Below are 47,757 nucleotides of genomic sequence, written 5' to 3'. Positions count from 1 at the left end.
GTGCGGGCATTACGGTGGGACACGAGAACCTCCGAGCGGATGTGGGCCTTAGACAAGCCACACCCCACTCGGAGGTTCTCTTCACATCAAGCCGACACGCCCGCTACCAACGTCCTGGCCGGGTACAACTAGGGCCGGAATCACGACAAGCCCCCACACTCACTGGTGTGGGGGCCTGTCGTTGGCCGGGAGTTGCCGACCGTACGGGATCTGTCGCTGCGGAATCGACCTAGCCGGCCAGCGAGCGGGCGATCACCAGGCGCTGAATCTGGTTGGTGCCCTCGAAGATCTGGGTGATCTTGGCTTCGCGCATGTACCGCTCGACGGGGAAGTCCTGCGTGTAGCCGTAGCCGCCGAACACCTGCACCGCGTCGGTGGTGACCTTCATGGCGGCGTCGGTCGCGACGAGCTTCGCGACGGAGGCGTTGCGCGAGTAGGGGAGTCCGGCGTCGCGGCGGCGGGCGGCGTCGATGTAGGTGGCGCGGGCGGAGTCGACGGCCGCGGCCATGTCGGCGAGGACGAAGCCGAGACCCTGGTGGTCGATGATGCGCTTGCCGAATGCCTTGCGCTCCTTGGCATAGGCGACGGCGTCGTCGAGTGCGCCCTGTGCCAGGCCGACGGCGACGGCGGCGATGCCGAGGCGTCCGGAGTCGAGGGCGCTGAATGCGATGGGCAGGCCCTGCCCGGTCTTGCCGATGAGTCGTTCGGCGGGGACGAACGCGTCGTCGTAGTGCGCGGACGTGGTCGGGACGGCGCGCAGACCCATCTTCTCCTCGGGCTTGCCGAAGCTGAGTCCGTCGGTGTCCTTGGGTACCAGGAAGCACGAGATGCCGCGGGCGCCTTCGTCGCTGGTGCGGGCGAAGAGGGTGTAGAAGTCGGCGCGGCCGCCGTTGGTGATCCACGCCTTGCTGCCGTTGATCCGGAATCCGCCGTCCACCTCGGCGGCCCGGCACATCAGCGCGGCGGCGTCCGAACCGGCCTGAGGTTCGGACAGGCTGTACGCGCCGATGGTCTCGCCGCCGAGCATGTCGGGCAGCCACTTCGCCTTCTGCTCGTCGGTGCCGTGGGTGGCGAGCGCGAAGCAGGACAGGCTGTGCACGCTGGTGGCGACGGCGACGGCCGCCCAGCGCGCCGCGATCTCCTCGAGGACCTGCAGGTACACCTCGTAGGGCTGGTCGCCGCCGCCGAACTCCTCCGGGTACGGCAGGCTCAGCAGGCCGGCGCGTCCGAGGGCGGGGAAGACGCCGTCCGGGAACGTCTCGGTCTTCTCGCACTCGTCGACGATCGGTGCCAGCACCTTGTCCGCGACGTCGCGGGTGAGGTCGATGAGGTCGTGGGCTTCCTGGGTGGGCAGCAGGCGTTCGACGGGCACGGCGGTCTCCTCGCGGATTGACGAGATTCGAAAAGTAGTACTGAGAACGATACTGCAGTACTGTAGTGCGTATGGCAACCCCGGTGAAGATGACGGCCAGGCGCATCGCGCTGTTCGACGCGCTCGTGGCCCTGATCCTCGACGAGGGATTCGCGCATCTCACCCTGGACGACCTGGCCGCCCGCCTGCACTGCTCCAAGTCCACGCTGTATCGCCTCGCGGACAGCAAGGAGCAGCTGGTCCGCGCGGCCACGGTGCACTTCTTCCGCGGGGCGACCGAGAAGGTCGAGGCGAGCCTGGCCGGTGCGGTGGGCGCCCGCGAACGCATCCGGATGTATCTCGAAGCGGTGGGCGAGCAGTTGCGGCCGGCTTCGGCGCAGTTCATGGAGGACCTGTCCGCCGATTCGGCGGCACGCGAGGTGTACGAGCGCAACACCCGGTTCGCGTCTCGTCGGGTCCAGGAGCTCATCACCGAAGGGGTGGCGGCGGGAGAGCTGCGGGACGCGCACGCGGCGTTCGTCGGCGACGTCGCGGCCGCGGCGATGGTCCGGATCCAGCAACGGCAGGTGGCGGCCACGATCGGGCTCGACGATGCCGAGGCGTACCAGGAGCTGGCGATCCTGCTGACCCGCGGGCTCTGATCCGGCGCTCTACGATCGGACCGGGAAGGGAGCGTGCCGATGGAGCTGGATCGACCCCTGCGACTCGAGGTGATCGTCGGCAGCGTCCGTGTCAAGCGGTTCGCGCCCGTGGTCGTCGACTGGTTCCTCGAGCGGGCCGGCGCCCGCGACGAGTTCGACGTCGGCGTTCTCGACCTCGCCGATACGTCACTGCCACAGGATCTCTCGCATTCCGACGAGGTGGAGGCCTTCGCCGAACGCATCGGGAACGCGGACGCGTTCGTCGTCGTCACCAGCGAGTACAACCACGGTTACCCGGCAGCCCTCAAGACGGCGCTCGACACCGTCAAGTACGAGTGGCGCGCCAAGCCGATCGGTTTCGTCGCCTACGGCGGGATGTCGGGAGGGCTGCGCGCGGTCGAGCAGTTGCGCCAGGTGGTGGCGGAGCTGCACATGGTCTCGATCCGCGAGGCGGTCAGTTTCCACCAAGCCCGCAAGCATTTCGATCCGGACGACGGTCCCGCGAACGATGCAGCCCGCCGGATGCTCACGCAGTTGGCCTGGTGGGCGGACGCGCTCCGGACCCAGCGCGACCACAGTCCGTATCCGGGCTGACGCGGTCAGCGCACCGCGGCGAGCCCCGCGGGCGGGCCGACCGGCCGCCCGACGAACGCGGTCTCGGACGTGATCGTCACCAGGGCGAGGTCGACGCGCTGATCACCGACGGTGAGCACCACCCGATCGCCGGACGCGCCCGGCTGCACGATCGCGACGTCCGGTGCGGTCGGCGGCCACATCCGGGGATCGGAGTGGACGTGGACGGTGGTCACCCCGGCCCGCGCCGGCGGAACGGGGACGCCGTCGACGACGATCGTGTCGAATCCCGTTTCCGACCTCGAGGATTCGTGTGCCGTGCGCAGCCGCATCGGCGTCGCGACGGACTCCACCAGCATCCGCCAGGCGTGCGGGCGGTCGGTGCGGACGAGGACGCGCGCGCCCGTCGCCACCGCCCGGAAGACGAGCTGCTGCGCCAGGTAGAGCTCGCCCGCCACATAGACGTTCGTGACTCCGGGCCCGGTGATGCGTGCTGTCACCGCGTGACCGTGGGCGTCCGACCCGACGAGCTGACCGCACCCGGCCACCGGCAGTCGCAACGCGTCCAGCTGCTCGGGCGTGACCGCACTCATCGGCGTCAGATCGTCGAGATCAGGTGACGACGCGGGCAGGTGCGCCAACAGCGCGTCCCGGTGCCGCCCCTGCGTGGAGACCAGCCCGGGCAGCTCCAGCCGTTCCGGCTCCGCGCGGACCGTTCGGCGGAAGGCCGCGCCGACCTGCACGGTGCCCGGGTTCGGTGCCGGGCGCAGCCGCAGCGCCACTGTCGTGCCCAGGCTCGGCGCGGACCACACGCCCGTCAGCAGTTCCTGCGTGAGTCGGTGAGGAGCGACCGCGTTCCCGACGTTCCGTACCCCGGCGAGCGGCACGTGGTCCCATTCCTGCCCCATCGCGTTCGGGTGCACCCCTCGGCAGATCCGGGCGCAGGCCGAATCGATCTCGGCGGCCGACAGGCTTCTCGATCGGTATCCGGCGTCGGCGAGCGCGCGGATCACCCGGCGGGCGGCCACGGCGAGCGTCCGCGAGGCGCCGTCCACGCCGCCGCCGCGACGGGCGACGGATGCCGCGTTGGTCGACGCGTCGAACCGCAGGACCACCCACACGATTCGCTGCGCGGCCGCCGGCAGCGGGCCGACGAGGGCGTCGTACACGTCGGCGGCCGGGGTGCCCGCGACCGCGCGGCTGCCGTGGCTGACGACGTCGATGCCGCTGAGGGAGACGTCGTTCTGTTCGAGGCACCCGGCGAGCGCCGCCAGCGGCAGCTGCTCGGGCGATTCGCAGGTCTCGCGGGTCATCCGCGTCCAGCTCCGCGGCGGCGGCAGCAACTCGACCACCGCCAGGACCTGCCCGTCGACCCAGTGCAGCCCGACCGTCTCGCCGGGCGAGTGGAAGTCCTTTCCGTGACCGATGTCGGGGCGGCGGCCACGGACGAAGTGCCACGCCGCCTCGGCCCACGCCAGGGGCAGTCGGCCGCCGATGCGGACGAACAGTGCGGCGCAGGGGATCGCCGCGACCAGCGCCGCGGCCCACGGTGGCAGACCCGCCCACAGGCCGAGTAGACAGATCGCGACCGCGAGAAGCTGCGCGACGACAACCGTCGTCACTGTGACTGCAGCCGTGTGCGGACGGCGTCCGGCCCGGAATTGGTCCACGGTTCCTCCCCGATACCTGAACCAGACGGACCATCGCCCGCCGAAGTGTGCTTGCAGGCGAACTGTACTGTGTGGGTCCGTAGCGTGCGCCTGATGGGGGAGGGAACATGGCGGCACAGCCGACTACGCGATGGCAGGTCAGCGGGTATCGATTCCTGGTTCGACGGATGGAGCATGCGCTCGTGCGGCGCGACGTGCGGATGCTGCACGACCCGATGCGGGCGCAATCGCGGGCCCTCGCGGTGGGGGTGGTCGTGGCGTGCATCGGGTTGGCGGCATGTGCGGCCCTCGCCTTCATCCGGCCCCAGGACAAGATCGGTAATGCGTCGATCGTCGTCGGAAAGGACTCGGGCGCAATGTTTGTCGTCATGGACGGCACCTTGCACCCGGTCCTGAACCTCGCCTCGGCGCGGCTCGTCGTCGGGGAGGCCGCGAAGCCGGTGATGATCAAGGAATCCGAGATCGACACCAGGCCGCGCGGCGCACTCGTCGGCATCCCCGGCGCACCGTCGGCCCTCCCGGCGGGCGGCAACCACGAAGGGCAGTCGTGGTCGGTGTGCGACACGGTCTCGCCGGACGGACGTCGCTCGGTCGCGACGACCGTCGTCGTCGGGGAACCCGCGTGGAGTGACCGCGTCGGACAACTCGATTCGGGACACGCGCTGCTGGTGTCGCAGTCGGATGCGACGTTCCTGGTGTACGACGGCCACCGCGCCCCCATCGATCTCGAGGACCAGGCGGTGACCCGCGCGCTGGGTCTCGAAGGGGCACAGCCGCGTCCGATCAGCCGAGGCATGCTCAACGCGATCCCGGAGACGCTGCCGATCGCGGCACCCGACATCGACGGCGCCGGGTCCGCTCCGGACTACGAGATCGCCGGACGGACAGTGGGTTCCGTCGTCAAGGTCAAGCGAGGAGACGACGCCCGCTACTACGTGGTGCTGCGGGACGGCGTCCAGGAGGTCAGCGAGGCGACCGCGGTCCTCGTCCACTTCTCGGACTCCCAGGGACAGTCGGAGGTGCCCACCGTCGCGCCGGACGCCCTCGCGAAGGCGCCCACCTCGAACGGGCTCGACGTCGCGACGTTCCCTAGCGCCCCGCCGAGACTCGTCGACGACGCCGACGCACCCGTCAGTTGCCTCACCTGGACCCCGCGGGGATCCGTGGCGGGCGACGACTCCGGTCGGGTGGACGCCACGCTGGCCGTTTCGGCCGGTCGCGCGCTCCCCATCCCCGACGACGCGCGCACGGTCCGACTCGCGCAGGCGGACGGACCCGGCGACAACGCCGACGCCGTCTACGTGCGTCCCGGCAGCAGCGGTTTCGTGCAGGCGACGGGCCTGGAATCCGGGAGTTCCCGCAAGAGTGGCATGTTCTTCGTCGCCGACACTGGCGTCCGCTACGGCGTCAAGAACGCCGACGCCGCAAAGGCTCTCGGATTCGACGTGCCCGGCACGCCCGCACCGTGGCGGATCGTCGAACTCCTCGCTCCCGGACCGACACTCGGCCGCGAGGAAGCGCTCGTCGCGCACGACGGCGTCGCGCCGGACGACAACGCCGCCCCGGTCGCTGCCGGCAACTGACGGTCTACTGCCGCGCGGTGTTTCCGGGATACAGCGTGGGCTTCAGCTCCGCCCACGTAGTGCCGCCCGCGAGGAAGTGCTCGTCGGCCATCTCGTCGACGACGACCCAGACGTGTGCGGGGTCGTAGTCGAGATTCTCGGCGACGACCCGACTGACCTCCTTCATCGTCCGGGTGAGCGCTTCCGGTGACTTTCCTTGCATCGTCTTGATGGTGACCAAGGGCATGCGCTTCTCCGATCGTGCTGGGTTTGCAATTGAGACTCAGCATGCAGAGCCTGAGTCTCGATGTCAAACCTTGGTAGGGTTGTTGCATGTCGGAAGCGTCAGCGCTGCGAGTTCCATTGGATGAATGCGGCCTTGCCCGAGCGGTTGCGGTGATCGGCGACCGGTGGACACTGCTCGTGCTGCGCGAGGCGCACTACGGCGTCACCCGCTTCGACGAGATGCGCGCCGATATCGACATTCCCAAGGCTGCCTTGAGCATGCGACTGAAGGCGCTCGTCGACGAGGGGCTGCTCGAGAAGCGCCCGTACCGCGAGCCCGGTTCACGTACTCGGGACGAGTACCTGCTCACGACCAAGGGGCGTGAGCTGTTGCCCGCGCTGATCGCGCTGATGCAGTGGGGGGACCGGCACTTGACCCCGGAAGCAGGTCCGTTGCAGTTCCGGCACGCAGGGTGCGGTGGACTCGTGACCGCTCAGCTCGTATGCGAGTGTGGCAGCCCCGCAGCGACGGCCGAACTCGAGCCGCGGCTGCGCTAGAGGCCGTCGCCGCCTCGGCTACATTGTGCGCCCCTGCTGTTGCATGGTGCGGCGCCGCCGCAGTGGGTACGACGCGAGGACGCCGAGCAGCACCACCGCGGCGATCCCGCCTGTTGCGGCCAACGCCACCGTGCGCGGCCGGGTGTCCGGTGCCGGCGGCGGCGCGGGCGCCGCGACGGGCGTCGAACGGGCGGCGTCGGTAGCGACCCCGTCCAGGGGCAGGTCCGCGCTCACCGCGGCAGCCGGGTCGACGACGCCGTGTCCGACGAAGGGATTCCATCCCTCGGCGGGCGCCTGTGCCGTGGCCTCGATACGCGCGATCACCTGCTGCGCGGTCAGTTGCGGGTGCCGCGCGCGCACCAGGGCGGCGGTCGCGGCGACGAGCGGCGCGGCGAAACTCGTTCCGTCGAAAGGACGTTGCTCTCCCTGTCCGGTCACCCACTGCTGCGTCTGCCCACGTCCGTCGGAGTTCAGCGAGACGATTCGGGTACCCGGTGCGGCGACGTCGACCCACGGCCCGCCGAGGCTGAACTCCGACGGCGAACCGTCGGGATTCGCCGATCCGACGGTCAGCACGTAGTCGTCGTACCAGGCGGGCGTCGCGATCATGGACACCGAATCCCATTGGTTTGCATTCGGGTTCAAGGGATCGGGCGCCGGGTTCTGTGTTGCGCACCCGCCCGAGCCGAAGTTCCCGGCGGCCGCCACCACCACCGCGTTCTTGACGGTCGCCGCGTACTGGACGGCCGCGCCGAGCGACTGGTCGCCGATGCCGTCGGCCGCGGACCGGCAGGCCACCTCCGAGATGTTGATGACCGTCGCGCCCATGTCGGCCGCCTGCCGCACCGCCATCGCCATGGTCTGCGTGTTCCCGTATCCGCTGGAGTTCTGCACGTCGTTCGGGTCGTCGCGCCGCCGGGCCTCGGAGAAGTTCGCGCTCGACTGCCGGATCGTGATGATCCGAGCGTCGGGGGCGCCGCCGGAGAACCCCGACCCCGGGACCGGTGCCGCCGCGATGAGCCCCGCGACGATCGTGCCGTGCGCATCGCAGTCCGCGGTTCCGTCGCCGTTCGAGACGTAGTCGCCGCCGGGAATCAGGCCGGGAAGGCGCGGGTGCCGGGTCACGCCGGTGTCGATGACCGCCACCGTCTGGCCCTGGCCGCGGGTCAGCGGCCACACCGACGCGAAATCCATCGTGCGTTGGGGCAGTGGCACATCGGGGCTGTCGCCCATCGGCAGCGCCACCGCGCACGCGTTGCGCTGTTCGGTGGGCGCGAGCGGTGCCGGACGCGACGGCGGCGGCAGCCTGCCGGGATCCACCGGCGCCGGCGCGACCGCGCCGGCGGCACCCGTCCCCAGCGAGGCGGTCAGCGCAATCAGTATGGCGACGGCCGACGTCCGAAGCAGTCGGGATCGCGCGGTGCCCGCCACGATCCCGCTCACAGCCCTCGGATGGCGGCGAAGAGTCCGGACACCCAACACGCCAGCGGGACGACGGCAGCGATCGCGGCGTAGTCGAGCAGTTCGGTGGCACGCCGTTGCACCGGAGAGAAGTTCTTCCGCGGGGCGAGGATTCCGAGCGCCAGCGCCCCGAGCACGACCAGCGCAGCGGTGGCGAACAGCCCGAGCGCAGCATCGGGGACGGCGACCGCCGTTGCGGCGCACAGGAGCACGAGGATCGTGCCCCCGCCGCCGATCAGCGGCACCGCCTGCTCCGCCGCGCTGAACGTGCGGCCCCGGAACATCAGCACGGTCGCGGCGGTGACGGCGAGTGCGGTTCCCGGCCAGTAGATTCCGGAGCCGGACGTCGGGAGGGCGGCGGCGAGCACACCGAAACCGGTGAGCAGCGTCATCGCGCAGACCAGCCCGGTGAGGAACCGGCGAGCCCGGTCCGCGCGCGCTGCGACGGACTCGAACGACGGCACACTGCGGGTGTCGTCGGGGTCGTCCTCGGACGGGTCGACCGAGGTACCCGGGGCCGGGACCGGCGGGAGGGGGAGCTTCGCGAGCAACATCGCGACGCGAGGCGCACCCACCAGTCCGATCAGGGCGGCGCCGGCGAGCAGCGCGCCGACGGTACGCACGGATTGGTCGGTGAGGGTTGCCGCGAGAGCCGCCACGGACCCGAACAGGGACGCCGCCGCGGCGGCGGTGAACACGGTGTGCCCCACACCCCCCGCGCGCAGCGCGAGCACCGCGGTGGCCCCGACCATCACGAGCCCCAGCAGCACATGGGGCGCCCCTCGGTCGCCGGGTACCAACAGCATTCCCGCCGCGAACGCCAGGGGCAGCGCGGCAGTGCCGAGAGTGACGGCCGCCTCCGAGTCCCCGTAGACCCGGCTCCCGACGGCACCCGCGACCAGGAACAACACGAGCGTCAACAGCGCGCACCCGGCGCCGACGAGGGACTGGACGGAACCGTCGACCTGCAGCAGGGAGAAGGAACCGGCCACGGTGGCCGCGACAGCGATCGCGGAACCGGTCAGGCGCGCGATGCGGGGTGTCCAGGGGTGGGTGTGGCCGGTGTCCGCCACGGCGACGTTGTACATGATGTCGTCGAACAGCGGAGGGGGAGGGCTGGCCTCGGCGCTGTCGAACACCAGCAGTTCGCCATCGAGTACACCGTGTTCCTGCAGGCTCAGCGCCGGCGACAGCGGTGGGGTTCCCAGCCGGGACAGGGTCCACCGCACTGGTTCGGTGCGCTCCTCGGCGGCGTCGAAGTCGTTGGCGGCGCTGTGCTTCCGGACGAGATCGGCGATGCCCGGGATCAGGAGCTCGACGGGGACCCCGTTCGGCAGCGCGAGATCGATCTGGGTGTGCGGGGCGAGAATCGTGAGCCGGCACAGGTCGGCCGGCCCTCGTGCCCCCGAGCCTCCGCCGACTGCATACTCGGCAGGCAGAACTGTCACGATCATCCCCCCGGATCCCGCGATCGGGATCCCCACCCGAACCGCTCGCTTCGAAACCATCGGCACCATACCCGGTGGTGCTCCCCGCCCTCCACGGTGTCCATCGTCGGTGCGGTGCTGTAGTTTCTCAGTTCGCGAGTCCGGAGCCCGTGGGGGGTGACTCGGTGCGGTCGAGGGGACCGGCCGGGCGAGGACTGGCCTTCTTCTGGGGGTGGAAGCATGGGCACCGTGCACTTCGTGCGCCGGGCACGTCGGGAGGCTCCGCGTACGCCGGGCGGTGAGGTGAGCCTGCAGACGCCCCCCGAGATCCCCCGGGTGACGCCCGGCAACCTGATGACCAAGCTGTTGCCGCTCGTCATGGTCGCCGCCATGGTCGGCATGACCGCGCTGATGTTCACCTCCGGCATGTCCACCAACCCCATGGCACTGATGTTCCCGGTGATGATGTTGGTGTCGATGGTCGGCATGCTCGCGGGGTCGGGCCGCGGCGGTGGGCCGAAGGCGGCCGAAGCCAACGAGGATCGCAAGGACTACCTGCGCTATCTCGACCAACTGCGACGCGACGCCCTCGACACCGGGGCGCAACAGCGCAAGGCGCTCGAGTGGAGCCACCCGGACCCGGGATCGCTGTGGACGCTGACCGGTACGGTCCGCATGTGGGAGCGCCGCACCACCGACCCCGACTACGGTCACGTGCGCGTGGGCCGGGGCAGCCAGCGGCTCGCGACTCGCCTCATCCCGCCCGAGACCGGGCCGGTCGACGACCTCGAGCCCGTCTCGGCGGTGTCGCTGCGGCGGTTCGTGCGTGCCCATTCGGTGGTCGCGGACCTGCCGACGGCGGTGTCGTTGCGGGGCTTCGCGGCGATCGCCGTCGACGGCGATCGGGCCGGTGCGCGCGGGCTGATCCGGGCGATGCTCGTTCAGCTGTGCACGTTCCACGGACCCGATCAGCTCCAGGTCGCGGTGGTGTGCGGCCCGGACACCGCCGCGGAGTGGGACTGGGTGAAGTGGCTTCCGCACGCTCAGCACCCGGATGTGATCGACGGTGCGGGACCCGCGCGGATGGTGTACGGATCGGTGATCGAGCTCGAATCGTCTCTGGGACAGCAGCTCTCGATGCGGGGGCGATTCTCCCGGAGCGCGCCCCCGACGCCGGGCGTGCCGCAGATCGTGGTCGTGATCGACGGGGGAATCCTCGAGGGTGACAGCGGCGCGATCACCGACGGCGGGCTGGACTCGGTGACGCTGCTCGACCTGAGCGGGTACTGCCCGCGGCTCACGGCGACGCGCGGTCTGCAACTCGTGACGACGGACGGCGCACTCGGCGCGCGAAGCGGTGCCGGGGTCGAGAGATTCGCGACCGCGGACGCGCTCACACCGCAGGAGGCGCTGTCCGCGGCCCGGCGCCTCGCGCCCTTCCGGATCGCCGCCCGTACCGCCGCCGACACCGCCGAGGACGACGGGGCGCCCGTCGCGGCCGGGTGGAGTCGACTGCTCGGGATCGGCGACGTCGGCCGGTTCGATCCCGTCCAGGGATGGGCGCCGCGCCACGGTCGCGATCGGCTCCGCGTCCCGATCGGCGTCGGGGTCGACGGCAGTCCCGTCGAACTCGACCTCAAGGAGGCGGCCGAGAACGGCATGGGCCCACACGGTCTGTGCATCGGCGCCACCGGATCCGGCAAGTCGGAGTTCCTGCGCACCCTGGTGCTCGGTCTGCTCGCGACCCACTCACCCGACGCCCTGAACCTGGTCCTGGTCGACTTCAAGGGTGGTGCGACCTTCCTGGGCCTCGAGGACGCGCCGCACGTCGCCGCGGTCATCACCAACCTCGCCGAGGAACTGGCGATGGTGGACCGCATGAAGGACGCTCTCGCCGGTGAGATGAACCGGCGGCAGGAACTGCTGCGCGCCGCCGGCAACTTCGCGAACGTCACCGACTACGAGAAGGCGCGCAGCGCGGGCGCCGACCTCGCGCCACTGCCGGCGCTGTTCATCGTGGTGGACGAGTTCTCCGAACTGCTCAGCCAGCAGCCCGAGTTCGCCGACCTGTTCGTGGCGATCGGGCGCCTCGGCCGGTCGCTGCACATGCACCTGCTGCTCGCGAGCCAGCGGCTCGAGGAGGGCAAGCTGCGCGGCCTCGACAGTCACCTGTCCTATCGGATCGGCCTGAAGACGTTCTCGGCCAACGAGTCCCGCACCGTGCTCGGTGTGCCCGACGCCTACCATCTGCCGGCGGCGCCGGGCGCCGGTTACCTCAAGTGCGATTCCGCGGAGATCGTGCGCTTCCAGGCCTCGTACGTGTCGGGCCCCTACGAGACCGAGCGGGCCCACCGATCCGCCGGGGCGAACGCGCCGAACCTCGACCTGCGCCCCCGCCTGTTCACCACGACGCCGGTCGCCCTGCCCGTGTTCGAGGAACCGGTGATCCCGATCGCGCCGGACCCGACGCCCGAGGACGACGGAGATCAGCAGTCCGTCCTCGAGGTCCTCGTCGATCGCATCCGCGGCCGCGGACCGGCCGCGCACGAGGTGTGGTTGCCGCCGCTCGAGGTCGCGCCGACGCTCGACCAGATCCTGCCGCCCGCCGCCCTCACGGAATCGGTGCCCGCGGTGAGTTCGCTGCGGGCCCCGATCGGTGTGATCGACCGGCCGTTCGACCAACGCCGGGATCTGTTGGTGACCGACCTGGCGGGGGCGACCGGCAACGTCGCCGTCGTGGGCGGGCCCCAGTCCGGCAAGTCGACGTTGCTGCGGACCCTCATCGTGTCGATGGCGGCCACGCATTCGCCGCGGCAGGTGCAGTTCTACTGCCTCGACTTCGGCGGCGGCACGCTGTCCGGTCTGGCGGGTCTCCCGCACGTCGGGTCGGTCGCGAACCGACTCGATGTCGACCTGGTGCGGCGCACGGTGGCCGAAATGGCAACCCTGGTGCGCCAGCGGGAACGGCGCTTCCGGGAACTCGGCATCGAGTCGATGGCGGACTTCCGGCGCCTCCGTGGCGGCGGTGAGGGCCCGGCGGCGGCCGGCGCGGCCGAGGACCCGTTCGGGGACGTCTTCCTGGTCATCGACGGCTGGCCGAGTATCCGGCAGGATTTCGAGGCGCTCGAAGCGCAGATCAGTGCCCTTGCCGGACAGGGACTCTCGTTCGGCGTGCACGTGGTGCTGGCGACTCCGCGCTGGGCCGACATCCGGCCCGCGCTCAAGGATCAACTCGGTACGAGAATCGAACTGCGGTTGGGTGACCCGGCGGACTCCGATGTGGGCCGTGCGAAGGCGATGCTGGTCCCGTCCGGGCGACCGGGGCGCGGTATCACCCGTGAGGGACTGCACCTGCTCATCGCGCTGCCCCGGCTCGACGGGGTCTGCCGCAGCGACGATCTCGGTTCCGGGGTGGCCGGCGCCGTCGCCCACCTCGGGGCCACTCGCTCCGGTCCGGGGGCACCACTGGTGCGGATGCTTCCCGATCGGATTCCACGGGAGGACGTGCTCACGGCCGCCGCGGGGCACTGGCCGGCCCCCGTCGCGCCGGGTGGGGCGTGTCTGTCGGTGCCGATTGGCATCGACGAGGCCGAACTCGCGCCGGTCTACCTCGATTTCGCGGATCAGGCGCACTTCCTCGTCTTCGGTGACAGCGCGTGCGGCAAGACGACGCTGCTGCGCGGAATCTGTCTCGGGCTGATGGAGTCGAACACGCCGCAGCAGGCGAAGCTGATCATCGGCGATTACCGGCGCACCATGCTCGGGGTGGTCGAGGGTGATCACCTGGCCGGATACGCGGCCTCGGCAACGACGTTCACGACGATGATGAACGATCTCGCGGGCATCCTCGCGAGCCGCATGCCCGGACCGGACACCACGCAGCAGCAGTTGCGGGAGCGGTCCTGGTGGTCGGGCCCGGAGATCTACGTCGTCGTCGACGACTACGACCTCGTCGCGACGTCGAGTGGGAATCCGCTGACCCCGCTGCTGGACTACCTCGCGCACGCGAAGGACCTGGGCCTGCACCTGATCGTCGCCCGGCGGTCCGGTGGCGCGTCGCGGGCGCTCTACGAACCGGTGATCGCGCGGATGCGCGACCTCGTGCCGGCCGGAATGGTGATGAGCGGCAGCCGGGACGAGGGCAACCTCATCGGCGCCGTCCGGCCCAGCGAGCAGCCGGCGGGACGCGGCACGTTCATCGCACGGAGCGGAACCTCCCTGGTTCAGCTCTCGTGGTTGCCGCAGTTGTGACCCGATCGGCCCTGCACCTCGCCGACGGCGCGGTGTGGGTGGCGTCCCCGTCCGGGGTGGTCCGGGTGCCTGACGATTCCATTCGGGACTGCCTCGAATGCATCGACGACCAACACGTCCTTGTCGGGGCGCAGCCGGTCGCAACCGTCGACGTCCTCGCGGCCTCGCTCCATCGTGCACTCGGAACCGGCACGAGGGGAACGGGATTCGCCTCCGGAGTGGCCGTGACCTACCCGTCGCACTGGGGATCGTTTCGCCGTGGCGTCCTCGAGTCGGCCGCGCGGCGATCCGCCCACGAGGTGCTGCTGGTGCCGGTGGCGCTGGCAGTTCCGGCGCCGGGAAACTGTACGCGCTGGGTGGTGCTCGAGTGCGGGTCGCTGTCGACCACCGCCAGCCTCGTCGAGCGGGGTGGCGACGGCGAACCGGCCGTCGTGGCGTGCGAACTCGTCTCGGACACCGGCAGTCTCGACCTTCGTGACCATCCCGACCGCGTTTCGTTGCTGGACCGGTCGGTGCGCACCGTCGCCGGTGAGCGTTCGGTCGACGTCGTGCTGGTGACCGGCGCGGAAGACCCCGAACTCGCCACGACCCTCACCGCCGGAATCGAATCGACGGTCGTGGTCGTCGCGGACGCGGATCTGGTGCGCCTGCCGACGGCGGCGGACGTCGCGCCGGACGAGCGGCACGACGCTGCCGCCGCGTGGCTCGAGCACGCCCCGCTCATCCCGCGGCGCAGACCGGGGCGCACGGTCCTCGCCATGGTCGGTGCACTCGTCGTGGCAGCGGTCGTCGGCACCGCCCTCGTGTTCTGGCAGCCGTGGACCCGGCCGGGCATCTCCGACGCCGCCGAACCGTTGCAGCGCTTCGAGATCGGGCCGGTGAGCGTGCAACTCCCGGACCGGTGGAGCGCGGAGGCCAAACCGGGTCGGCTCGACCTGACGCCCGTGGGGGTCGGCGGACGCCGCATCGTTCTCGTTCCCGCCGACGTCGCCGCGGGCTCGGATCGCGCCGAGGTCGCGCGTGCGCTCGAGCGCCGGATCGCCGACCGCGGTCCCGGCGGTCCCTTCACGGAGTTCGACCCGGACGCCGAGTTCGCGGGCCGGCCGGTGATCTCGTACGTCGAGACGCCGGACGACCGGTCACGGGTGCGCTGGCACGTCCTCGTCGAGGACGGCGTGCAGGTGAGCGTGGGCTGTCAGTTCCGGGACGGTGAGTGGGACGCGTTGGCCCCGGATTGCGAGCAGGCCGTCCGCAGCGTGGAGGTGGGTGCGGCCTGAAGGACCAGGCCCCGAAAAAAGTTCCGGGATCGATGGAACCGAATCGACGCACGAGTGCGTCCAACCAGATGTAGGCGCGAACTGGCCGCGACGAGTCCCTGGGGGATCGGTGGCCGGACGCGGAAGTGGGACAACGATGCCGAGCGCATCCGAAGGAGTTCGAAGTGGGCGGACAGGATCATTTGAAAGTCACAACCGAGTCGATGGGGGCCGCCTCCACTCAGCTCGACACGATGAAGGATGAGCTCGACGGGCTGCTCAAACGCGTCCGGAGCGAGGTCGACGGGATCCGTGGCGGCTGGCAGGGCGGCGCTGCGATCGCGTTCCACAACCTCATGGAGCAGTGGGAGAACAGCTCCAACAAGATCAACGATGCGCTGCGGTCGATCAGCGAGAACCTCAAGTCGAACAGCGTGAAGTTCGATACCGCGCAGCAGGATCACACGGCGGCGATCAACAGCGTCGCGAGCAGCCTGAACATGTCCTGAGCATCTCGATCGTCCGAATTCGCAGACCTTTACCGACAGGAGCAGTCATGACCGCCCCCTCTAACGGCCCCATCCATTATTCGTTCGGCCAGATCGAGGCGATGCAGCAGCAGATCATCTCCCTCCAGGGTGAGATGGACCGGAAGCTGGCCGATATCAAGCGGACCGTCGACAAGATGATCGTGGACTGGGACGCCAGCTCGTCCACTTCGTACCAGGAGCACCAGGCCAAGTGGGACACCGCGGCGTCCGAGCTGCACCAGGTCCTCGAGGCCGTCGGTCGTGTCGTCGGCCAGGGCAATGAGGGCATGCAGGAAGCGAACGCCGCTGCCGCCAGAAGCTGGGGGTAGTCCTACTACCTCAGACAGCGTGTGCCCCGACGGAGGAGAGCCGTCGGGGCACACGCGTATCCGGGTCCGAGAACGATTGCCGCCGAGCGCCGGTCGGCGGATACTGGCCTGACCCGAAAGCAGTGGCGGCTGGCGCCCGGCCGGGAGGCGGACCTTATGACGACGGGACATCACCTCGACGCCGAACTCGTGCCGGTCACGGCCGGGACCGCGGCCGAACTCGCCCGTGCCGACGAGCACAGCGCACACAACTACTGTCCGCTCCCGGTCGTGATCACGTCGGGTTCGGGCGCGTGGGTGCGCGGCATCGACGGCATCGACTACCTCGACGTGCTCGCCGGCTACTCGGCGCTGAACTTCGGGCACGCGCACCCCGAACTGGTCGAGATCGCGCGCGTGCAGATCGGTCGGCTCGCGCTCACCAGCCGCGCCTTCCAGCACGACCGGTTCGCCGAGTTCTGCGCCGACGTCGCGCGGCTGTGCCGAAAGGACGCGGTGCTGCCGATGAACACCGGCGCGGAGGCCGTCGAGACCGCCCTCAAGCTCGCGCGCAAATGGGGCTACGACGTCAGGGGCGTGCCCGACGGCCGGGCCGAGATCGTCACGTGTGCCGGCAACTTCCACGGACGCACGATCGGGATCGTCGGGTTCTCGTCGGATCCGGACGCGCGCGGCGGTTTCGGTCCCTTCCCGCCGGGATTCCCGTCGGTCGAGTACGGGAGCCTCGGTGCACTGGCGGCCGCGATCACCGAGAACACCGTCGCGGTCCTCGTCGAACCCATCCAGGGCGAGGCGGGTGTGCTGGTCCCGCCGGACGGTTACCTCGCGGGAGTGCGGAGGCTGTGCGACGAGCATGGCATCCTGATGCTCGCCGACGAGATCCAGAGCGGGCTGGGCCGGACCGGGGACACGTTCGCGTGCGACCGCGAGGGTGTGGTCCCCGACGTCTACATCCTGGGGAAGGCGCTCGGTGGCGGGATCGTCCCCGTCTCCGCCGTGGTCGCGGACCGCGACGTCATGGATGTCATCCACCCGGGGCAGCACGGCAGCACGTTCGGTGGCAACCCGCTGGCCTGCGCGGTCGGCAGTGGCGTCGTCCGCCTCCTGGAGACCGGCATCTACCAGCGGCGCAGCCGGGAACTCGGGGCGTACCTGCACGAGTTGCTGGGGCAGTTGCCGGCCGACCTGGTCGCGGAGGTGCGCGGCCGGGGGCTGTGGGCCGGCGTCCAGTTGGCGCCGGGGCAGCCGACGGCCCGGGTGATCTGTGAGCGCCTGCTGGCCCGTCGGGTCCTCGCGAAGGATGCACACGAGGGCACGATCCGGATCGCGCCGCCGCTCGTGATCAGCCGCGACGACCTGACATGGGCCGTCGAACGCCTTGCGGACGCGCTCGCCGGGTAGCGGGCGCTTTGACCCTGGTCGGCCCCAGCCGGTATCGTTCTACGTCGGCGTGCCGTCTCTTGCCCCGCTCTCGTGCGCGGTGAGAAGTCGTTCCCGGGTCTCAACTGGCCGCCGGGGACGGAGTGCTGCGCGCTCGGCCAGCAGCAGAAACGAACAGACGAGGAAGTTCTGTGCCTACGTATTCCCCGAAGGCCGGAGACGTGACCCGTACCTGGCACGTCATCGACGCCACTGACGTGGTGCTCGGTCGCCTTGCCGTGCAGGCAGCCAACCTGCTCCGCGGCAAGCACAAGCCCACCTTTGCACCGCACGTTGACGGCGGCGACTTCGTCGTCATCATCAACGCCGACAAGGTTGCCATCAGCGGCAACAAGCGTACGGACAAGTTCCTGTACCACCACTCCGGACATCCGGGTGGCCTCAAGGCTCGTTCGGTCGGCGAGGTTCTCGAGAAGAACCCCGATCGTCTCGTGGAGAAGGCCGTCGTCGGCATGCTCCCCAAGAACAAGCTGGGCCGCGCCATCGCGGGCAAGCTGAAGGTCTACGCAGGCCCGACCCATCCCCACGCCGCGCAGCAGCCGGTTCCGTTCGAGATCAAGCAGGTCGCCCAGTGAGCAACGAAGACTTCAACGAGGCCGTCGAGCCCGCGGCAGAGGAGATCTCGGAGTACACCACCGAGACCGAGGTCACCGAGGTGTACGAGGCTGCACCGCAGGCTCCGATCGTCATCGACCGCCCGGTTCAGACCGTCGGCCGTCGTAAGGAGGCGGTCGTCCGCGTCCGCCTGACCCCCGGCACCGGTGAGTTCAAGCTCAACGGCCGCACCCTCGAGGACTACTTCCCGAACAAGGTGCACCAGCAGCTCATCAAGGCGCCGCTGGTCCTGGTCGAGCGCACCGAGTCGTTCGACATCACCGCCCTCCTGACCGGTGGCGGCCCGTCGGGCCAGGCCGGCGCTCTGCGTCTCGCCATCGCCCGCGCTCTGATCGAGGTCACCGCCGAGGATCGCCCCGCGCTCAAGCGCGCCGGCTTCCTGACGCGTGACGCCCGCGCCGTCGAGCGCAAGAAGTACGGCCTGAAGAAGGCCCGCAAGGCATCTCAGTACTCCAAGCGCTGATGTGTCGCCGGAGCCGGCATTCGTGCCGGCTCCGGCACCTGTTCTGCCACGAGAGCAGGCGTTCGTAGAGCTCTTCGCTTCCGGACGCCTGCTTTCGTGTTTCACCTGAATGCTCGCCCGGATCTGGAGGGGTCGGAATCTATGGGTCGTATGTTCGGCACGGACGGTGTGCGGGGCTTGGCGAATGCCGAGTTGACCGCCGAGCTGGCGCTGAAGGTCGCCGCCGCGGCAGCGGAGGTGCTCGCGCCATCAGGATCCGGGTCGGAGCGACCAGTCGCGGTCGTCGGCCGTGACCCGAGAGCCAGCGGCGAGATGCTCGAGGCCGCCGTCACCGCCGGACTGACCGCATCCGGTGTCGACGTGATCCTCGTCGGAATCCTGCCCACGCCGGCGGTCGCCTATCTGACCGGCGCATACGGCGCCGCGCTCGGTGTGATGATCTCCGCCTCGCACAACCCCATGCCGGACAACGGCATCAAGATCTTCGCGGCGGGTGGGCACAAGCTCGACGACGACGTCGAGGACCGCATCGAGGCGTCGATCGCGGCCGGCCCGACGCGTCGTCCGACGGGTGCCGGCATCGGTCGGGTCGACGTCGCGTTCGACGCCACCAGCCGATACCTGGCCCATCTCGCGAGTGCGCTGGACTCCCGACTCGACGGCCTCACGGTCGTCGTCGACTGCGCGCACGGCGCCGCGTCGACGGTGGCTCCCGACGCCTACCGGGCCGCGGGCGCGACGGTGATCGCGATCAACGCCGAACCCGACGGCCTGAACATCAACGACGGCTGCGGTTCGACGCACCTCGAGGTGCTGCAGCGCGCGGTCGTCGAACACGGCGCGGACATCGGCCTGGCGCACGACGGCGACGCCGATCGTTGCCTCGCGGTGGACGCGACGGGTGCTGTCGTCGACGGTGACGCGATCATGACCGTCCTCGCGATCGGCATGCGCGAGTCCGGCGAACTCGTCGAGAACACGCTGGTCGCCACCGTCATGAGCAATCTCGGCCTGCACATCGCGATGCGCGAGGCGGGCATCGAACTGCGGACCACCGCGGTCGGCGACCGCTACGTGCTCGAGGAGTTGCGCTCCGGGGGCTTCAGCCTCGGCGGCGAGCAGTCAGGGCACGTCGTGCTCCCGGGCCACGGCACGACGGGTGACGGCGTCCTCACCGGTATGCGGTTGATGGGCCGGATGGCGCAGACGGGTGCATCCCTGGCGACGCTCGCGGGGGCGATGACCTCACTGCCGCAGGTACTGATCAACGTCAAGGTCGCGGACAAGGCGGCTGTCGCCGAGGCACCCCACGTGCGGTCGGCGATCGAGACGGCCGAGGCCGAACTCGGCGACACCGGACGGGTCCTGTTGCGTCCGTCCGGAACCGAGCAGTTGGTGCGGGTGATGGTGGAGGCCGCGGATGCCGAGACCGCCCAGCGCATCGCCGAGACACTCGCCGAACAGGTGGCATCCGCCTAGCCCGGAGACCTCGCGAAACCGAACGGAACCATCGGGCCGCCGAATGCGTCGAACAGGACGAAGAAGCCGAATCGACAGCGCTGAGGAGCGGAACCGATGGCAGACGTGGTCTCGATCGATGTCGCGAGGGTGCGGGCGACGGCGCGTGCGTTGCAGGCGGATGCCGCCTCCCTCGCGGAGGCCGGCCGCGCCGTGACCGGCGGCGGGCTCGCGCCGGCCGTCGCCGGGACCGCGGCACGCGAGCGGGCCATCCGCGAGGGCTACCTGCGCCTGGCCCGCGCGATCGGTGCATGGGCCACCGCGTCCGATACGACCGGCCGGGCACTCGCAGCCACCGCCGACGCCTACGACAACCAGGACGCCGTGACGGCGGGGAACGTCGTCGTACTCGGTGGCCGGTAGTGGAGACGATCCTCGACACCGGCGCGACCGGACTGCGGTACTTCGCCCTCTACCTGCCCCGCGCCGCCGCCGTCGTGGAGCGGTTGGCGACGGGTGAGCGCCTGCCGACGTACGAGGACGTGGCGGCGCGCTACTACGAGCAGCGGGGCATCGATCTCGGTGCGCTGGACGCCGACATCGAGGTGCTGACGAGGATCGTTGCGGATCTGGGCGATCGGTTCGACGCACAGGACGGCGCTGCCTCGACTCTCGGGCAGGCGTGGACCGGCACGGGTGCGGATCGCGCCCACGAGCACCTGGCCGCGCACCTCGTCCGGGCGGATCGGGTGCGCCGGGACGTCGCGGATGTGCGATGCGCGCTCGTCGAGACCTCCAGGGCCCTGCGCGAGACGGTGGCGCGGAAGGCGCGCTGGGTGGGTGCCCGCGATGCATCCCGGGTCGGAGGTTTCACGCCGGAGCAGATCGACACGGCGATTGCGGACTGGGTGTGTGTGGACTGGCTCGAGGGCGTCTTCCTCCCACACGTGCGCGACACGGTGAGCCGCTTCACCGCCCTGTGCGATGCGACGGCGGCAGCGGTCGACGACGCGTACCGGAATCTCGCCTGCGCGTTCGCGCGGGTCGACGACAGCGCGTTCCCGGTTCCCGGCCCGCTCGTGGTCGGGGACTGCCGCCCGGTTGCCGCCCCGCCCGCCCCGTGCGGCGTACCGCCGGCCGTCCCGACCGCCACCGGCCCGGTGGGGGAGGCGGGATCGACGGCAGCGGCGGTACCGACGAGCCTGACCGGCCTCGGCGCACCGTCCGGCGTCCGCCCGGCGGCGCCGTCGCCCGGTTCGCTCGTGGGCGGGGGATCGCTGGCCCTGGACGGTCTGGTGATCGAGGGCGCCGCGCGGGCGGTCGGTGCGGTCGTGGGTGTGGTGGCCGAGGTCGCGCTCGCCGTCGTCGACACGGTCGGCGACATCGTCCGAGAGGCGGCCGAGCGGGCGGAGTCGCCCGGGCAGACCGGTGCCGGGTGCAGTCTGAACCTCGAATCGGATGCGTGTTGCGACGCCGCGCCCACGCCCCGGGATCCGACGGTCGCGGAGGGGCCGGAGCCCGAGCGTCCGCCGGGGCCGCCGGTTCCCGCGGCGGAGGCCGTCGTCACCGACAACCGCCCCGAGCCCGAAATGCCCTCTCCTGCCGAGGAACTCCAGGCAGCGCAACCCCCGGAAACCGAACCGGAACCGGAACCCGAACCGATGGAACTCCAGCCGCCGGCACCACCGCCGCCGGAACCCGCGGTCGACTCCTGTGTGCCCGCGCCCGACGACGCCGACGCGCCCACGGTGTCGCCGCCGGCGCACGGCGCCCGCTCGACGACGAGCGGTCGCGGGGCAGCGGATCCGGCGGAACCGGTGTTGGCGGAGCTGGGGTCGGAGGAGTCGGTGCCCGACGGGTCGGGGGTCGAGATCGCCGAGGCGGGACCGCTGTGAGCTAGTGGCTCAGGAGTTGGCTGATCTGGGTGCCCGCGTGATGCGCGGCGGCGTCCCGCGGGTCGACGGCGTCCTTCGAGTCCTCCGCGTCCTCCCGCGTGGCGGGGTGGGTGCCGGGGAAGTGGGCGTCGGCGTCCGAGAAGACGGCGTACGTCTTGTCGTCGGTGAGATGCCGCAGGAGGAAGCCGGTGAGGAGCGCCCGCGTCACGTGCTGCGTCCGACGCTCGGCCCCGCCGACCCCGAGGAAACCGAGAAGACGTCGGCCCTCGACGAGGCCCGCACTCGAGCCCTTGTCGACGACGCGGAGCAGGCTCTCGCCCTTCCACGCGTCGTCGAGTGCGAGGGCATCGCTGTTCAGCGAATCGACGTCCTTCGCGGCGGCGAGGATCAGCCCCGGCACCTCGACCCGGGCCGCCGCCGTGGTCGCGGAGGGCGCCGTCGGGGACGGGAACAGCGCGGCGACCGCCTTCGCGCGGCCCTGCTGCGCAGCAGCGAGGACGGCGACTCCGGCCCCCATGCCGTGACCGGCGAACGCGACACGGTCGGGGTGGACGCTGATCCGGCCGGGGCCGAGACGCACGCCGGTGCAGATGTCGAGGGCGGTGCCGAGGTCCGCGGCCAGCCCGAGATGCGAGGGGACGGGGCCGCGTTCGGTGCTCGGCGCGGCGACGACGATGCCCCACGAGGCGAGGTGCTCGAACGTGGCGGCGTAGTTCGCGGCGCCGGCGAGCCAGTCGTGGGCGAACGCGACGGCGGGCAGATTGAAGCCCTCGGCGGGGGTGTAGACCACGCCCGGCTGCCCCGCGAGCGCGAGGTCTCCGCGCAGCACCCGGTGCGGGCCACGCTTGGACAGCTTGGATACCAGGGACTTCGGTGTCTGCGCCACGGGTGTGACGTTATCCGATGGCGGACCGAGTTCGCTCCACACGGTCGTCCAAGTACGCTGGTGAACCATGTGCGGAATCGTGGGTTACGTGGGCCACCGCCAGGCTCTGGACGTCGTGGAGAAGGCGCTGCAGCGAATGGAATACCGCGGTTACGACTCGGCGGGTATCGCCGTGCTCGACGGCGCGGGTGGGCTCGCCACGGAACGTAAGGCCGGACGTCTGGCCAATCTGCAGGCCGAGCTCGACGACGTGGGCCGCGCGCAGTTCGCGGGCACCACGGGCATGGGTCACACCCGCTGGGCGACGCACGGCAAGCCGACCGACCGCAACGCGCATCCGCACCGCGACGCGAGCGGAAAGTTCGCGGTCGTGCACAACGGCATCATCGAGAACTTCGCGCCGCTGCGCGCCGAGCTCGAGGCGGCCGGCGTCGACCTGCTCAGCGACACCGACTCCGAGGTCGCGGTGCACCTGGTGGCCGGGGCGTTCGCCGAGGGGCCCACCGCGGGCGACTTCCTGCAGAGCACGCTGTCGGTGCTGCGTCGTCTCGAGGGCGCGTTCACGCTCGTGTTCACGCACGCCGACCACCCGGACATGATCATCGCGGCCCGCCGCTCGACGCCGCTGGTCGTCGGGGTCGGCGAGGGCGAGATGTTCGTCGGCTCGGACGTCGCGGCTTTCATCGAGCACACCCGCGACGCGATCGAGCTGGGCCAGGACCAGGTGGTCGCCATCACCGCGGACGGCTATTCGGTCACGGACTTCTTCGGGAACGATGCGGCCGACCGCACGCGCGCCTTCCGGATCGACTGGGACCTGCAGGCCGCCGAGAAGGGTGGCCACGACTACTTCATGCTCAAGGAGATCCAGGAGCAGCCGGACGCGGTGGCCGACACCCTGCGCGGGCACTTCGTCGACCAGCACATCGTGCTCGACGAGCAGCGCCTGTCGGATCAGGAACTGCGCGACGTCGACAAGGTCTTCGTGGTCGCGTGCGGCAGCGCGTACCACTCCGGTCTGCTCGCCAAGTACGCGATCGAGCACTGGACGCGGCTGCCCGTCGAGGTCGAACTCGCGAGCGAGTTCCGCTACCGCGACCCGGTCCTGGACCGGTCGACGCTCGTCGTCGCGATCTCGCAGTCCGGCGAGACCGCGGACACCCTCGAGGCGGTCAAGCACGCGAAGGACCAGAAGGCGCGCGTGCTCGCGATCTGCAACACCAACGGCGCGCAGATTCCGCGTGAGGCCGACGCGGTCCTCTACACGCGGGCCGGTCCGGAGATCGCCGTCGCCTCGACCAAGGCCTTCCTCGCCCAGGTGACCGCGAACTACCTGGTGGGACTGGCCTTGGCGCAGGCGCGGGGTACCAAGTACCCCGACGAGGTCGCGCGTGAGTACGCCGACCTTGCCGCGATGCCGGATCTGGTGGCGCGGGTGCTCGAGAAGGTGGAGTCGGTACGGGAACTCGCGCGCAAGTTCGCGCAGTCCCCGGCGGTGCTCTTCCTCGGTCGTCACGTGGGCTACCCGGTGGCGCTCGAGGGTGCGCTCAAGCTCAAGGAGCTGGCGTACATGCACGCCGAGGGTTTCGCGGCGGGCGAGCTCAAGCACGGTCCGATCGCGCTGATCCAGGAGGGGCTGCCGGTGATCGTGATCATGCCGTCGCCCAAGGGGCGTGCGGTGCTGCACTCGAAACTGGTCTCGAACATCCAGGAGATCAAGGCCCGCGGTGCGACGACGATCGTGATCGCCGAGGAGGGCGACGAGGCGGTGCGGGCGCACGCCGATCACCTCATCGAGATCCCGGCGGCGCCGACGCTGCTGCAGCCGCTGCTCTCGACGGTGCCGCTGCAGGTGTTCGCGGCCGAGGTCGCGCAGGCGCGTGGTCTGGACGTCGACAAGCCGCGCAACCTCGCCAAGTCCGTCACGGTCGAATAGGCCGCCGGCGGCTCGGTGTGGTCGGGGTGTTCAGATCGCCGGTCAGATCACCACGACCACACCGAGCATGTCCGGGTGCAGCGAGCACGTGTAGTTGTAGGTGCCGGGCTCGGTGAACGTGAACTCCCACGTACCCGAGGTCAGCAGGGGGCTGCGGAGGACGGGCTTCGCGTCGCCGAGTCCGACGACGTCGTGCGGGGTGCCGCGGTCGTCGAACACCCAGGTCACGGTCTGGCCGGCGGAGATCGTGGTGGACGAGGGCGTGTAGGCCATGTCGGCGACCTCGACCGTGAGAGCTTTGCCCGAGTCGGTCGCCGGCTCGTCCGTCGAATCGGTCGAGCAGCCGGAAAGTGTTGTGGCCAAAGCGATTCCGGCAATCAGCGCGCTCGCGCGTGTCTTCATGGGTTTCAGCGTAGTCTGAGTTCGAGTGTGCCCTTCGGCACGTTCCCGACCTCGAACCGTGCGAGGAGTTGTCATGCCCACTCGTGATTCCGCGCCTGTCGGCGCACCGTGCTGGATCGATCTGCAAGCCTCCGACGTCGACCGTGCGGCCGCGTTCTACGACGACCTCTTCGGCTGGACCCACGAGTCGTCCGGTGCGGAGTACGGCGGCTACGTGATGTTCTTCTCGGACGGCAAGCCCGTCGCCGGGTTGATGGCCGGACAGCCCGGCAATCCGTACGTCGACGTGTGGACGACGTATCTGGCCACGGCCGACGCCGACGCCACCGCGAAGGCGGCCCTGGGTGCCGGCGGGCAGGTGATGATGGAGCCGATGACGGTGCCCGCGCAGGGGCGGATGGCGCTGTTCCGGGACCCGTCCGGTGGCGTGGTCGGCGCGTGGCAGCCGGCCGAGCACAAGGGCTTCGGGGTGATCGGCGAGACAGGCGCTCCGGCGTGGTTCGAGCTGGTCACCAAGGACTACGAGGCGGCCCTGCCGTTCTACCGGGACGTCTTCGGCTGGGAGCTCGTGACGCTGAGCGACACGGACGAATTCCGTTACTCGACAGCCCGGTTCGGCGGTGACGACCTGGCCGGCATCTTCGATGCGAGCGGCGCGCTGGCGGCCGAGGTGCCGTCGCACTGGCAGATGTTCATCCAGGTGGACAGCACCGACGACGCCGTCGCCCGGGTCACCGAACTCGGCGGCACGGTGATGCGCGAGCCGTGGGACTCCGAGTACGGCCGGATGGCCTGGGTCGCCGATCCGAACGGCGCCCCGTTCATGATCTCGGGACCGACGGCGGCCGGATAGTGCGGGACTACTACACGACGACGCAGGTCAAAGCGGCCGAGGCGCCGCTGCTCGCGAGCCTGCCCGAGGGCACGCTGATGCGGCGCGCGGCGTACGGGTTGGCGCGGGTCGCGGCCGACGAGTTGCGGGCGCGCACCGGGGGAGTCGCCGGCCGCGACGTCACGTTGCTCGTCGGCTCCGGCGACAACGGCGGCGACGCGTTGTGGGCCGGCGCGATGCTCCGCCGGCGCGGGGCGGCCGTCACCGCGGTGCTGCTCGATCCGGCCCGTGCTCACGCGGCGGGCCTCGCAGCGTTGAAGGCCGCGGGCGGACGCGTGTCACCCGACCCGGGCGATCCGGACCTGGTGCTCGACGGCATCGTCGGGATCTCCGGGAAGGGGGCGTTGCGCCCCGCCGCGGCCGCGATCGTGGCGCAGTTGGACGCGCCGATCGTCGCGGTGGATCTGCCGAGTGGCGTCGACCCCGACACCGGTGCGGTCGACGGCCCCGCGGTGACGGCCGCGGTCACGGTCGCGTTCGGGGCGCTCAAGCCGGTCCACGTGCTGGCTGCGGCCCGGTGCGGCCGGGTCGAGTTGGTGCCGATCGGCCTGGACCTGCCGGATCCCGACATGACCGCGCTCGATCCCGCCGAGGTGGGCCGGTTGTGGCCGGTTCCGCGCGCCGCGGACGACAAGTACACGCAGGGCGTCGTCGGCGTCGTCGCCGGCAGCGGGCACTATCCCGGCGCGGCGGTGCTGTCGTCGGGTGCGGCGGTGACGGCGACCGCCGGCATGGTCCGGTATGCGGGCCGCGCGGCCGCCGAGGTGCTGGACCACTGGCCGGAGGTGGTGGCGGCCCTGTCGCCCGCCGACGCCGGACGGGTGCAGGCGTGGGTCGTCGGCCCGGGCATCGGCACCGATCATGCCGCCCTGGCCGAGTTGCGCACGGTCCTCGCGACGGATCTGCCGGTCCTCGTCGACGCCGACGGGCTGAATCTGCTGGCCGAGCATCCCGACCTGATGCGCGAGCTGCGCCGCCGCAGTGCCCCCACCCTGCTGACCCCGCACGCGGGGGAGTTCGAGCGGCTCACCAGGGTCGCGCCCTTCCCGGACCGGGTCGCGGCCACGCGGGCGCTGGCGGCGGAGTTGGGCGTCACGGTCCTGCTCAAGGGGCGGGCCACCGTCATCGCCGATCCGCACGGGCGCGTCCACGTCAACGACGCGGGCAGTTCGTGGGCGGCCACGGCCGGTTCGGGTGACGTGCTGTCGGGCATCATCGGCGCCCTGATGGCCACCGGGCTCGCGCCGGCGCTCGCGGCCGCGGCCGGCGCGCGGGCGCACTCGCTGGCCGCCAACCTCGGCGCGCGGGAGGGCGCCGGCGAGGTCGGCGAGGCCGGGCTCGCGCCGATCTCGGCGTCGACGCTCCTCGGCCACCTGCGGTCCGCGATTCGGATCCTGCGCGTGTTCCCGGGCTCACATGTACCCGAATCGTGACTGGTCGGGTTGTACCCGCGGGACTGTTTCGCCCCGATGAGTGGCAGGATCGAATGCCGTGACCACCACCGCGCAGGAGCCTGACACCGAGCCGAAGACCACGAGCGCCACCGCAGCGGACACCCCGCCCCCGGCAGTGGCGCCCCAGGCCGAAGCGGTGATCGATCTCGACGCGGTGGCGCACAACATCGGCATCCTGCGCGAGCACGCCGGTGACGCCGCCGTCATGGCGGTGGTGAAGGCCGACGCGTACAACCACGGCGCCGTCCCGGTGGCGCGGGCCGCCCTGGCAGCCGGTGCCCGCGAACTGGGCGTCACGACGCTCGCCGAGGGCCTCGAACTCAAGAACGCCGGCATCACCGCGCCGGTGCTGTCGTGGCTGCACACGGCGGACTCCGACTTCGCGCCCGCGATCGCCGCGGGGGTCGAGCTGGGATTGTCGTCGCCGCGGCACCTCTCGGCGGTCGTCGCGGCGGCCCGTCGGGTGGGGACCGCGGCGACCGTGACGATCAAGGTCGACACGGGCCTGAACCGGAACGGCGTCTCCCGCGAGGAGTGGACGGACTTCCTGAAGGACCTGGCCGGCGTCGAAGCGGAGGGCGCGGTCCGGTTCAAGGGTGTGTTCTCGCACCTCGCGCACGCCGACGAGCCGCACCACCCGGTGATCGACGAGCAGCGCGCGCGTTTCACGGGTGCACTCGCCGACGCGAAGCGCATCGGCCTGGCGCCGGAGGCCGCGCACCTGTCGAACTCGGCGGCCACCCTCACCCGCGCTGACCTGCGATTCGACATGGTTCGGCCGGGAATCGCGATATACGGACTGTCCCCGGTTCCGGATCTGGGGACGTTCGGCCTGCGGCCGGTCATGACGTTCCGATCGAGGGTGGCGCTGGTGAAGAAGGTGGCAGCAGGTGACGGTGTGTCCTACGGGCACACGTGGGTGGCCCCGCACGACACGACGGTGGCGCTGCTGCCGGTCGGGTACGCCGACGGCATCCCGCGCGCGCTGGGCGGGCGGTTCGAGGTGTGGCTCGGCGACGACCGCCGGCCGGGCATCGGCCGGGTCTGCATGGACCAGGTCGTGGTCGATCTCGGCCCGGACGGCGCAGGGGTCCGGGAGGGCGACACCGCGGTGTTCTTCGGCAACGGCGATCACGGCGAACCCCACGCGCAGGAATGGGCGGATGCCCTCGACACCATCCACTACGAGGTGGTGACGTCGGTGCGGGGGCGCACGGTCCGGACGTACATCGGAGGACTGGGCGGCCGGTCATGAATCTCCTGAACAGGCTCGGCCTGTTCGGAGGCGTGGCGGGTGTCGCCGCGATCGGCACGCTCGCGGGGCTCAACGTGGTCAAAGCGGTGACGACGCGGCGGGGACCCGAGATCTACGGATCCGAGGACTTCGACCTGATGAGCCGCGACCGGAGCCGCGTCGTGCCGACCGAGGACGACGTGCCGCTGCTGGTCCGTGAGGTGGGCCCGGCCGACGCGCCGCTGACCGTGATCTTCGTGCACGGGTACTGCCTGCGGATGGAGTCGTGGCACTTCCAGCGCACGCAGCTCGCGCAGGTGTGGGGCGACACGGCGCGGATGGTGTTCTACGACCAGCGCGGTCACGGCGAGTCCGGCATGCCGGCCGCCGAGAGCTGCACCATCGCGCAGTTGGGCCGCGACCTCGCGGCCGTGATCGATGCCGTGGCGCCGTCGGGCCCGGTCGTCCTGGTGGGGCATTCGATGGGCGGCATGACGATCCTCGCGATGGCCCGCCAGTTCCCGGAACTGTTCGACGACAAGGTGATCGGCGTCGGTCTGCTCGCGACGACGGCCGCCGGCCTCAACAAGTCGGGGCTCGGACGCAATCTGAACAATCCGGTGATCGACGCGTTCCGGCTCGCGGTGCGCACCGCACCGGGTGTGGTGCAGCAGGCGCGGGGCGCGGCGCGCGCGATCATCTCGCCGATCATGCGGGCGGCGTCGTACGGCACCGAGGTGAGCCCGCGGTTGGTCGCGTTCTCCGACGGCATGCTGGGCGACATCTCCGTCGTGACGATCGTCAACTTCCTCGAATCCCTCGAACTGCACGACGAATCCGAGGCGCTGCCGGTGCTGGCCGACACGCCCGCGCTGGTGCTGTGCGGGGACACCGACATGATCATTCCGTTCCCGAGCTCGAGGTCGCTGGCGGCGGCGCTGCCCCGGTCCGAACTGGTGCGGGTCCGGGGTGCGGGCCATCTCGTGGAGCTCGAGTTCCCGCAGGTAACCTCCGATGCGATCGATCGGTTGGTCCGGCGCGCCGTGTCGAGCCGCGAGAATCGCGAGAATGCAGCGCCGGCGGGTGAACTGGAGCAGACCGATGTCGGCTGATACACGTACCGGGGGCAGCGCGACGCTGCCCACGACGGAGGACACCGAGGCGCTGGGCCGTGCGCTGGCCCGGGGCCTCGTGGCCGGCGACCTCGTCGTGCTCGACGGCCCGCTGGGGGCCGGCAAGACCGCACTGACCCGCGGCATCGCGGCCGGTCTCGGCGTCGAGGGCCGGGTGACGTCGCCGACGTTCATCATCGCTCGCGAGCACCGGCCGGGCACCCGACCCGACGGCGGCGCCCCCGTCGCCCTGGTGCACGTCGACGCGTACCGGTTGAACGAGGCGGCGGCCTCCGACGCCGCCGTGGACATGCACGACCAACTCGACGCGCTCGACCTCGACACCGATCTCGCGAGTGCGGTCGTGGTCGTCGAGTGGGGCGAGGGTGTCGTCGAGCATCTCGCCGATCGGCACCTGCGGGTGCGCCTGCGCCGTGCACCCGAATCCGACGTCCGCACCGCCACTTGGGAGTGGGTGCCGCGCACGTAACGGCAGGCCGAGTAGCCTGGACTACCGTGCTTGTGCTTGCCATCGACACCTCCACCCCCGCGGTCACCGCGGGCGTCGTGCGCTTCGACCGGGAATCCGACACCGGTGCCCCGCGGGCGCTGGCGACGCGGGTCACCGTGGACGCCCGCGCGCATGCGGAGGTCCTGACGCCGCAGATCCTCGAATGCCTCGCCGAGTCGGGCCACACCCCAGCGGATCTCGATGCCGTCGTCGTCGGGGTGGGCCCGGGTCCGTTCACCGGCCTGCGGGTCGGGATGGCGACCGGCGCCGCGTTCGGTGACGCGCTGGGCATCCCCGTGCACGGCGTGTGCAGCCTCGACGCGATCGCGGCGGACGTCACGGGTGACCGGAACCTGTTGGTGGTGACCGACGCCCGTCGTCGTGAGGTGTACTGGGCCCGGTACGCGGGCGGCAGGCGGGTCGAGGGCCCCGAGGTGGTCAAGCCGTCCGAACTCGACGCGGCACCGTCGGAGGTGATCGCCGGTTCGGCATCGCACGTCGACATGTTCGACCTGCCGGTCGAGCCGGTGGAGACGCCGTCGCCGGCCGGCCTGGTGTCGGTCGCCGCGCTGGCACTGCGCGTCGGCGTGGAGCCCGAGCCGTTGGTGCCCCTGTACCTGCGTCGCCCCGATGCCGTGGAACTGGCGGACCGCCGCAAATGAGCACGGGCATGAGCATCCGGATCGTCCCGATGATCGACGCGGACGCCGACCGGTGCGCGGAGCTCGAGCAGATCCTCTTCCCGGGTGACGACCCGTGGAGCGCGCAGGCGTTCCGATCGGAGCTGGCGGGTGGGCACAACCACTACTTCGCGGCCCGCGATGAGGCGGACGCGATGATCGGCTACGCCGGGGTCGCGTTGCTGGGCACGAGTGTCAGTCCGGAAGCCGAGGTCCACACCATCGGCGTCGATCCGGCGGCGCAGCGCGGCGGCATCGGCGGGGCACTGCTCGCGGAGCTGCTGCGGGTGGCGGACAAGTGGGGTGGACCGGTGTTCCTCGAGGTCCGCACCGACAACGAACCGGCGATCGCGCTGTACCGGCGCGAGGGTTTCGAGATCGTCGGTACCAGGAAGCGGTACTACCAGCCGAGCGGCGCGGACGCATTCACGATGCGTCGTCCGGCATCGGGCAAGGAGTGACGGCCATGATCGTGATGGGTATCGAGAGTTCGTGCGACGAGACCGGTGTCGGCATCGTCCGCTGGCTCGGTGACGGCCGCTGCGAACTGCTGGCCGACGAGGTCGCGTCGAGCGTCGACCAGCACGCCCGCTACGGCGGCGTGGTGCCGGAGGTGGCATCGCGGGCGCATCTCGAGGCGATCGTTCCGACGATGAAGCGGGCGCTCGCGTCCGCGGGCATCGACAAGCCCGACGCGATCGCCGTGACGATCGGGCCCGGCCTCGCCGGCGCGCTACTGGTCGGTGTCGCCGCGGCCAAGGCGTACGCGGCCGCGTGGGGGGTGCCGTTCTACGCGATCAACCACCTCGGCGGTCACGTCGCCGTCGACACTCTCGAGCACGGCCCGATGCCTCCGTGTGTCGCGCTGCTCGTCTCGGGCGGGCACACGCACCTGTTGCACGTGGAGGAACTCGGGCGCAAGCCGATCGTCGAGCTCGGCACCACCGTCGACGACGCGGCCGGCGAGGCGTTCGACAAGGTCGCCCGGCTGCTCGACCTCGGCTTTCCGGGTGGACCCGCGCTCGATCGCCTTGCCCAGCGGGGTGATCGGGACGCCATCAAGTTCCCGCGCGGCATGACCGGTTCGCGGGACGCACGTCACGACTTCTCCTTCTCGGGACTCAAGACCGCTGTCGCGCGGTTCGTCGAGGCGAAGCAGCGTGCGGGCGAAGAGATTCCGGTCGCCGACGTGGCCGCAGGCTTCCAGGAGTCGGTCGCAGACGTGCTGACCATGAAGGCCGTGCGCGCGGCTCAGGACGTGGGTGTCGACACCCTGGTCCTCGGCGGTGGTGCGACCGCGAACTCGCGGATCCGTTCCCTCGCGGAGGAGCGTTGCGCGGCAGCGGGTCTGACGCTGCGGGTGCCGAGCCCGCGCTTGTGCACGGACAACGGCGTGATGATCGCCGCGCTCGGGGCGCATCTCATCGCGGGCGGCGCGCAGCCGTCGCAGCTCACCTCTGCGACGAATCCGGGGCTTCCGGTGTCGGTGAGCCAGGTTCGGGGCTGACCGCGGTTCCGAGTTCGGGGAACATCGGTCTGGCGAACTCCGGTATCGCATCCGGGAGCCGAGGCGGAGCGAACCCCGGTGCCCTGTCCGGTCGTCCGTGCGGCCGGTCGTGGTCGTCGTCGTGGTCGTCGTCATCGTCGTCGAAATCCGGCACGTCGAGGCTCGGCAGTCCCGGCGGCGCCGCATTCTCCGGGAGCCAACTCGGCTTCTCGGGCCACCGGGGTGGGATCCACGGCCGCGTCTGCTTCGTGGTCTCCGACGGTTCGGGCGCGGTGCTGGTCGGTGTCGACGTGGTCGGGGCCGGCGGGGTGGTCGTCGCGGCCGAGGTGGTGGTCTCGGCCGCCGAGGCGGGCACCTGTGCGGCGGGCACGGGGACCGTCGACGTCGGGGTCGGGTCGACCGAAGGGATCCCGGTGTCCTCGGGTTGCACGACGGAACCGGAGGGCTCGTTCGTGGGCGTGGGGGTCGCGCTCGGAGTCTCGACCAGGGTGCCCGTGGGGGAGTAGTTCTCCGCGCTGCTCGGAATCATCTGCTGGACGCCGTAACCGACGACCAGCGCGCCCAGCACGAAGGCCGCGATCAGGGGAGCGGACAGTCGGCCGCCGGACCCGGTGACCACCGGGAACTGCTGTCGGGCATTCGATCCGGCGAGCAGTGCCGCGCCCTTGGCGGTGGCGGCCTCCGGTTCGGGCACGACGATGACCGCGCAGTCGAAGGCCGCGTCGAGCCCCTTGCCGACCTCGGGGATGTTCGCGCCCCCGCCGACCAGGACGACGGCAGCGGGTTCACGCTCGGCGTGACTGATGGACTCGCCGACGAACTTCGCCACCCGGGACCCGATCCCGCTCCCGCGACCACCGGACGCGATCTCGCCGCGGACACGGGAGGTGCGGTCGCAGAAGGTGACGGTGCCGTCGGCGGGGTCGACGACCGTGACGGTGAGCCCGGATGCCCCGAGGTCCGCGAGAGCGATGCAGTCGTACCGATCGACGAGTCCGGTGCTCCGCAGGTAGGCGAGGGTGGCGACGGTCTCGGGCACCAGGCGAATCGCCTTGCGCTGCGACTTGGCCGCGGATCGCACCGCCGCGGCCTGGCGGTCGGTGCGGTAGGCGACGGCGATCGCGTCGGGTTCGATCCTGCGGTCGGGAACCTGGGTGGTCATGAGCCCGATCGCGGACAGCGCCAGGTCGCCGACATCTGCGTGGCTGTCCAGGTCTGCGGAGATCGTGCGGTATTCGACGGATTGGCTGCCCGTGTCGTCGGTGGTGACGAGTGCGCCGCACACACCGGCTGAGCCCGTGGAGATCCCGAGCGAATTGCGCACTGTTCACCTCCCGTATCGGTCTCCGAAACTGTTCGGGTTCCGGCTTCGGACGCAGCGGAAAGACGCGGTCCGTCCCCTCCAGCAATCGGCGTCGTTATCTGAATGTTACAGATCATCGTCCGCCGCTGCTCGGTACCGCGTGTCGTCGCAGGTCACGTAGAGTGTTCGCGGTAGAACGGGCTGACCGCTGTGCCAGCGGGACTGCGGAAGCGAGGGGCAAATGTCCGACGGCGACCCGCTGCGAGGGCTGGACCGGCACGAGCGGCGTCGACTGCTGCGGCTAGCGCTGCTGCGGCCCTTCCTCACCGTCGTGTTGCTGGTGATCGCCTACTTCGCTCTCCCGATGGACCGCCTGTCGAATGCGGGGGCGGTCGTGATCCTCATCGGTGGGCTCCTGCTCGTCGCGGCGCTGTGCTTCTGGCAGGTGCGTCAGATCGTCCGCTCGCCCACGCCGGCGCTGCGTGCGGCCGAGGCGCTCGCCGTGACGCTGCCGGTGTATCTGTTGGGTTCGGCGACTGCGACCTTCCTGCTCGGGCAGGTGGATTCGAACGCGTTCAGCGAACCGCTCAGCCGGATCGACGCGCTCTACTTCACGCTCACGGTCTTCGCCACCGTCGGGTTCGGCGACATCGTCGCGGTCGACGAGACGGCGCGGTTGATCGTGAGCGTGATGATGGTCGGCAACCTGGTGATGCTGGCCGTGGTCGTGAAGCTGCTGACCCAGGCGGTGAAATGGGGCAAGGCCCGTCGAGGCGAGTCGAGCGACGACTCGTGACGACGGGCCTTGCGGGGTCTTGCGATACCTAGCGCAGCGTCGCGAGAACGAGTTCCACGTTGTGGTCGGGTGATCCGCCCAGCAGCTTCGGATCGGCGTGGATGTCGTTGAACGAGAACTCCCGATACATCGACGCCAGGCCCGCGGGCGAGAAGTCGTCGTAGTCGACCTGGTACGGGCTGTCGGCCTCGATCAGCGTCGTCAGCAGCGAGACGGTTCCGTCCTCGTTGTCGACCACCTCGATGATGCGGCCCTGCTGCGGGAAGTCGATGTGCGACGCGGTGTTGATCTCCCAGAAGCTCTGCTCCGGCGTCCGCCCGACCTGCGGGGTGATCCGGTTCTCGTGGGTGTGGCCGTTGACCCAGGCGAGGACGTTCGGGAAGCGGTGCAGCAGATCCACCAGCTGCGCGCCCTTGAGCCGAGGCTCGAGCGGGCGCTCGGGGTCCGGGAGGGTGTTCGCCATCGTCGTGCTCGTGTGGTGGCTGAACAGGACGAAGTAGGTGTCGGTGCGGCCCTGCGTGATCAGGGCGCCGTTGGTGTCGTAGTACTTGCTGCTGCCGGCCAGCAGGGTCTGCTCGATCCACTTGAACTGTTCCTCGCCGAGCGAGCCGTCGACCAGGCCGGCGCGGTTGGTCGAGTCCATGCTGATGCCGATCACGCCGGGTGCGATCTCGAAGGTGTAGTAGCCGATTCCGCTCTCGTCGGCGTCGGGGGCGAAGCCGTGGCCGACCGGGCCGGGCCCGGTGGCGGCGGGGTCGAGGTGCGCGGCGATGAACTCGCGCGGGGTGAACGGCTTGCGGCCCGCGTCCGGCGTGACGGTGCGCGGCGGGGTGGAGATCGCCGACAGCAGGTTGAGCAGGGCCGTCGGGTCGGAACTCATGGCGCTCGAGATGCGCGCCGCCTGGTCGGCCGAGTCCGGCACCTCGAACTTCTTGTCGCCCGTGTACATCTGCTCGAGGAACGGGATGCCGCTCGGGAGCGTTCCCTCGACGGAGTCGTCGTGGTTACCGAACACGCAGTACCACTTGGTGTTCAGACCGGGGCTGGTGACGGGCCGGAGTGCGGCGGTCAGCAGGCCGGGGATCTCCGGGAATCCGGCCTTCTTGTAGATGTCCTGGATCGACGACTCGGGGTTCCAGTACAGCTCGGCACCCGAGTTCTGCACGCCCTCGTAGCGGGTCGGGTCGCCGGTGTTGGGGGTGAAGGTGCCGCCGTTGAGGGCCGTGAGGAACCAGCCCAGCTCGACGAACTCCTTGTTGTCGGTGTTGTCGCCGGTGGTGATCACCGCGTCGAACTCGCGCTGGGTGTGCGGGCCGATCCGGAGCGCGTTCACCCGATCGATCAGGGAGACCAGGCCCTGGGTGGTCATGGTCTCGTGCGGGCGGAACGCGGCGCCCTGGTAGGGGTGGACGTACTCGAAACGAGTGGGCGACTGCGCGTCGACCACATGGACGTCGGTGAGCTGGACCATCGACGCGAGCGCCGTGCGGCGGTCCTCGCGACCGGACTTGGCCTCTGCGAGGTCGTTTCGGACGACCAGCGGCCAGCCGGGTCCGGCGGTGAGGCGACGGTAGCCGCTCGTGCCGAGGGGAACCGCGACGGACTCCAGCGTCGTGCCGGTGATCGATGCGGGCAACGGGGCTGCGAGCGCCCGGCCCACGAGCGGATTCCACGATCCGTTGCCGACGAGCGGGAGTCCCGCGATTCCGAGGGCGCCGACGCCCGCGGCTCCGAAGAAGGTCCGCCGATTCATGCCGTTCACCTGATGTTCACCCACGCGGACACTGTAGGCGACGGATCGCCGACAGCGTCCCGTTAGGTGGAACGGCGTGGGTCGTGTCACGCCCCCGCGTTCCCCGCGACCGGGGCCACTACCTGGCGTTCGGGCCTACCCGGCGGTGGACGGACTGCGGCGTGAGATAGGCGTTCAGGCCCTCGATCCCGAACTCGACGCCCAGTCCGGAGTCTCCGCGTCCACCGAACGGCGCACTGTGGTTGGAGGCGAAGAAGTTGATCCCGACCGATCCGGTGTCGATGCGCCGCGCGACCTCGACGGCCCGCGCCTCGTCGGCGGAGAAGACGATTCCGCCCAGCCCGAAGTCGGTGCCGTTCGCGATCCGCAGGGCGTCGTCGACGGTGTCGTACCGCAGGATCGTCACGACCGGGCCGAAGACCTCCTCGCGCGCGATCGTCATGTCCTCGGTGACGTCGGCGAAGACGGTGGGCCGGACGAAGTATCCGCGGTCGGTGTCGGCGCGGCCGCCGCCGGTGGTGACCCGGGCTCCCTCCGCCCGGGCACCGTCGATGTACCCGAGGACCTTGTCGTACTGGGCCTTCGTCGCCGACGGCCCGAAGACGGTGTCGCCGTCGAGGGGATCTCCCTGGCGTGCCGCGGCCACGGTGCGGCTGACGGTGTCGACCACCTCGTCGTAGCGCGACGCGGGCGCGAGGATCCTCGTCGAGATGTAGCAGGTCTGGCCGGTGTTGCGCATGCAGGAACGGATGAGCACCTGCGAGAAGGCGTCGAGGTCGGCGTCCTCGAGCACGATCGCCGGCGACTTCCCGCCGAGTTCGAGAGTGACCGGCCGCAGCAGTTCGCCGCAGGCCGCAGCGATCCTCCGGCCGACCCCGGTCGACCCGGTGAAGGCGACCTTGCGGACGAGGGGATGGCGCACCAGTCGATCGCCGACGGCGCCTGTCCCGGTCACCAGGTTCACGACCCCGGCGGGCACCCCGGCGGCCGCGACGGCCTCGACGACGAACCGGATCGACAGCGGCGTGGACTCGGCGGGTTTGATCACCGCTGTGCATCCGGCGATCAGTGCGGGCGCCAACTTGGCCACCACGAGGTTGATCGGAAAGTTCCACGGCGCGATGAGAGCGCAGACGCCGATGGGGTCGCGGAAGACGGCGGTCGTTCCCTGGCCGTTGGGGTACGGCCGCACATCGACGCTCTCGAGGTACGGCGCGAGCGACGCGAAGTAGCGGAAGATGCCGGCGGCGTTGGCTGCGCTGCCCGAGGTCTCGGCGATCGGGCTGCCGTTCTCGCGGGTGGTGGTCCAGGCCATGGGCTCGGCCCGCTTCTCGATCTCGTCCGCGATCCGCAGTAGATACTGCGCACGTTCGGACGGGCGCAGGTCCGACCAGCCCGGGCCGCGGAAGGCACGGTGGGCGGCTTCGGCCGCCGTATCGACGTCGCCGGCGGAGGCGTTCGGTACCGAACCCCACGCCTCCTCGGTGGCGGGGTCGACGACGTCGATGCGCTCGCCGCCCGTGGACGCGACCCAGGTGCCGTCGACAAAAAGGTCGTCGACGTGTGTGTAGGGAAGCTCGAGCCCGTCCCGGCTGGGTGCCGTACCCGTCATCGCAGCACATCCGTCTTCAACAGGGCGCGGGACCGATCGAGATCCGCGACGGCGATCCGATATCCGGCTTCGGTCTTCAGTTCGGGCAGGATCTCGCTCTCGAGCCGGTCGCAGTACACCGAGGGCGTCATCTCGAACCAGGACGAGGCGAGTGCGATACCGACGGGTGCGAAGCGCCACAGCCGATCGGCGTCGCGCACGAGTTCGTCCTCGAGGGACTTCGCGTCGGCGCGCGTGTCGTGGCCGTCGATGATCTCGCAGACGCGCTCGACGAACTCGTCGTCGTACCCGAGCGGCGGCAGCACCTCGCGCGCGATGATGCAGCCCTGGCGCTCGTGCTCGTAGCGGATCGCGGCCCTGCGCCAGTCGCCACTGAAGCCCTCCGACAGGATCCGCGATTCGTCGACACGTCCCCATCCGGTGTCGTGCAACAGGATCGAGACGCGGACGAGGAGCGCGTCGGCCTCCGGGTAGCTGTCGCACAGTCGCTCGGCGTACGCGAACGACGTCGGCAGGTGGATGTCGTTCCCGCGGGCTCGGGACTCGGGGACCACCGATTTCCAGATCGGATCCAGGTCGGTGCCGGCATCGGGCGCCACGACGAGCGGCGACGTGTCGACGGGAAGGGCGGTGGGGGTACGCATCGTGCGCTACCTCGATTCGGGTGGAGTCGAAGCCGAGAGGACGTCGGCGCTCTCGGTGGTGATGGTCTTGAGGGCCGTCGCGGGGTCGGCCGCGAGATCGGCGGGGATGTGGGCGCCCTTCGCCAGTGCGCTCCGGACGGCCATGAAGTCGATCGGATTGTTCACGCAGTCGGCGGCGACGACGCGTCCGCCGCGGTAGTACAGGACCGTGTACTTGCCCTTCGCGTCGTCCCGGCGCACGACCGTGGTGTCGTATCCGGTCGAGAGCCCCGCGATCTGCAGTTTCAGATCCCCCTGGTTCGACCAGAACCACGGAATGCTGGTGTATTCGGTGCGGCGCCCGGTCAGGGAGTAGGCGGCGATCTTGGCGTGCTCGATCGCATTGTTGACGCTCTCGACCCGGATCCGGTCGCCCGGGTCCGCGCCCGGCACGGGGTTGGGCATGTTCGCGCAGTCACCCACGGCGACCGTGGTGCCGTCGGAGGCCAGCGCGTACTCGTCGACACGGACGCCGTCGTCGCAGACGAGCCCCATCGACTGCGCCAGTTCGACATTCGGTGCGACGCCGATGCCGACGAGCACGATCTGAGCGGGCAGGACGCGCCCGTCGGCCAGCTCGACGCCCGTCACCGTGCCGTCCGCGCCGACGATCCGGGTCACCTTGGCGTCCAAGTCGATTCGCATCCCTCGCTCGCGGTGCGCCGCGAGGAGATGCTCCGACGTCTCCGGCCCGACGGCCCGGCCGACCAGGCGCGGCCCGGCCTCGAGTACGGTCGCGTTCCGGCCCATCTTCAGCGCGCTCGCGGCTGCCTCGATTCCGATGAAGCCGCCGCCGACGACGACGACGTCGGTGGCGTCGGGCATGCGCCGCCGGAGTTCGAGCGCGTCGTCGGCGTTGCGCAGGTACAGCACCCCGTCCAGGTCGGCGCCGGGTACGTCGATCGTCCGGGCGCGGGCCCCGACGGTCAGCGCGAGACGGTCGAAGGGGAACCTCGTGCCGGACGCCGCGACGGCGACGCCCGACCCGTCGGGCCCGCGTTCGACGCTGGTGATGCGTTCACCCTTGACCAGCGAGATGCGGTGCTCGTCCCAGTATTCCGCGCTGCGGAAGATCAGTGATTCTGCGGACACCAGGCCCTGCAGGAACTCCTTGGACAGTGCCGGCCGCTGGTAGGGGCGGTGGTTCTCGTCGCCCAGCAGGGTGATCGGCGGCGCGTACCCGAGGGCGCGGAGCGAGCCGGCCAGCTGGACGCCGGCCTGACTCGACCCGATGATGAGCAGCCCGTCGCCGGCGACGGAGTCGTCGGAAGTCATCGTCACACCTGCGTTTCCGGTGTGTGCACGTGCAGGTCCATGCCGTCCGTGAGCTTGACCTGGCAGGACAGCCTGGAGTTGTCCTGCCGGTCCACGGCCGTGCCGTAGAGCATCTCGTCTTCCATGTCGTCCATCGCCGACAGGCCTTCGAACTGGTCCGGTCGGACGAAGACATGGCACGTCGCGCACGACAGCGAGCCTCCGCACTCGGCGACGATTCCGGCGACTCCGTTGCGCATCGCGACCTCCATGACGGAATCGCCGACGCTGCCTTCGACGACGCGGGTGTTGCCGTCGTGATCGGTGTAGGTGACTGTGGGCATCGCTGCGCCTCCTAGATGAACTGTCGGCCGCCGTCGACGACGAGGGTCTGGCCGGTGATGTACTTGCTGTCCGGACCGGCCAGGAACAGTGCGGCGCCGACGATGTCGTCGGGCCGGCTGGCCCGCTTGATCGCGCCGCGGTCGACGCCGTAGGTCTCGGCTTGTTCCATCAGTCCGTAGCTCGCCTCGGTGAGGGTGAAGCCGGGCGCGATCGCGTTGACGGTGATCGACCGTGCACCCAATTCCTTGGCCATCACCCGGGTCAGTGCGACGACGCCGCCCTTCGATGCCACGTAGTGCATCCAGTGCGCCGATCCGCTGAGAATTGTTGCGGAGGAGAGGTTCACGACCGATCCGCCCTCCGCGAGGTACCGGCTGCAGGCCCGCGCGCACATCCACGGTCCCTTGAGGTTCACCGCCATGACGCGGTCCCATTCATCCGGGTCGATCTCCTCGAAGGGGGACCGGGTGACGCCGGCGTAGATCGCCGCGTTGTTGACGAGGACGTCGATGTGGCCGCCGCCGAACTCGGCGACCGCGGCCGCCATCGCGTCGGTGGATTCCATCGAGGTCACGTCCACCGCCAGCGACATCGCCTCGGCGGCGCTCTCGCGCAGCAGTCCTGCGGTCTCCTCTGCGCCGGCGGCGTCGATGTCGGCGACGGCCACACGGTAGCCGCGGTCGGCGAATCCCTGGGCGAACGCGCGGCCGAGTCCGCCGGCGCCACCGGTGATCAGAACGGTTCTCATCTCACTCGCCCAGGATCGTGACGACACCCTTGGTGCCGTCGACGTGCAGACGCTGCCCGGTCCGGATCTGGGTCGACGCGGAGCCGGTGCCGGTCACGGCCGGCAGACCGTACTCGCGGCACACGATCGCGGCGTGGCTCATCATGCCGCCGATGTCGGTCACCGTCGCCTTGATCTTCCCGAAGATCGGGCCCCAGGACGGAGCCGTCACCGGCGCGACGAGGATCTCGCCGTCCTGGACCAGCGACAGCTCGTCGGAGCTGGTGACGACGCGGGCGACGCCCTCCACGACACCCGGCGACGCGGCCATGCCGCGGAGATTGTCGCCGGACTGCTCGTCGTCGCTGAGCCACTGCTGGACCTGCTCGGTGGTGATGCCGTACAGCATGCTCGTGAACGGCTCGGTGATGAACTCCGGGGGAGTGTTGAGTGCCGGCTCGGGGCGGCGGGACTTCAGCGCGTCGATGATGCCTCGACGGCGCTCGATCTCGGCGGGCCAGTAGTGCGGTCCGGTCGGCTCGGCGCCGACGGCCCACGCGGTGGCGAGGTCGAACAGGGCTTCGCGCACCTCGCCGCGCTTGAGGTACAGCAGGTCGTCCTGCTCGGGCCAGAAACCCTCCTCGTGCAGCATCCGGGAGAGCTCCCGGACCTTGCGCCAGAAGACGCCCATCGTCCAGTGCTCGATGTAGAAGTTGTGGTTCTCGACGTACGGGTACGCGGTGCGGGCCAGACCGAGCTTGGCGTCGAACGACTCTCGCGTGTCGTCGTCGAGCAGGTCGCGGTACTCCTCGGCGATCCGGTCGCGTTCGGCGGCCAGTTCGGCCACCGGGCGCATGATCTCCTGTCCCTCACCGAGGCGCCGGATGTAGTCGGCGATGTACCCCAGTGGGAGTTCCTGGTGCTCGATCCAGTACTTGTCGTGGCCGTAGAAGCCGTTGCCGACCGTGAAGTTGAACCATGGATCCTGGGCGCCCTCGTACTGGGCGATCCACGCGGCGCCGTTCGGTGCCGCCGCGATCCGGGCCAGGGTTCCGGCCGGGTCGTCGGTGTCGCCGAACAACCCGGTCAGCCCGAGCTCCACCGCCAGCTTCGCGAGGTGCTTGAGCTCGTCGTCGGGCCGGAACAGCTCCATGTCGACGCCCTGCACCATCGTCGCGATCGACTGGTCGGGGATGTTCGGGAACACCTCCTTGCAGAAGCCGAAGAAGTCGAGGTATGCGATGTACCCGAGGTTGAGGAACTCGAAGTGGTACTGCCAGTTCTGGTAGCAGAGCTGGATCAGCCGGTCGTAGTTCTCGAGCAGAACCTCGGTGCCGTCCTTGGCGGTGCCCGAGCGGATGTCCTCGATCGACACCATGTCGGGCAGCTTCGCGAACGACAGCGCGTTCATCTCGTCGATCGTCTGGCGAACCTTCTTGTGCCACTTCTCGAGCAGCGAATCCCAGTTCTGGTAGTAGTACGCGGCGCGCTCCTCGAACAGCGGCGCGCGGGTGTCGAACTCCTCCTCGGGCGCGGGGATCGGCGACATGTACAGGTAGCCGAGGTGCATCTTGAACTCGATGCCGTTGGAGTTCGGGATCAGCAGGTGCCGGGTGTTGTACTGGCCCAGGCACTTGACGGCGAATTCACCACCGATGGTCTCGAACGGCTTGAACACGGTGGGCCAGTGCTGGCTGTCGCAGAACCAGAACTTGGCGTCGTCGACGTCCTGGCGGTTCGGCTGGAAGACCATGTTGTACGGGTAGAGCTCCTGCCAGCCCTCGGCGCCGGCGGGCGTCTCGAGGTCGAAGGGGCTCGGAAAGGACTTCATCGTCATGGGAGTTCCTCTGGAAGGAAAGCAGTGCGGGGTGGGTGCTGGATGTGTATGCGAAGTGCGCGGTCGGATCAGGCGGAGTGTGGCTTGGTCATGGCTCGGCTGATCGAGCTCATGTCGAAGGTCCGCCGTGCAGGTGCGGTGGTCTCGGTTGCTTTGTCCTGCGCGGGTTTTGCGGACCAGACGGTTTCGGGGCGGGACTGCAGCAGCAGGAGGTTCTCGCCGTCCGGGAGATCGGCGTCGAGGGCCCACTCGATGTCCTGGGGGCATCCGTAGTGCTTCTCGGCGCGCTTGGCGATCGCGGCGACGGCCTGCAGTTCGTCGTCGCTCAGGCTGCGGCAGGTGCGGCGGTCGGCGTCGACCTCACGCTCGACGAGGCGGTGCGAGACCGGATCGGGGATCAGTTCGGCGTGCTTGTCGCCGATCGTCTCGGACACCACGGTCAGCATCACCTTGTCGAGCACGATGTTGTCCGGGGTGACCTGACCGGAGACCACCATCTCGCCGACACCGTACGACGCGTCGACGGTGATCTTCGAGCGGTCCCCGTTGGTGGGGTCCATCGTCATAGCGACGCCGGCGACCTTGGCGCTGACCATCTTCTGGACCGCGACGGCCATCGAGAGCCCGGCGTCCGGGATGTTGTTCTTCAGCCGGTACGTGATCGCGCGGCTGGTGTAGAGCGATGCCCAGCAGCGCCGGATGTGCTCGAGCACCTCGTCGATCCCGTTGAGCCACAGGTACGTGTCCTGCTGGCCGGCGAAGCTGGCGTCGGGCAGGTCCTCGGCGGTCGCGGACGAGCGTACCGCCACCGGCACGGGGTGGTCGAACCGCGACTGCAGCCGCTCGTACGCCTCGATCGTCAAGTGTCGCAGCGGTTCCGGGACGGGGCGCGAGGTGATCGCGTCCCGGATCCGCGCGGAGACCGCGTCAACGCCGGTGACGTCCTCCGGATCGAGGCCCGCGAGCAGCTCACGGATCTCGTCGGCGATGCCGGCCGACGCGATGAAGTCGTCGTAGAGCATCGTGGTGAGCGCGAAGCCGGGCGGCACCGGCATGCCGGCCGCCGTCAGCGACACCAGCGAGGCGCACTTGCCGCCCAACTGATCGTGCTGCGGCTCGTGTGGGCTGTCGAAGAACTGGATGTACCGGGCCGCCCCGGTCTCGATGGTGCCCTCCGTGTCGGCCGCGCTGTCGCCGGGCGCGTCCCACCGCACCGGCACCGCTGTCGGGGCGCGGAACGACAGGTTCTCACCGAAGGTGATCGCGTCGGGATCGACGAGTTCGAGGAACGGGGCCGTCTTCAGCACCTCCTCGACGACGATGCGGGTCTGGAGCTTGGCGAGCATGTTGCCCAGGCAGTAGTGCAGGCCGAAGCCGAAGGCGAGGTGCTCGCGCGCGTTGTCGCGGGTGATGTCGAAGCTCTCGGGATCGGCGAACTGTGACTCGTCCCGGTTGGCGGAGCCCATCACCAACAGGATCTCGGCTCCAGCCGAGATCGCGGTTTCTCCGATCATCGTGTCCTCGAGTGCCTTTCGGCGCCAGGCGACGATCGAGGGGGAGTAGCGCAGCACCTCTTCGACGGCCTTCGGAATCTTCTTGGGATCCTCCCGCAGCGCCTCCCACTGATCCCGGTGGGCCAGCAGCAGGCGCAGCGTGTTGGAGATCAGCGTCGTGGTCGTCTCGTGCCCGGCGAACAGCAGGCTGTAGCAGACCGACGCGATCTCGTGGTCGGTGATCTCCGTGCCCTCCTGCTGGGCGCGCACCAGGTCGGCGACGAGGTTGTCGCCGCCGTGCGTGTGGGCGTGGGCCACCAACCGCAGGCACTCCTGCCAGTACTCGACCAGGTTGTGCGCGTGCGGAATCTGCTGCTCGTCGCTCAGGTTTCCCCACGTCATCGCGGCGCGGGAGTCGGACCAGCGCTTGTACTGGTCGACCTGGCTCGCGTCGGCACCGATCAGCGTCAGGATCGTCACGGTCGGTACGTCGTAGGCGAGGTCGCGCAGCAGGTCGCCGCGGCGGTCCTCGTGCGCGAGCAGGGCCCGCAACTGCTTGTCGACGTTCGCGCGGATGAACGGTTCGAGTGCCTTGTAGCGGCGCGGAGTGAACGCCTTCGAGGTCGCCTTGCGGATCCGGGTGTGCTCCGGTGGCCGGCGGGCGGACAGGCCCGAGTAGGCGGTGAACCCGCCGTCGTTCATGATCTTCTTCGCCTGCGGCCCTCGTTCCCGGACCGGAGCCTGCGCGTTCTCGCTGCTGAAGACCTCCCAGTTGTCGAAGACGGCCTTGATGTCCTCGTAGCGGGTGACCACCCAGCAGCCGATCCGCTCGTCGAACATGACGGGTTCGGTCGCACGGAGGCGGGCGTAGGCCGAGAACGGGTCGTTCATGTCGAACGGTTCGTAGCCATGGTGGTCGACCGGGCAACCACCGGTGGGCACGGTGGCGGTCGTCTGCTGCGTCGGCGCGGACATGTTCACTCCTGGACTCGCGGTGTCGGGTGCTCGTAGAGCGCGGTGTCTGGGGTATTCGGTGCGGAGGGCGACAGTTCGAGAAGCTGCGGCGACGACCGGGTCGACGCGATCGCGGCGAACGCGCGGGCCATCACCCGGGCGGGTTCGGTGCACAGGTGGTCGTGGGTCCGGGACCCGACCAGGCGCAGCGCCTCGGACGGGGCGAGTCCGAACCATCGGCCGACGGTGGCCAGCCCGTGTGGTGTGAGTCGCCAGAGCTTGTCGGCGTCCTTGACGACCGCGTCGCTGGGGCTGGTGGCCTCGCGGCGGCTGTCGTGACCGTCGATGATCGCGGTGATCTCGTCGATGTCGGCATCGGGTGTGCCGACGTCGCCGAGGATCGACCGCGCGATCGCGGCGCCCTCGATCTCGTGGACCCGGACCAGTTCCGGATGCCGCGGCTGTGGCGCTATCGCTTCCAGCACCAGGTCCTCCGGGACCGTCGACCAGCCGACGTCGTGGAGCAGGATCGCCGGCAGCACGATCTCGGGCCGCGTCCCCGGAACCTGGTCGATCAGGGCCCGGGCGAGACCGAACGCATACAGCGTGTGAGAGTCGTTGTCCCGCACTCGAAGATACGGGGCGGCCCTGCGCCAGATGTGGTCGTGCGTCGGGTCCGTTCCGATGCGGTCACTGTCGCCTGGATGCCCTGTGCTGTTGGTCTCCATGTCGTCCTCCTTGTGACACGGAACACTCTGACCCCTGGCGGTGACGGGGCCAAGGGAACTCTTCCGATGAACGGAATCAGCTCAACCAGAAGCTGCGTATTGCCTGTTCGACGGGCTGCGGGAGAGCCTTGAACATCTTTTCCAGTCGGGCCCCGGTGCCCTTCAGCGGTGGCAGGAACCGGGTCATGTCCGTCGAACGGTTGCTCGGGAGGACCATGCCGAGCGCGGCGACGACTTCGTCGTTCGGTGCACGGACCGGGATCGCGACCGAGCACGATCCGAGCACCATCTCCTCCTGGGTCTTGGCGTACCCCAGTTCGCGGATGGTGTCGAGTTCGCGTGCGAGCCGCGCCGGTTCGGTGATGGTGAATCGGGAGTGGCGTTCCAGCGTGCCGGCGAGATACGTCTCCCGGAACCATGGATCCTGATATGCCAGAAGTACTTTCCCGACGGCTGTCGGATGCAGCGGGAGTCGGCTGCCGACCCGTGCGAGGCGGGGGACGCGCCGACTGCCGTAGATCCGATCGACGTAGATCACCTCGGTGCCGCGGCGCACGACGAAGTGGACTGTCTCGTGGGTGAGGTCGAACAGATCCTGGAGCGGGGGATGGACGATGTCACGGAGCCGCACGCCGGCGTTCTGGCCGATCTCCCACAGGCGGATGCCGACCTGATATCGACCGTCCGGTACGCGGAGCAGTGCGCCCCACCGCTCGAGTTCGCCGACCAGGCGGTGCACCGTGGTCAACGGCATGCCGGTCTCGGCGGCGATGTTGCTCAACGCGATCGGCCCGGGATCGTTCTCGAACACCTCGAGGATCGCGAGTACCCGCGACGTGGTGGTCCGGCCCGCTTCGCGGGGAGTACCTGCCATGTCGAACCGCCTTCCGACTCTCGAGCCCCTTCGTGGTCAGATCCTGCTCCACAGGGCCGATCGTCACCACATCGCGGCGGCGGGGTCGGCGAGATCGCCTGTGTCGGTCCCGCTGCTCAGGCGTTCTCGTCGCCGATCGGCCCGAACTGCGGGACCTGCGGCATCGTCGTGACGACGTGGACGGTCGCGTCGGCGGTGAGCGACGTGAGCACCCACGGCACGTCGCTGGGGAACTGCACGAAGTCGCCGGTGCCGAGGTCGGTGAGTTCGTTGGCCGGCCCGACCCGCACCTTGCCGCTGATGACGTACGCATGGATGAGGGTTCCGGCGGAGTCGGGCGGTCGAACCAGCGCGTCGATGTCGTCGGTCCCGGCGTTCCGGAGCCGGGTCAGGCTGGTGCGCACGTAACCGGAGCCGTAGATCTGGTCGAGGACCTTGGTGGACCCGGTTCCCGGCTTGTCGTTCCACGCGCCTTCTGCGGCGCGGACGACGAACACGCGGGTGCCCCACTCGGTGACGAGGCGTCGCAGCGGGACGTCCAGCGCCTCGGCGATCGCGTCAATGGTTTCGACTGTGGGATTGCCTACACCCTGCTCGATCTTCGAGAGGGTCTGCTTCGACAGATTCGCGCGCTTGGCCAGGTCGCCCATGCTCATCTGGCGTTCGTTGCGGAAGCGCTGAACGTTGCGCGCTATCAGGCCGTTGCTGTCCACGGGTCCTCCTCTCGACGGGCGTGCACGGTGCCGCGCGGCTCCTTCCAATGAGCTGAATGCTCCAACCGATTAAAGCGGAGCCGAACCAGGTGTCACTTTTAGTATCACTATCGTCAATCTTGACATACAAATGGCAGGTGGGCACACTCGGATGCGGCGCCGGGTCGCGCCGGAGATGTCCGATTCGCAGAGTGAAGTGGTAGGGGTCATGGGCGTGCAGGAGCTGACCGATCTGTCGCAGTCGAGCTCGGGACGGGACGGCCGCGCCGCCGTCGACAAGGCGATGAGCCTGCTCACCAGCTTCGGCCAGGAAGCGTATTCCGGGGTCGGCGTGAGCGAACTCGC

At 70.0% G+C, this 47,757-nt stretch carries 44 protein-coding genes and 1 pseudogene (1 of these 45 cut by a window edge); 25 read left to right on the top strand and 20 right to left on the bottom strand.

Annotated elements, in window-relative coordinates:
• Positions 1-229: 229 nt before the first annotated feature.
• Entirely contained in the window at positions 230-1,372 is a 1,143-nt protein-coding gene (locus EGT67_RS03985) for an acyl-CoA dehydrogenase family protein (protein WP_127914698.1), read from the bottom strand.
• 71 nt (positions 1,373-1,443) lie between these two features.
• On the opposite strand from EGT67_RS03985, the gene EGT67_RS03980 reads away from it, so the two are divergent.
• Both EGT67_RS03980 and EGT67_RS03975 read left to right on the top strand, forming a co-directional pair.
• Complete coding sequence (locus EGT67_RS03980) at positions 1,444-2,013, top strand: TetR/AcrR family transcriptional regulator (protein WP_127914697.1); 570 nt, start codon at positions 1,444-1,446, stop codon at positions 2,011-2,013.
• A gap of 39 nt (positions 2,014-2,052) precedes the next feature.
• Positions 2,053-2,607, top strand: a complete 555-nt coding sequence (locus EGT67_RS03975; protein ID WP_127914696.1) for an NADPH-dependent FMN reductase — start codon at positions 2,053-2,055, stop codon at positions 2,605-2,607.
• 5 nt (positions 2,608-2,612) lie between these two features.
• Here EGT67_RS03975 and eccE read toward each other — a convergent pair whose 3' ends face one another.
• Entirely contained in the window at positions 2,613-4,256 is a 1,644-nt protein-coding gene (eccE, locus tag EGT67_RS03970) for a type VII secretion protein EccE (RefSeq protein WP_127914695.1), read from the bottom strand.
• Between the two features lie 107 nt (positions 4,257-4,363).
• On the opposite strand from eccE, the gene eccB reads away from it, so the two are divergent.
• Positions 4,364-5,839, top strand: coding sequence for a type VII secretion protein EccB (gene eccB / locus EGT67_RS03965; RefSeq protein WP_127914694.1), 1,476 nt, complete (start codon positions 4,364-4,366; stop codon positions 5,837-5,839).
• 4 nt (positions 5,840-5,843) lie between these two features.
• Here eccB and EGT67_RS03960 read toward each other — a convergent pair whose 3' ends face one another.
• A complete protein-coding gene (locus EGT67_RS03960; protein WP_127914693.1) occupies positions 5,844-6,065 on the bottom strand; it encodes a tautomerase family protein in 222 nt (73 codons plus the stop codon).
• Positions 6,066-6,151: 86 nt separating this feature from the next.
• Here EGT67_RS03960 and EGT67_RS03955 point away from each other — a divergent pair, with 86 nt between their 5' ends.
• A complete protein-coding gene (locus tag EGT67_RS03955; RefSeq protein ID WP_127914692.1) occupies positions 6,152-6,601 on the top strand; it encodes a winged helix-turn-helix transcriptional regulator in 450 nt (149 codons plus the stop codon).
• 18 nt (positions 6,602-6,619) lie between these two features.
• Here EGT67_RS03955 and mycP read toward each other — a convergent pair whose 3' ends face one another.
• Positions 6,620-8,035: a type VII secretion-associated serine protease mycosin gene (gene mycP, locus EGT67_RS03950; protein WP_241565886.1), complete on the bottom strand. Its 1,416-nt coding sequence runs from the start codon at positions 8,033-8,035 to the stop codon at positions 6,620-6,622.
• Between the two features lie 5 nt (positions 8,036-8,040).
• The gene (gene eccD / locus EGT67_RS03945; protein ID WP_127914690.1) at positions 8,041-9,516 is read right to left on the bottom strand and encodes a type VII secretion integral membrane protein EccD; all 1,476 of its coding nucleotides are present in this window, start codon (positions 9,514-9,516) and stop codon (positions 8,041-8,043) included.
• Positions 9,517-9,729: 213 nt separating this feature from the next.
• Here eccD and eccCa point away from each other — a divergent pair, with 213 nt between their 5' ends.
• From eccCa to EGT67_RS03895, 10 genes are all read left to right on the top strand, one after another.
• On the top strand, positions 9,730-13,740 hold the full coding sequence (gene eccCa / locus EGT67_RS03940; RefSeq protein ID WP_127914689.1) for a type VII secretion protein EccCa: 4,011 nt from the start codon (positions 9,730-9,732) through the stop codon (positions 13,738-13,740).
• Complete coding sequence (locus EGT67_RS03935; protein WP_164877473.1) at positions 13,737-15,017, top strand: type VII secretion-associated protein; 1,281 nt, start codon at positions 13,737-13,739, stop codon at positions 15,015-15,017. Before eccCa ends, EGT67_RS03935 begins: the two co-directional genes overlap by 4 nt.
• Positions 15,018-15,181: 164 nt before the next feature.
• Positions 15,182-15,505, top strand: coding sequence for a WXG100 family type VII secretion target (locus EGT67_RS03930; RefSeq protein WP_241565863.1), 324 nt, complete (start codon positions 15,182-15,184; stop codon positions 15,503-15,505).
• Between the two features lie 47 nt (positions 15,506-15,552).
• Positions 15,553-15,855 (top strand): WXG100 family type VII secretion target, encoded by a 303-nt coding sequence (locus EGT67_RS03925; protein WP_127914687.1) that lies wholly within the window; start codon positions 15,553-15,555, stop codon positions 15,853-15,855.
• A 156-nt stretch (positions 15,856-16,011) separates the two neighbouring features.
• Complete coding sequence (gene rocD, locus EGT67_RS03920) at positions 16,012-17,256, top strand: ornithine--oxo-acid transaminase (RefSeq protein ID WP_127914686.1); 1,245 nt, start codon at positions 16,012-16,014, stop codon at positions 17,254-17,256.
• Positions 17,257-17,426: 170 nt separating this feature from the next.
• A complete protein-coding gene (rplM, locus tag EGT67_RS03915) occupies positions 17,427-17,870 on the top strand; it encodes a 50S ribosomal protein L13 (RefSeq protein WP_127914685.1) in 444 nt (147 codons plus the stop codon).
• Positions 17,871-17,914: 44 nt separating this feature from the next.
• Positions 17,915-18,373 (top strand): 30S ribosomal protein S9, encoded by a 459-nt coding sequence (gene rpsI / locus EGT67_RS03910; RefSeq protein WP_241565885.1) that lies wholly within the window; start codon positions 17,915-17,917, stop codon positions 18,371-18,373.
• A 141-nt stretch (positions 18,374-18,514) separates the two neighbouring features.
• Positions 18,515-19,852 (top strand): phosphoglucosamine mutase, encoded by a 1,338-nt coding sequence (gene glmM, locus EGT67_RS03905; RefSeq protein ID WP_127914683.1) that lies wholly within the window; start codon positions 18,515-18,517, stop codon positions 19,850-19,852.
• 96 nt (positions 19,853-19,948) lie between these two features.
• Positions 19,949-20,254, top strand: a complete 306-nt coding sequence (locus EGT67_RS03900) for an N-acyl-D-amino-acid deacylase (protein ID WP_127914682.1) — start codon at positions 19,949-19,951, stop codon at positions 20,252-20,254.
• Complete coding sequence (locus tag EGT67_RS03895) at positions 20,254-21,726, top strand: hypothetical protein (protein WP_127914681.1); 1,473 nt, start codon at positions 20,254-20,256, stop codon at positions 21,724-21,726. The genes EGT67_RS03900 and EGT67_RS03895 overlap by 1 nt, the downstream gene beginning before the upstream one ends.
• 1 nt (position 21,727) lies before the next feature.
• On the opposite strand, the gene EGT67_RS03890 is transcribed toward EGT67_RS03895, so the two are convergent.
• Positions 21,728-22,612 (bottom strand): poly(ethylene terephthalate) hydrolase family protein, encoded by an 885-nt coding sequence (locus tag EGT67_RS03890; RefSeq protein WP_127914680.1) that lies wholly within the window; start codon positions 22,610-22,612, stop codon positions 21,728-21,730.
• 67 nt (positions 22,613-22,679) lie between these two features.
• On the opposite strand from EGT67_RS03890, the gene glmS reads away from it, so the two are divergent.
• Positions 22,680-24,548: a glutamine--fructose-6-phosphate transaminase (isomerizing) gene (glmS, locus tag EGT67_RS03885; protein WP_127914679.1), complete on the top strand. Its 1,869-nt coding sequence runs from the start codon at positions 22,680-22,682 to the stop codon at positions 24,546-24,548.
• Positions 24,549-24,590: 42 nt separating this feature from the next.
• Here glmS and EGT67_RS03880 read toward each other — a convergent pair whose 3' ends face one another.
• Complete coding sequence (locus EGT67_RS03880) at positions 24,591-24,950, bottom strand: cupredoxin domain-containing protein (RefSeq protein WP_127914678.1); 360 nt, start codon at positions 24,948-24,950, stop codon at positions 24,591-24,593.
• Between the two features lie 73 nt (positions 24,951-25,023).
• On the opposite strand from EGT67_RS03880, the gene EGT67_RS03875 reads away from it, so the two are divergent.
• From EGT67_RS03875 to tsaD, 8 genes are all read left to right on the top strand, one after another.
• Complete coding sequence (locus tag EGT67_RS03875; RefSeq protein ID WP_127914677.1) at positions 25,024-25,803, top strand: VOC family protein; 780 nt, start codon at positions 25,024-25,026, stop codon at positions 25,801-25,803.
• Positions 25,803-27,275, top strand: a complete 1,473-nt coding sequence (locus EGT67_RS03870; protein ID WP_127914676.1) for an NAD(P)H-hydrate dehydratase — start codon at positions 25,803-25,805, stop codon at positions 27,273-27,275. The genes EGT67_RS03875 and EGT67_RS03870 overlap by 1 nt, the downstream gene beginning before the upstream one ends.
• Positions 27,276-27,411: 136 nt before the next feature.
• On the top strand, positions 27,412-28,551 hold the full coding sequence (gene alr / locus EGT67_RS03865) for an alanine racemase (RefSeq protein ID WP_241565884.1): 1,140 nt from the start codon (positions 27,412-27,414) through the stop codon (positions 28,549-28,551).
• Positions 28,548-29,642: an alpha/beta fold hydrolase gene (locus EGT67_RS03860; RefSeq protein WP_127914674.1), complete on the top strand. Its 1,095-nt coding sequence runs from the start codon at positions 28,548-28,550 to the stop codon at positions 29,640-29,642. The genes alr and EGT67_RS03860 overlap by 4 nt, the downstream gene beginning before the upstream one ends.
• On the top strand, positions 29,632-30,132 hold the full coding sequence (gene tsaE, locus EGT67_RS03855; RefSeq protein WP_127914673.1) for a tRNA (adenosine(37)-N6)-threonylcarbamoyltransferase complex ATPase subunit type 1 TsaE: 501 nt from the start codon (positions 29,632-29,634) through the stop codon (positions 30,130-30,132). Before EGT67_RS03860 ends, tsaE begins: the two co-directional genes overlap by 11 nt.
• A 26-nt stretch (positions 30,133-30,158) precedes the next feature.
• On the top strand, positions 30,159-30,815 hold the full coding sequence (gene tsaB / locus EGT67_RS03850) for a tRNA (adenosine(37)-N6)-threonylcarbamoyltransferase complex dimerization subunit type 1 TsaB (RefSeq protein WP_127914672.1): 657 nt from the start codon (positions 30,159-30,161) through the stop codon (positions 30,813-30,815).
• Positions 30,816-30,823: 8 nt separating this feature from the next.
• Entirely contained in the window at positions 30,824-31,294 is a 471-nt protein-coding gene (gene rimI, locus EGT67_RS03845; RefSeq protein WP_127914671.1) for a ribosomal protein S18-alanine N-acetyltransferase, read from the top strand.
• 5 nt (positions 31,295-31,299) lie between these two features.
• Entirely contained in the window at positions 31,300-32,340 is a 1,041-nt protein-coding gene (gene tsaD, locus EGT67_RS03840) for a tRNA (adenosine(37)-N6)-threonylcarbamoyltransferase complex transferase subunit TsaD (protein ID WP_127914670.1), read from the top strand.
• On the opposite strand, the gene EGT67_RS03835 is transcribed toward tsaD, so the two are convergent.
• Positions 32,285-33,664 (bottom strand): ROK family protein, encoded by a 1,380-nt coding sequence (locus EGT67_RS03835; RefSeq protein ID WP_127914669.1) that lies wholly within the window; start codon positions 33,662-33,664, stop codon positions 32,285-32,287. The genes tsaD and EGT67_RS03835 overlap by 56 nt on opposite strands.
• Positions 33,665-33,884: 220 nt before the next feature.
• Here EGT67_RS03835 and EGT67_RS03830 point away from each other — a divergent pair, with 220 nt between their 5' ends.
• On the top strand, positions 33,885-34,439 hold the full coding sequence (locus EGT67_RS03830; RefSeq protein ID WP_127914668.1) for a potassium channel family protein: 555 nt from the start codon (positions 33,885-33,887) through the stop codon (positions 34,437-34,439).
• A gap of 28 nt (positions 34,440-34,467) precedes the next feature.
• Here EGT67_RS03830 and EGT67_RS03825 read toward each other — a convergent pair whose 3' ends face one another.
• The 12 genes and pseudogenes from EGT67_RS03825 to EGT67_RS03770 all read right to left on the bottom strand — a co-directional run bounded on the left by EGT67_RS03825 (position 34,468) and on the right by EGT67_RS03770 (position 47,412).
• Positions 34,468-36,192, bottom strand: a complete 1,725-nt coding sequence (locus EGT67_RS03825) for a TIGR03767 family metallophosphoesterase (protein WP_421958084.1) — start codon at positions 36,190-36,192, stop codon at positions 34,468-34,470.
• Positions 36,193-36,310: 118 nt separating this feature from the next.
• Complete coding sequence (locus EGT67_RS03820; RefSeq protein ID WP_127914667.1) at positions 36,311-37,804, bottom strand: aldehyde dehydrogenase family protein; 1,494 nt, start codon at positions 37,802-37,804, stop codon at positions 36,311-36,313.
• Complete coding sequence (locus tag EGT67_RS03815; RefSeq protein ID WP_127914666.1) at positions 37,801-38,448, bottom strand: HD domain-containing protein; 648 nt, start codon at positions 38,446-38,448, stop codon at positions 37,801-37,803. The genes EGT67_RS03820 and EGT67_RS03815 overlap by 4 nt, the downstream gene beginning before the upstream one ends.
• 6 nt (positions 38,449-38,454) lie before the next feature.
• Positions 38,455-39,762 carry an NAD(P)/FAD-dependent oxidoreductase gene (locus EGT67_RS03810; protein WP_127914665.1) on the bottom strand — a complete coding sequence of 436 codons (1,308 nt, stop codon included), beginning with the start codon at positions 39,760-39,762 and terminating at the stop codon, positions 38,455-38,457.
• A 2-nt stretch (positions 39,763-39,764) separates the two neighbouring features.
• Entirely contained in the window at positions 39,765-40,085 is a 321-nt protein-coding gene (locus EGT67_RS03805; RefSeq protein WP_127914664.1) for a 2Fe-2S iron-sulfur cluster-binding protein, read from the bottom strand.
• An 11-nt stretch (positions 40,086-40,096) separates the two neighbouring features.
• Positions 40,097-40,834: an SDR family NAD(P)-dependent oxidoreductase gene (locus tag EGT67_RS03800; RefSeq protein WP_127914663.1), complete on the bottom strand. Its 738-nt coding sequence runs from the start codon at positions 40,832-40,834 to the stop codon at positions 40,097-40,099.
• 1 nt (position 40,835) lies between these two features.
• Positions 40,836-42,650 (bottom strand): PEP-utilizing enzyme, encoded by a 1,815-nt coding sequence (locus EGT67_RS03795; protein WP_127914662.1) that lies wholly within the window; start codon positions 42,648-42,650, stop codon positions 40,836-40,838.
• A gap of 68 nt (positions 42,651-42,718) precedes the next feature.
• The gene (locus tag EGT67_RS03790) at positions 42,719-43,816 is read right to left on the bottom strand and encodes a PEP/pyruvate-binding domain-containing protein (RefSeq protein WP_127914773.1); all 1,098 of its coding nucleotides are present in this window, start codon (positions 43,814-43,816) and stop codon (positions 42,719-42,721) included.
• 33 nt (positions 43,817-43,849) lie between these two features.
• Positions 43,850-45,118, bottom strand: a pseudogene (locus EGT67_RS03785) (cytochrome P450); the annotation flags it as partial.
• A gap of 2 nt (positions 45,119-45,120) precedes the next feature.
• Entirely contained in the window at positions 45,121-45,825 is a 705-nt protein-coding gene (locus tag EGT67_RS03780; protein ID WP_127914661.1) for an HD domain-containing protein, read from the bottom strand.
• Positions 45,826-45,901: 76 nt separating this feature from the next.
• Positions 45,902-46,699 carry an IclR family transcriptional regulator gene (locus tag EGT67_RS03775; protein WP_127914660.1) on the bottom strand — a complete coding sequence of 266 codons (798 nt, stop codon included), beginning with the start codon at positions 46,697-46,699 and terminating at the stop codon, positions 45,902-45,904.
• 116 nt (positions 46,700-46,815) lie between these two features.
• Positions 46,816-47,412 (bottom strand): XRE family transcriptional regulator, encoded by a 597-nt coding sequence (locus tag EGT67_RS03770; RefSeq protein WP_127914659.1) that lies wholly within the window; start codon positions 47,410-47,412, stop codon positions 46,816-46,818.
• A gap of 208 nt (positions 47,413-47,620) precedes the next feature.
• Here EGT67_RS03770 and EGT67_RS03765 point away from each other — a divergent pair, with 208 nt between their 5' ends.
• Positions 47,621-47,757, top strand: the beginning of a protein-coding gene (locus EGT67_RS03765; RefSeq protein WP_241565862.1) for an IclR family transcriptional regulator. The gene runs 670 nt beyond the window's last position; 137 of the gene's 807 nt are visible here — the first part of the coding sequence; its start codon is at positions 47,621-47,623; the stop codon falls past the right edge of the window.

Origin of the sequence: Prescottella agglutinans, from assembly GCF_004011865.1 — a bacterium.
Classification (GTDB): domain Bacteria; phylum Actinomycetota; class Actinomycetes; order Mycobacteriales; family Mycobacteriaceae; genus Prescottella; species Prescottella agglutinans.
Note: the sequence above shows the minus strand (reverse complement) of the source record. Positions and strands in the feature narration are given on the sequence as shown.

Bases quoted from the DNA above. Each gene is read 5' to 3' on its own strand.
- EGT67_RS03815 (WP_127914666.1), bottom strand. From the start codon at position 38,448: ATGCGTACCCCCACCGCCCTTCCCGTCGACACGTCGCCGCTCGTCGTG.
- EGT67_RS03955 (WP_127914692.1), top strand. From the start codon at position 6,152: ATGTCGGAAGCGTCAGCGCTGCGAGTTCCATTGGATGAATGCGGCCTT.
- EGT67_RS03810 (WP_127914665.1), bottom strand. From the start codon at position 39,762: ATGACTTCCGACGACTCCGTCGCCGGCGACGGGCTGCTCATCATCGGG.
- EGT67_RS03875 (WP_127914677.1), top strand. From the start codon at position 25,024: ATGCCCACTCGTGATTCCGCGCCTGTCGGCGCACCGTGCTGGATCGAT.
- EGT67_RS03795 (WP_127914662.1), bottom strand. From the start codon at position 42,650: ATGACGATGAAGTCCTTTCCGAGCCCCTTCGACCTCGAGACGCCCGCC.
- eccCa (WP_127914689.1), top strand. From the start codon at position 9,730: ATGGGCACCGTGCACTTCGTGCGCCGGGCACGTCGGGAGGCTCCGCGT.
- eccD (WP_127914690.1), bottom strand. From the start codon at position 9,516: ATGATCGTGACAGTTCTGCCTGCCGAGTATGCAGTCGGCGGAGGCTCG.
- EGT67_RS03980 (WP_127914697.1), top strand. From the start codon at position 1,444: ATGGCAACCCCGGTGAAGATGACGGCCAGGCGCATCGCGCTGTTCGAC.
- tsaD (WP_127914670.1), top strand. From the start codon at position 31,300: ATGATCGTGATGGGTATCGAGAGTTCGTGCGACGAGACCGGTGTCGGC.
- eccB (WP_127914694.1), top strand. From the start codon at position 4,364: ATGGCGGCACAGCCGACTACGCGATGGCAGGTCAGCGGGTATCGATTC.
- EGT67_RS03805 (WP_127914664.1), bottom strand. From the start codon at position 40,085: ATGCCCACAGTCACCTACACCGATCACGACGGCAACACCCGCGTCGTC.
- tsaE (WP_127914673.1), top strand. From the start codon at position 29,632: ATGTCGGCTGATACACGTACCGGGGGCAGCGCGACGCTGCCCACGACG.
- EGT67_RS03925 (WP_127914687.1), top strand. From the start codon at position 15,553: ATGACCGCCCCCTCTAACGGCCCCATCCATTATTCGTTCGGCCAGATC.
- EGT67_RS03830 (WP_127914668.1), top strand. From the start codon at position 33,885: ATGTCCGACGGCGACCCGCTGCGAGGGCTGGACCGGCACGAGCGGCGT.
- glmM (WP_127914683.1), top strand. From the start codon at position 18,515: ATGGGTCGTATGTTCGGCACGGACGGTGTGCGGGGCTTGGCGAATGCC.
- EGT67_RS03960 (WP_127914693.1), bottom strand. From the start codon at position 6,065: ATGCCCTTGGTCACCATCAAGACGATGCAAGGAAAGTCACCGGAAGCG.
- EGT67_RS03975 (WP_127914696.1), top strand. From the start codon at position 2,053: ATGGAGCTGGATCGACCCCTGCGACTCGAGGTGATCGTCGGCAGCGTC.
- EGT67_RS03860 (WP_127914674.1), top strand. From the start codon at position 28,548: ATGAATCTCCTGAACAGGCTCGGCCTGTTCGGAGGCGTGGCGGGTGTC.
- rimI (WP_127914671.1), top strand. From the start codon at position 30,824: ATGAGCATCCGGATCGTCCCGATGATCGACGCGGACGCCGACCGGTGC.
- EGT67_RS03780 (WP_127914661.1), bottom strand. From the start codon at position 45,825: ATGGAGACCAACAGCACAGGGCATCCAGGCGACAGTGACCGCATCGGA.
- EGT67_RS03880 (WP_127914678.1), bottom strand. From the start codon at position 24,950: ATGAAGACACGCGCGAGCGCGCTGATTGCCGGAATCGCTTTGGCCACA.
- EGT67_RS03900 (WP_127914682.1), top strand. From the start codon at position 19,949: ATGGCAGACGTGGTCTCGATCGATGTCGCGAGGGTGCGGGCGACGGCG.
- EGT67_RS03820 (WP_127914667.1), bottom strand. From the start codon at position 37,804: ATGACGGGTACGGCACCCAGCCGGGACGGGCTCGAGCTTCCCTACACA.
- glmS (WP_127914679.1), top strand. From the start codon at position 22,680: ATGTGCGGAATCGTGGGTTACGTGGGCCACCGCCAGGCTCTGGACGTC.
- EGT67_RS03775 (WP_127914660.1), bottom strand. From the start codon at position 46,699: ATGGCAGGTACTCCCCGCGAAGCGGGCCGGACCACCACGTCGCGGGTA.
- rocD (WP_127914686.1), top strand. From the start codon at position 16,012: ATGACGACGGGACATCACCTCGACGCCGAACTCGTGCCGGTCACGGCC.
- EGT67_RS03800 (WP_127914663.1), bottom strand. From the start codon at position 40,834: ATGAGAACCGTTCTGATCACCGGTGGCGCCGGCGGACTCGGCCGCGCG.
- EGT67_RS03825 (WP_421958084.1), bottom strand. From the start codon at position 36,192: ATGAATCGGCGGACCTTCTTCGGAGCCGCGGGCGTCGGCGCCCTCGGA.